This is a genomic window from Peribacillus deserti, from assembly GCF_016909175.1.
GTDB classification, from domain to species: domain Bacteria; phylum Bacillota; class Bacilli; order Bacillales; family DSM-1321; genus Paraperibacillus; species Paraperibacillus deserti.
This window is the reverse complement of the sequence record NZ_JAFBFI010000003.1, coordinates 1-57,671: the sequence shown is the minus strand read 5'-3', so window position 1 is coordinate 57,671 and position 57,671 is coordinate 1. Positions and strand designations below refer to the sequence as shown.

Here is a 57,671-nt window from a genome sequence, read left to right as displayed (position 1 = left end):
GCACCCAAATATGACAGAGCTGTATAAAGTCCTACAAGGATAAAAGCGGCTATTCCAGTCGCTTTCAAGCAGACCGTCATGACTTGTTTTTTGGTTTTGGCCCCTTTTCCCTTAATGGCGTTAATAATAATAATTCCAAAAACAAATGAGGCAAGGGTATCCATTGTTAGATATCCTTCTTGAAATCCATTGGTAAAGGCGTGTTCTGTATAGTTTTCGATTGGTGCTTGAAGGGTTCCAATCGGATGAATAATTGCAACAACTACTAAAATTCCGATAAATGTTAATTTAATCGGGGTTAGAAACTTTCCGACAATATCGACCACTTTTGCAGGATTAAGTGATAGAAAGCATGTAATACCAAAAAAGATGACTGTAAATACAAGTAAAGGAATAAAACCAGCCTTCTCTGATAAAAACGGTTTAACGCCGATTTCAAACGAAACACTTCCCGTTCGCGGAATCGCAAATAACGGTCCGATTGCTAAATAGAGAATCGTAGTAAAGACAACACCAAAAATGGGATGAACACGGCCTGCTAACGATTGCAAATCCTCTTTACCGGAAAATCCAAATGCTAGGACACCAAGCAGCGGCAGCCCAACTCCAGTAAGCAAAAAGCCTGCATTTGCTGACCAAATATTTGTTCCTGCTGATTGACCAAGCATGGCAGGGAAAATTAAATTCCCCGCCCCAAAAAATAGAGCGAATAACATTAAACCAATAATCACTATAAAGGAAAATGGTATTTTATTTTCCATGTTTGAACCTCCAAAAAAATACATAGTTGTTTTACAATGCTGTTTGAAAGTAGATAAATTTCAGAATTCCTTTCCTGCTTCTAACCCAAATAATAGATAAGAGTAAAGGTTTTTTTGCAATAAAGACTATATTATAACACCTTTTTCGATTGATTAACATTGATTCATGAGGGATTCCGCTTCTCCTTGAAAAAGCAGGGGTTTTGGATGGGTAATTACCGCCTAAAGTACAAATTAAAAAAAGGATCCAGACAATGGTATCCTCCATTTATTCTATTAAACTTTATCCCTATTTCAAGATGAAAATTTTTGCAAATCCTTGCGGCAAAAATAAGAACAATTTGACCGATTGTAAAGAAATTTGTGTTTTTCTGCCTATTTTTGTTTACCGAATTGTCTTTAAATTTGAACATTTTATTAATTTCACCTTAACACCTATCTTCTAAACTTGACCTGTACCATAAATATTAATTGGGAGCTGGTAGGAGATGTGGAATCATTCGCAGAAAACAATGTTAGGTATTGGGTTTGCTTTAACTTTGCTGTTCAATTCAAATCAACATACATTTGCAGCTGAATCTAAAGGCGAACTAACGAAAGTGGATAATGTTGCCCACCGGGGTGCTTCTGGTTATGCACCGGAAAATACTATATCTGCTTTTGATAAGGCTGTGGACATGAAAGCGGATTATATTGAGATTGATGTACAAAGGAGCAAGGACGGAGAACTTGTAATTATTCATGATAATACTGTTGACCGCACCACAAACGGAAGTGGCTCAGTTAAGAATTTAACCTTTGAAGAACTAAGAAATCTGGATGCAGGCAGCTGGAAGGCAGAAGAGTTCAGTGGAGAGAAAATTCCTACTTTTGATGAAGTCCTGGACCGTTATCATGGAAAGACGGGTATCTTGATCGAAATGAAATCACCGGAATTATATCCTGGAATTGAAGAAGAAGTTGCGGGTGAATTAATAGAACGTAATCTGGACAAACCACAGAACGAGAAGATCATCATCCAATCCTTTAATTTCGAATCTATGAAGAAAATGAACAGCCTGCTCCCAGCTGTCCCAATAGGTGTTCTCACATCATCTAAAAAAGACACGACAGATCAAGCATTGAAGGATTTTGCTGCTTACGCGGATTATGTAAATCCCAGCTACGGCATTGTCACACAGGACTTAGTTTCCAAAGTACATTCCCTTGATATGAAGATTTCCTCATGGACTGTAAGAAGCCAGCAGGCAGCAGATTTTCTATTAGATATGGATGTGGATGCTATTATTACTGACTATCCTGATTATGTTCTTCCAAGAAAGTAAATGAACAAAGGCAAAAAAGGGGCTGCTTCTCAAAGCAGCCTCTTTTTTAATTTTAGGCTGTGTTAAAGGTGAATGTTGATAATTGATACCTCCCTGATTCCCTTATATAATTAATATAGGAACAAGTATTCGGGGAGGTTATAAGGATGGACAAGGCGTTTAGCAATTTATTAAAGCACATTGATAAATTAACCCTCACAAAAAAAGAACAAGTCTATCAATGGATAAAACGCTATGTTGATCCTTCTTCCTCTGTCGGTGGACGTTTAATTAATGAAATGAGGGAAACTCGCCTGGTTTTTGTTTGTCGATAGCCGCAGTAACGAAAACACAAAGCACAATATTAAAGATTTTCTATTATCATCATTTGTCTTTGAAATAACAGATACTTACGATAGTTTACGGGTTATCAAAATTCGCTGTATAGTGCTTATTTAACTATCGTGGCAGGAATTTGCAATAAGTTTGTTGAATAATTCTGCGAAGAGCACTTGATCTCAAGGAGGTATGATGATATGAAGATCAATAGAATAGATCATGTGAGTATAAACGTAAATGATCTTTCAGAGGCTAAAGCGTTTTTTCTTGATTTAGGACTTGTAGTGCAAGCGGAATGGGAATTGGATGGAGAACAGTTGGACCGAATAGTTGGGCTTAATGATGTTAAAACGGCATGTGTAGGATTGGGGATGCCAGATGGTCAGGCATGGATAGAGCTAGTCAAATTTTATACGCCATCAGATGAAAAAGATATTCAACAACCTTTTGCAAATACGCTGGGTATCCGACATATTTGCTTTGCTGTTGAAGATATAGAAGCTATTGTTGCAAAATTGAAAAAGAAGGGCACGGAAATCTTTAGTGAGATACAGCAATATGAAGAAAGTTATAAGTTATGCTACGTTCGTGGTCCAGAGGGAATTATTTTAGAGTTGGCTGAGAAAATCAAATAAACAGACGATATGCTGACATATATAGAGAAACACGTTCGCTTATCTAAACACAATGATATTTCAGACTGGACGGCTGTCTTTTTTAGGGGCAGTCATTCTTTCTCCTTGTTGGACAAACGGGGGCATTAGCTGAAAAAAAAATGGGGAACCTCGAAAAATGAAGGTTCCCCTAATTTATTTTATAAAAATCAACATTTAAATTTAACAGAGCCTAATTGCAAAAAGTAAGCTTCTTATATATAATAGATGAAACTTAGTAATATTTAGTAATCCACTTAATCGCCCCTGTATTACTATGAGGATGATTTGTGGATTTTAAATTGTTAAATTCATGTTCTAATTCTGTATTTGATAATTTTTTCAGAGACTCTTCCTCGCTGCTAAAAGCTAGAAGTATACTAATTAAAGTATAACGTCTTTTTTCTTCTGATTTTTGAAGATTATATGTCATGTAATCTTCTCCTTCATTAAGTTGTTATCTTTAGGCTAGAATGGCTTCTACTTTTGAAAGATTGTCTGATGGCAGGCTCCTAATACATGATATCTGGCCTTAGTTTAACTAAAGTCATCTATGCTAAATAGACCTGTTTTCCTTTTCATGTTTCCCTCCTGCTTTACATTTGATCTGATACGCATATTCATGCTCCAGTTCAGTCAGTGTCTTCCCGTTTAAATATGAATCTTTATAGCTTCCTAGATTATTTAAATGTGTTATTAGATACCTCTTGCGCTTTTCAACCGCTGCTCTAAGCAATTTACCCATTAGAAACACCCTTTTTGCTAGAGACTTCTAACACTAAACTTTACTTTTCAACAACTCCCGCCTAATAAATAAAAGACAGTTTCTACTTGTATAAGAAGAAGCAGCCTTCAGTTGACAGATAAGCTGTTGTAAAACTTTTTTATCCGCCATTTACAATACTAATGTGTAAGTAATCTATATTCATATCCCTACCATATTATTCCGATTTAAATAGTGGGTTTTATCGCAGGTTAGCTTCTTTTTTGCAATTTTTCAGCCTTTCTTCAGAATGACTGAGATACCTTTTCCGGAAAAAATGAATTTGCCACTATTACACCAGTCGGCCGGTTTACTTTATGCGGTTTATTCTTTAAGGGCAATAAAGGGAAAAGCAGTTCGGCTGTTCGATAGGCTTCTTCTAGATGAGGATATCCTGATAAAATAAAGGTATCGATGCCGAGGGCTGCATACTCTTTCATCCTTTCTGATACCTGTACTGGATCTCCTACAAGAGCAGTGCCTGCACCTCCACGGACTAAGCCGATACCTGCCCATAAATTAGGACTGATTTCAAGAGCATCGCGTCCTCGGCCGCGTAACTCCACCATTCTTTGCTGCCCTACAGAATCCATCTTTGCAAAAGCACTCTGGGCAGCAGAGATTTTCTCGTCATCCAAATACTTAATTAGGTTGTCTGCTGCAGCCCATGCTTCATTCTCAGTTTCTCTCACAATAACATGAAGCCGAATCCCAAACCTTACCTTCCTGCCCTCAAGCTCTGCAAGCCTCGACACCTCTTTTATCTTTTTCTCTACCTGTTCAGGCGTCTCGCCCCATGTTAAATAGACATCCGAATGTTTTGCTGCCACAGCCTGACCAGCTGTTGAAGAACCGCCAAAATAAATAGGCGGATAAGGTTCCTGTACTGGAGGAAGCAGCAGCTTCCCACCTTCAACCTTTATATGTTCGCCATTAAAATCCACAGCTTTTCCTGCTAATAAGGATTTCCAAACCGTAAAAAACTCATCTGCTGCTTCATATCGTTCGTCATGCTGCAGAAAGATACCGTCGCCTTTTAGCTCTTCAGGGTTCCCGCCTGCAACGACATTCACAAGGAGCCGGCCATTGGATATCCGGTCAAGAGTTGCAGCCATCCGGGCTGATACGGAAGGGCTCATCAGTCCTGGCCTGACAGCCACCAGATACTTTAAACGCTCGGTCACTGGAATAAGCGAAGCAGCAAGCATCCAGGGATCCTCGCAGGTTCGTCCTGTAGGAATTAAAACACCGGTAAAGCCCAGCATATCGACTGCCTGGGCAATCTGTTTGAAATAAGAATAATCTGCTTCCCTTCCACCTATCTCTGTGCCTAAGTAGCGGCCGTCTCCATGTGATGGAATAAACCACATAACTTCCATTTTATCCTCTCCTTTTTTCTACTTCATTAGTTAAAATCCAATGGTCTATCGGCTGCTGTCATCACCGTTAAAATTATCGCGCCATTTTAATAGCTTTGCTTCTAAAACACGCACTAGTGAATCGGTCCATTTGCCCACCACAGCAAAAATAATAATCCCGACAAAAACAATATCTGTGTTCGAAAATTGTCTGGCATCCATAATCATATAGCCAATCCCTTCACTAGAACCCATCAGTTCGGCAACCACCAATCCAAGCCATGCCACTCCGAGTGACAGCCGGATACCGAGCAAAATATTCGGCATGGCTGCCGGCAGGATGAGCTTTGTTATTAAATGGAATCGGCTGAACTCAAGAACACGGGCCACTTCAAATAGTTTAGAATCTACTCCTCTGATGCCGAGAAAAGCATTTACATAGATCGGGAAAAAGGCTCCCTTTGCTATTAGAAGAACCTTAGAAAGTTCTCCAAACCCGAACCATAAAATGAATAGCGGGGCGACAGCCAGATGCGGGATGGTACGCAGCATCTGAAAAGTAGGGTCCATCACCTGTTCACTTCTGCTTGAAAACCCTACAATCACTCCAAAAAGTAAACCCAGCCCTGCACCCAATCCAAAACCAACCGCCGCCCTCCAGATACTAATCTTCAGATGCGCCCACAGTTCACCCGTGAATATGAGATCGAGAAAGGAATGAAAGATTGCCGCAGGTGTAGGCAACAGTGTGTCTGATACATCGTAAAAACTGCCAACAAACTGCCAGATTCCTAAAATCAATACCGGTAAAATGAGTCCTCTTATGCCAATTAAAATTCTTTTAAATAAAGTGTTCCAAACAGTATTATTTTGCGAGTATCTGGCTTTTTTTATAGCTGCCTGGGGTCCGGCCACTATCGCTGCCCTAGCTTTACTCATTTTCTCTCACCTCTTTTAACCTGTACTTTAATTGGACCGCCTGATCAAATCCTAGGAAGATTTAGTGAATAAGCTCTGATTTCTCAAACTCTGTTAAGACTTGCTGTCTTATGGCCTGGAAACGTACATCCGTCTTTTTTCGAGGATAGGGCATGTCAATTTCAATGATCTGACTGATCCGTCCAGGCCTTGGAGTCATAATGACTAATCGGTTGGCCAAATAAATAGATTCATCTAAATCATGTGTTACTAAGATCATCGTCGTTTTTTTCTTCTTCCAAATATCTAAAAGAACATCCTGCAAATGAGTTCGTGTAAAGGCATCCAGGGCTCCAAAAGGCTCATCCAGAAGAAGCACGTCCGGATTTCTTAATAGCGCCCGGGCTATGGCCACCCTTTGTGCCATCCCTCCAGACAACTCCCGGGGATAAGCTTTCTCAAAGCCTTTTAATCTAACAATTTCTATTAATTCATCTACCTTCCTCCGGATCTCGGAATCATTTAGTGATAAATCTGCCGCTATATTTTTTTCCACCGTGAGCCAGGGAAAAAGGCGATGTTCCTGAAATATAAAGCCTTGTTTAATCCCAGGCCCTGTTAATTCTTGACCTCCTATCAGAATGGAGCCGTGAAATTTACGATCCAGTCCTGCAATGATTTTCAACAGAGTGCTTTTGCCGCACCCGCTGGGTCCAATGATTGTAATAAATTCTTCTTTTTTTATGTGTAAGTTCACATCATCAAGCACGATTAAATCTTCTTCCTGGGACTTTTTAAATGTACGATGAACGGATTTAATGGTCACACTCAATTTTGTTCCTCCCTTACTGCATGAATTATTTGCGTCGGTTTATAACAAAAAAGGACTGCCTCCTTCATTAAAAGAAAAGCAGCCTTCAGTTGTCTGATAAGCTCAAGTCATATTAATGCATGCTTACTATTTATACTCTTTTAATACTTTTTCTATATAAGAATTATCCACCACTTTGGATACATCGAGCTTTTCATTCAGTCCCTTTAATTCGTATAGGAGATCGGCCGTTTCCTGCTGTGCCTGTAAAAGATCATTGTCTATTGGCATATTATCCGGCTTTGAATTTTTCAGGACGCTAATGATGACTTCTTTATCTGTTTTTTTCAGCCTTGCATAGAGTTCAGCCGCTTCATCCTCATTTTCATTTTGCCACCTGGTCGCTTTTTCCGTAACCTTCAGGTAGAGTTCGACTAATTCAGGGTGTTCTTCGGCAAATTTAGTTCTTACAATCTGGTATCCGGGACTCGAAGAATGGACCGTCTCTCCATTGGCAATCACGCGCGCACCATTTTTTATAACTTGTGTTGATTGAAACGGTTCCCAAATTGCCCACGCGTCTACCGATCCCGTTTCAAATGCAGGCTGAGCTTCATCTGGCTGAAGCTGTATGATTTCTAATTCCGAAGGATTTACCTTTTCGCTTTTCAAAGCATTATATAGAAGGCCATATGAGCTGCTTCCTTTGGCAACAGCCACTTTCTTACCTTTTAAATCTTTGATTGATTTAATTTTGCTGCCTTTAGGAACCAGGATCGCGTCGCCCTTTTCTCCTATGCTGGCTGCCGCAATTTCTTTAAAAGGGATATCTGCCGCCTGCCCTACAAGAACAGGGATATTTCCCACCCTTCCGAAGTCAAGCCGGTTTGATGCAATGGCTTCAAAGTATGCAGGACCGCTCTGAAATTCAACCCACTTCACTTTAGCTCCTGCTTTTTCAAATTCTTCTTCAAACCACCCTTTTTCTTTAGCAGCCAGAATCGGCCAAATACTCTGCTGAATCCCAATATTTACGGTAACCTCTTGTTGATTTTTTTTCCCTTCCGTGTCAGCTGCATTCCCTTTGACCGATTTTTCCTGGTTTGAGCAGCCTGCGGCTAGCGTAAATATTAGTCCTATAAACACTAAAAGAATCTTATTGACCTTCATCGTTTTTCCTCCTAAACGTTTGTGGGAAGTAATAAAAAAAGCTGCTCCTATAGGGACCATAGGAAGCAGCGTTCAGTTGACTGATAAGCTGACAAAATTATTTATTTATAATTTACTATTTTTATAAATTAAGTCGGGATTTATGGCTGCAGCGTTGGCACTACACCATCATTTTTATATGTACTCTGTTCATGAGCAGGGTTTTGTAGTCTGCGATTTGCCACCTCCATTCATTGCGAAAGGCTGCCTTTAGCTGACTAGTCGGCATTCTACATCATTTTTCAGTTTTGAATTACTTAACGCTTGTTCATTCTATTTATGTGATCTTCCCTGCTTAGTAAAGGCATCCTGAACTTCTCAAGCTTATCAATTTGCGTAACTTTAGAATCATGAACGGTAATATGGAGAGTACCGTATTCAATGTTCTCCAACAGTGCAATAATTTTCTCTAATACCTGCTGTTCAAGGCTTTTCAACATCTGAAAGTCTCACCTCCATCCGTTTCGCTCAGCTGATAAGGCAGCCTGGTTAAGTGTTACAGTCCAAACTTATTGAGAACACAAAAGGGCACTCGTCTATATTAACAAGACAAGTGCCCTTCAGTCTGCCTGATCAGCCACATAAGTTTTTTAATTCCTACAAACTTCATAGGATTAGTTTGTTTATTTATCATAATACCATTCTTATTTAAAATCAACCCAATTTTCTAAATATTTTAATTTTTATTTAACGTCGCAACACAAACCGCCAGTGTATACTAATCAGAAAAAAAAAAGCCGGCGTTCATACATATTTACGCAGGGCAAAGAAAGGTTGTTTATGGGCATTAGCCGTTACTAAGTTCTAGGTCAATATCATGAAAGAAAGGTCGATTAATCCCGACTGTTTTTCTCAACATTTATTCAAACCTGAGGAGGCTTCTTATGCAACTTCTTAACCGTATTCATCAACAATTAGGAAATTTAACAAAACCTACACTTGAAGAAGTAGGGGATGCTCTAAAACAGATCTCAAATCAATCACATCCTGATTTAGAGTTATATATTATGGAGCCTGACAAATTAGCCTATGGCCGCAATGTTATTTACCGAAACGATTGTTTAGAGGTTATTGTCATCAATCTCCCGCCTCATAAGGAAACGGCCATCCATGATCATGGCGGCTCTATCGGGTGTGCAGTTGTTTTGGAGGGCACACTGCTTAATTCCATTTATCGTATAAATAACAGCCAAATTGAACCTGCTCATTCTTTTTTTGTAAAAAAGGGAGAATGTCTTTACTCCACTCTAGGACTTATTCACAAAATGAGCAATTCTGATAAGGATCGTATGATTTCCCTTCATGTCTACTCCCCACCGCTGCAGAATATGAGTACTTTTAAAGAGCATGGAGACCATCCAGTTTCTTTGGATATGCGTTGATGATAGAAGCAAGAAGTGACGCTGGAAAATGGAAAATCAGCTGCTTCCCTTTATAGTAAAGTAAGCATTCTATACCCGAATTAATTAGTATGGAGCATGTTCAACATAAATAGAGAAAAACTTTCATTAATACGTTCACAAATAAAATAAGACAAATTAAAAGGCATGAGTCCAGTACATTACCAAACTCATGCCAAGCTCTTAACTTGAATGGTGTTTTTAGCATTAACCGGTTGTTGTACTGAGTAAGCTTTGCTGTAAATGATATATCCTTAATTCTTTAGGATTTCTTCATCCCAGGGGATCTTCACCAAATCTTTCCCACAATACCGGAAACATTTGCTCTAAGTCTTCCTCTTCCCATTCTAGTTCGATTTCTTCCACCTGCTGCAGCCCTCTTGCACCCAAAACCTCTAGCAGCTCATCATAAATGTCAGCATCCCACTCTGTATCACCTGTCTTGATGACCGTATAAGCATCAAAGCCTGCTGATAACAAATCTTCGTTTTGCGGGAAACCCTCTTCATCCAAATTTTCGTCCATAATGTATTCAGCAAGATATTCAGGGTCATTAAGCGTCTTGTTGTAAACAGCCTCACCTTGTCCAATGAGCCAGCCTCTGAAGTAATCAAATGCATCATCAGAGCATCCCCCCATAAGGACATAAGCTGCTGCCCAAAGCCGGGATTGATAGCTTTCGTTCATCAAGCCTTGAAAAAATAATTCGAAATCCAAAACTTCTTCAGTACCTTTTTCCACTAATCTTTCAATCACCCATTCTGCCTGATTTTCCTGTTCCTTAGATGATTCAATAAAGCTCCAAAACTCTTGCTTATCCATTATGTTCCCTCCCGTTTCTACTATTATATTATTTTACTCTTATTCTTTACCGGTGTTTATCACAAAGGTATTTCCCTGCGAGCTCTCGATGGTCTGGATTAACCTCAGCCTGCCTAACTCCGGATTTTTCTCAAGTAGTTTAGCTGAATTTGCGAGACTTCTCAGAACCGCCATTTCACCTCTTGCCTTCTCCAAAGCGGCATTTGTCTCTTTTTTCACTTTAACTGCCTCGGAATATATTTTCTTTAGTTCCGCGGACAGCATAATATCCTTTACATCCACCGATATGATCGAAAAGGCTGATAGAGTTTGATCATCCTTCAATATTTCTTTCACTCTATCATTGATTAATTGGCGGCTCTGCAGCAGTTCATCGAGTTCTATAGCGGATATAACTTCTCTCAGCCTTAACTGCGCAGTGAGATATAAATATTCCTTGAAGTTTTCATACTGTGACAGAACAGCTTTAGGATCGAGAATCTGATATGTAACTACTAAACTGAATTTTACGCTTAGGTTATCTCTCGTTAGTACTTCCTGTCCGGTCAGCTGTAATATGGCTGGCCTTAAATCAAAGACTTCCATACGGGTTACGGCAGTGAAATATGTATATCTGCCTGGCCCTATAAGTTCGTGGGATGACTTTCCTTTATGAAACCTTATCCCGCGTTCATACTCATAAATTGTTTTAGTACGAATAAAAATTTTCTCCAAAAACCAAAGGCCCGCTGCTCCAATAAGGGTCACTGCTGTCAGCCATATAATATCGAACATTGCATCACCTTTTGTCCAAGTAGTTTATAATTGAAGCCGCAGCACAACGCTACAAAGGCAATGGAGGTTTTACCTGCAGGATTGCCCTGGTATTTATTTCTGTGTGCGGCTCCATCCGTTTGGGCATCGAACCCAGAGTCTGGCCCCAAAGGAACCCAGACTGCCAAAGAGAAATGCTAATAAGCTACATTCTGTAGAGATTCTACACAATTGCCCGCCATCTTCTCATTCATAATTGTAACAAGGTTCATTCAGAAAAAATATCCAAATATGCAAAATATCTATTTAATTTTAAGCTCTGTTAAACTTGTCTATTGATTTCCGCTACAGGCACTCGCATTCCGCGGGCGGTCCGGGAGCCCCTATCACGTGTACGCCTGAGGGGTCTCCCTTAATAGAAAAGCGGAGGACGGTGACTTTCAAGGTACTTTTTTTTTAGAGAATTGTGATGAACAAACTCGTTTAAAAAACCACTAAATAGAAAGTTAGATACCTGATAAAGAAGACTTGCTGATTGGCAAGCGACAGCGAAGACAGAAGCATAGTCGCCCTTATGCGTTAGCCAGACATAAGACAAGCGGCAGTGAAAGGCGCTTTTTGCCTTTTGATGGCGAATGGCTTATGACCGAAGGTGTCAGTCCGGAGCTAGACAACACTCGCTTTTCCCGCAGGAGTCTCGTACCTGAAACGAAGATCAACTTAGTGCGAAAATCAACATTGAGATTTAACCTCGCCTAACTTTAATAAAAGTACGCTTTGGAAAAGAAACTCAGGCTAAAACCAAAATTGCGGCTTAGACATCGATTGAGGGTTTACCGTGTGGTTCTATGTTGAAGGTGTGCTATTGCAGGATTTTCAAACTTTTTGCAGGATGTTTGAGATTTATGCAGGATTTTCGAATAGATTTGCAGGATAACAGAGAATATTGCAGGATTTTAGAATTTTTTGCAGGATTCTTATTTTCAGTCCATCTAGAGTATCTTAAAACAAGGAAAAGACCAAAGCACAATGTGATTTGGTCTGCTCATTAATCTAGTGCTTTACTCGAATTTCTCCGAGCTGGCATTATTGTATGCTTCCTGTGTGTCTTCAAGTACATGCTGAACCTTCATGGCTGCTGAAGTAACCTTTTCAGTTACCTTCTCCGTTACCTGATCTGTCACTTCGGCTGGATTTTCTTTAACCTGTGACAATGTATCCAGCGTTTGTTTCCTCGTTTTAGAATCCAGAAGCGACAGCGATGTACCAACTATTCCTCCGATGATGATTCCTCGCAGGAACCAGCTTTTATTATTAATTTTCTTTCCTCTGCCTATTTTGCGTGCCAAAAAATCACCTCATTTATTAATGCTTTATATGGGTATTTGCCCTATTATGACAGGCTTGAAACATGAAGAGAAGCAAGAGCTGGCATACGGCCTACCTCTAGCTGCTGCCATAGGAAAAAATAGAAACAGCCTTAATCCTTTTTAAAACCAGATTAAGGCTGCCTTTTTTTATTTTTTCAGGAAAGAGTCCCAGCTGTGATAGCTTTATCTCTCCCACCCCAAGCACGCAGCACTCAGGCTATGTTACACACCGAAGGAAGCTGTCGTTAGCTGCTGCGCACTTGGCTGCCCCTTCCCGAAAATATAAGAGGCTGCCTCCATTTCCAATGCACGAAAGGGAGACAGCCATTATTTTTATCGTATATGAGAATAATCTTTACACTATTCAACAGCCTATATTTAGGCTAGCCCAGTTTTTTCTGAGGATTGAGCACATTCCGTTTTTTCGTATATTTGTTCGCCACGCTGGATGCGCCATATGAGTCGGGTTTAATAACCGCTTCCAGGCCTAATGCCTCTACACGGGCTACCATCTCGTTGACATATTCACGTGTTTTATTCCGTGAGCCTGATCCTATATCGATATGTCCCTCAAAGGTAAAACTTGCTCCTTTATATATATGAGGCAGAATCAGGTCGATCAGAATGTTCTTATGATCTTCAGTAAGCAGGGAAGCCAGCTGCTCTGTCAGCGACGTTTCTCTCGAAATCCGTTCATGAAGATGTACCATTCGTCTTGGCACCACATCTTTGTGGACGCACATCCATGCACCCTTACCCTGTCTTTGGATAATGATAGCGGTGATAAAGACCGTATGACGTGTATGCACCTGGGAATCTGTGCCAACAATCAGACGATATTTTCCATTTGGTTCTTTTTTTATAAAAGAGACGATTCGCTCAAATACATGGTCAAATGACATGTTTTTCTCTGTTAAATTCTGAAAATAAATCGGATTTCCTTGTATATGTCCCATAGTTTACACCTACAACTTTCCTTCAAAGCTCATCCCTGCCGCGGAAAATAGAAGTAGAATGTTCCTTTTTCAGTACGGCATCTTTTCCCGCTTGACTCGTCAGGGATTCTGCCTTTTTTACAAATTCAATAATGCAAACAGGCCGTAATAAATGCCCGTTTAAACTGCTAAACAAACAGCAATTTTAATGAGTTCATACCGTTAGTATATTCATTTGTCCTTAACTCAATATATGAAATAATAGCCAGAATTGTACCCTCTAAGCGTACAAGCTTCAATAAAAAATAGGCTGTACCCTGTATATAGGGTTACAGCCTATGCGAAAATCCTTAATCATCCCAATCAAGATTGTTCATAACCTTTCTGCTAATTTTTGCTATGTTTCCTAAAAGAATTAAATCAAATATTCTCTCCTCTTCAATCACTTCTCTGTTGATAAGGACAAGTTTAGATTCGGAACTTACAAACTCGGGCAGTTCATTAAATGGATATACCTGAAGCGAAGTTCCGGCAATGATCACTAGGTCAGCATCTCCCACAGCAGCCCGTGCCTCTGCAAACCCACGGACTCTGTCACCAAAAAATACTGCATCCGGCCTCAAAAATCCGCCGCACTTACATTGAGGTACCTTATTCGGCTGCAGCACATCGGCAAGGTTATATGTCAGGCCGCAGTGGCTGCACACACATTCGCGAATATTGCCGTGAAATTCAATCACATGTGAATTCCCTGCTTGCTGGTGAAGGCCATCCACATTCTGTGTAATAATGGAAACTTCCTTTTCTTTACACTTTTCAAGCCACGCAAAAAGCTCATGGCCCTCATTTGGTTCGATTGCGTTTAGGGCAGCAATCAGACTTTCATGGCTTCTGTCAGGCATAACCTCTGAAAGCGTGCTTTGGAGCAGCTCATAAAATGAATACCAAAATTCCTTCGGGTCATCTTGAAAGGTCCTCTCATTCAGTTTATCTACAATATCAGGCTTCTTGTTCCACATTCCAAACGCGACAGACCGGTAATCTGGAATACCGCTCATCGTGCTGATTCCGGCACCGGTAAGGACAGCTATTCGGTCGGCTTTCTGGATGACAGTTTTTAGCTGTTGGATACTTATTTCATCAGCTGTTGATTGAAAATGAATTCTAGCGGCTGCATCTCGTGCCAGCTTCTTTACCGCCTGTTCTAATTCTGTATGATCCAAGAAAACAGCCTCCTCTAAATTTGAATATATATCTCTTCCACATATTTGGTGTTATTAAAACTTTCTTCCTAATTATTATTTCGAAGATCGCTGGACTTTTATAAAAAGCGTCTAATTAAGGAACCAAAAGGATACTTCGTCCATAATTAGCGAAAGCTATAGATTATGATTGGAGAAATTTTTTGTGGAAACAAATGCGACAATCACACATATTAAGGTGGCTTGAAATAATTCCGACTTCAAAGAGCCAAACAATAAAGTAATCTAAGAAAACACTCGTTATCAAACACGAGTGCTTAGTTAGTGCTAAACGGTTAGTCTCACTCTTCTTTTAGTGATCCGTTATATTGTGAATGATAAATTCCTTTGATAAGGCTGTTGGTCAGTAAGCGGGTGCTTAAAAACAATATAGTAAACCCAATAAACGAAAAACTGTGTTTCCAATGAATTAAATCAAACATATGGAAGTAAATAAAAATCGGTTCAAATATGAATGAAAATAGTCCAGCTAAAGCAAGGGCCGCAATAAAAAAGCTTTTCCAGCTTTTACAAAACTGATAAATCAGCATGGAAGCAACCGGAATAACCACTACATCAGCGGGAATTAGAGGAGGAGTAAAGTGAAAAAGCTTATCAGGATAATCCCACAACAATAAATTTACACCTATCATATCAAGTAAAATGGAAAAAATGCTGCACAGCAGCCCAAAAGTGAATATCTCAAAAAATCTTTCCTTATTCACTACCTTCCACCATAAGTAATATGGAAGAACAGCAGCAATCAATAAAAACCACCATTGCGGGCTAAATAAGTCATCATAATACCAATGTTCTATTGCTAGATCCTCTATAACTTCTCTGGCTCTTTGAAGATCGCTGTGGGAAGGAAAATTTGTTTTCATTTATTTCTCCTAAGTTTCATCTGATCTTTATAAAATGTAAACTCTTCTTATTTGTTATCCTTTCCGTTATATCAATCATACATACCGCCCAGGCTTGAAACTGCATTAGTTCCTTTTAAAACAATTGCCGTATGGCAGGGCATACGGCAATTATTTGCATCACACAATCTTCTTTAATATTAATGTTTACATAATGATTTTATGGTACTTAGTCGAGACGACCATGTATGAAACAGTCTGAAAGAAAACAAAGGACTCGACCCACCACGAACTAAAATTTCTGTGCAATCATTAAAGTTCCGGCTCAATTTATTGATTGAGGGTTTATTCAACACCAGATAGCCTTCCTTCATGGGATACCGGGAAAAGAGGAAGATGCAGATCTTTCAGGGAATACAGTTGTATCTAAAAAGAAGCTAATATCACCTTATTATGCTGAACTTCTTCTTTCACTGCTGATTACCAAACGCCTGCACATTTTTGAAGTTTCCTACTAACTACTTATAGAAAAAACGGATTCTAAAAACGTAGATCGGCTGGCTGATCATTCCTTCCATTTCAAAGATTCAAATACAGAAGATATTTGTTTTTTTACAGGTAAAAACTTATCTAGGTTGTTAGAGAAAAAACGAACAATCCGATGAAAAATTATGTAAAACCTAATCACTTTACCTTTGTTGGTATTAGTTTTACAATAAAATATGGGATATTTTTCGATTAATTACGAAACTTCTACTATCGAAGTATTTTTATAAGTGTTTTTTTTGCTAAAAACGGGAAATAAAAAATTAAGTCAGAAACCATAAATAAGACTCATATGAGGAAGTGAAGCGCAAATGGAAACTTGGAAGAAAAATTTATGGGTTCTCTGGTTTGGGGTTTTTATTACTTCCGCAAGTTTTTCAATGGTCATTCCTTTTTTACCTTTATTTCTGCTGCAGATAGGTGTTCATGATCATACAGAAATATGGTCGGGTGTAACCTTTAGTGCGGCTTTTCTGGCAGGGGCTCTCTCTGCACCGTTCTGGGGGTCGCTTGCGGATCGGTTTGGCCGGAAACCAATGATTATTCGCGCTGGTTTCTTTCTATTTGTCATTTATACCTTGATGGCATTCGTCACCAACCCTTACGAGATGCTGGGACTGCGGATCGCACAGGGTCTGTTAACAGGGTTCATACCTGGAGCTATTGCTCTGATTGGGACAAACACCCCAGAGAAAAAAGTGGGTTATGCCCTCGCCACAATCTCCACAGGTACCGCTTCAGGCGGAATTATCGGCCCTATGCTCGGGGGCGGAATCGCGGACTTAGTCGGGTATCGCTGGTCCTTCGCCAGCGGCGGAGCATTAGTTTTGCTCTCGACTCTCCTAGTTTTATTGATGGTTAAAGAGGAAAAATTCATTCCTAGCAAAACTCGGGGATCATTTAGAAGAGACATTCAAGAGGCTGTTGCAAACCAGCCATTTATGCTCGTGCTTTTCATTACCATGCTGGCTGCATGTTCAGTCATGATCCTTGAACCTGTACTTCCGTTATACATCGCTGGCTTAAATGGTTCTTCCGGCAATTCATCTTTTATGACAGGAATGATCTTTTCCATTCCTGGTATCGCCAGTATTCTAGTTGGGCCTTATTGGGGGAAACTATCCGATAAAATAGGATTCCGAAACGTGCTGCTGATTGGTTTACTCGGAGGCGGAATTGGATCCATTGCTCAGCTGCTCCTCCATGATATCTGGGGGTTTTCTATCATGCGTTTTCTATTTGGTCTCTTCTTCTGTGCTGTATTCCCTGCAGTAAATGGGCTGATTGTTAAATTAACACCATCCGAAACGAGGGGCCGGGCATTTGGATTGAGCCAGACCGCTAACCAGCTGGGCGGCATGCTTGGACCGATACTCGGAGGCTTTATAGGAGGATTCTTTTCTTTACACACAGTCTTTTTACTGACAGGAATGATTCTATTTCTAGCAACTGCGATGGCATACAGGTTCACGAAAAAACAGCGTGAATCAAGGACTTATAAAAAGGCTGAAGGAATGTAATCAAGAATATTTTGGATGATCAAAAGCACAAAATAAAAAGCTCTCTTCGGAGCTTTTTTATTTTTTCACTAATTCGAATGAAACACACACAGTTTTCTTACTATTAATAATATCCTGTTTCACATATGTTGAAAAACGAGTGTTAAGGCTGGTATATTAAGCTAGTTTCCCTTTGATGACTAACAAACTAGCGCCTGCTTAAGACACGATCTTCAACAATAGCTGAGAATTTTTTTGCTGTATTCGTCAGCTCGGTGTAATCCGCTTCAGACACCAATTTTGAAGGGTTGATTAAAGAGCCTCCTAGTCCTGCAGCTACGGCACCTGCTTTAAAAAAAGCAGCGAGATTGTCAAGGTTGATCCCGCCGGTCGGCATGAGCGGGATGTGTGGAAGAGGCCCTTTGAGATTTTTAAAGTAGCCTGCCCCAAGTGCATCTGCTGGGAATACTTTAATAATGTCTGCCCCATGTTCGAAGGCTGTCAAAATTTCGGTCGGCGTGAATGCACCAGGAATACTAATGGTGCCATAGCGTTTCGTCATTTTAATGGTTTCCACATTAAGAGTTGGCGAAAAGATGAATTCTGCACCAGCCATAATGACCGCACGGGCTGTTTCCGAATCTAATACTGTTCCGGCTCCAGCTATAATATCATCTCCGAACTCATCCTTTACTTTTTCAATTAAAGTGCATACTTTTGGTGTTTCAACAGTAATCTCTAGTGCAGTAATGCCTCCTTCTTTCAAGGCGCGGGCTATTGGGACAATTTGATCAGGGCGTGCACCGCGGATAACTGCAATCAGCTTTGATTGTTTTAGCTTTTCTAGTTTATTCACTCTTTTTCCACCTTCCTATCTCATCACATCATCTGCGCTTCCGCTCATAAACAAAGCAAGGTCGGAACGGACTGGCAAGCCCTCCGCATCTCCATTTACCATGGTTGCCAATGCTCCCATGGCATTTCCCCTTCGTGCTGCTTCTTCAAGTGAAAGTCCATCAAGAAGTCCGGACAGCACTCCGGCTGCAAAAGCATCACCAGCGCCAATCGGATCTACAACACGCTCCACATAAAAGCCGTTCACGTGTGTTTTCGGCGAAGACGGAACTGAAATGAGAGACCCCTCTTTTCCTAATTTCATTATGACGGTTTGGACACCAGCCTTATGAAATTGATCTGCTAGCTGCTCCGCTGAGCCGTCACCAAATAAAAATTCGGCTTCAGACAAACCAGGGAGGACGATATCACTCTTAGATGCGTACTCCGTAATGAAGGAGCGGGCTTTTGATGTATCAGCCCATAGCTTCAGGCGGATATTTGGATCGAATACAATTTTAGTTCCGCTTTCTTTAGCAATAATGATGGCTTTGTCTAGTGTGGACCGGCACGATTCACTAAGGGCCGGAGTAATGCCAGTAATGTGAAGGAACCTGGCACCTCTAATTGCTTCTTCGGGCAGGAGATCCGCTGTCATTTTACTGGCTGCAGAATTTTTTCGGTAATAATAGACCCGTGTATCATTCAATCGTCTAAATTCTTTAAAAAAGACCCCGGTCGGTGAATGGGAATCTCTAGTCACATACGAGACATCCACACCTTCCCCGCGAATAAATGCAAGCATTGCATCGCCAAATTCATCTTCGCCTAAGCGGCTGATCCAGCGGGATTTGTGGCCAAGACGGCTTAATCCTATCGCAACGTTCGATTCAGCTCCGCCAAATTTCATAGAAAAAGAGCGTGCATGGCGAAGCGGTCCCTCTTCATTAGGTGTAAATAATGTCATCGTTTCGCCGATCGTTACAACATCCATTCCATCATCTTCTTTCTCGTTTCGTCAGTCTTCAACGTAGTTGGATAATGTGCCGATTTTTTCAATTGTGACATCCATCCGGTCACCCTTTTTCAGCCAAATTTTTGGGTTTCGTCCCATTCCTACCCCTGGGGGCGTACCTGTTGCTATTATATCGCCAGGCTTCAAGGTCATAGATTGTGATAAAAAGGAAATAATTTTTGGCACGGTGAAGATTAATTGAGTCGTATTGGAGTCCTGCATTAGGCTGCCGTTTAGTTTAAGTGAAATGTCCAGATTATGCGGATCACCCACCTCGTCATGGGTAACCACAAAAGGACCGGTTGGCGCAAAAGTATCAGCAGTCTTGCCGCGTGCCCACTGGCCGTCAGAAAATTGCTGGTCCCGGGCGCTAATGTCGTTCAAGATTGTATAGCCAAAGACAAAATCCATTGCCTCTTCCTCTGTCACACATTTCGCTTCTTTTCCAATCACAACCGCCAGCTCTGCTTCGAAATCGACTTCGTTCGAATTAACAGGAATCTTAACCGCTTCGTTATGGCCGGAAATTGCGTTTGCATACTTTGAAAAAATGACCGGTGAAGCAGGAGGCTCCATTCCAGTTTCTTTGCAGTGGTCCATATAATTCAGTCCCACGCAGATTATTTTTTCAGGGTTAGGAATGGGCGCCAGTATCTTCACGTCTGAAAGAGTAAACCTTGCCTGTTCATTCTCATGCTGCCCTATAAGCTGTTCGGCCAGCGGCCTCAGCTCCTCACTTCGTTCAATAAATGTTTTTATACATGCGGGAAATTCAGTTTCCCTAAGCGCCGATAGGCTGATGATTACCCCATCATTTTGCACGATCCCGATATGACGGTCGGCTTCAACAGAGAATGCAGCTATTTTCATAGGCTATAATCCTTTCTTACGTTAACGCGTAGGGTGTTTTTTCACCGCTTAGAACGTGAACGATATTTTTCGCTGCTTTTTGCCGAAGCTCTATCATTGCTTCTTCTGAATACCAGGCACTATGTGGAGTAATGATCACGTTATCCATTTTAAGGAGGGGACTATCAAGGCTGATAGGCTCATTTTCTGTCACATCCAGTGCAGCACCGGCAATTATGTTATTTTCAAGTGCATGGGCAAGAGCTTTTTCATCAATGATCGGTCCCCGTGCTGTGTTGATAATTACCGCGTTTTGCTTCATTTGATTAAGTCGCTCTTCGTTAATCAAATGGTATGTTTCATCAATGAGGGGAACGTGGACTGACAAAAAATCGGATTCTCGGATAATTTCATCCAGTTCCATTTTTTGAACTCCTGCAGCTGCCATGTCTTCTTCAGATACGAAAGGATCATACGCTGCCGTTTTAAAGCCGAGCGGTTTTACTTTTTCGATAAATCGGCGGGGAATACGGCCCAATCCAAGTACACCTACCGTTTGCTCATTAAACCGATGAATAGGAACAGATGCTTTAAAGTCCCAATTTCCCTTTTTTACTTCATTGTTTAAAATAGTGACCTTACGTGCCCACGCTAATAATAAGGCAAGTGCGTGATTGGAAACTTCCTCCATGCCGTAATCTGGCACGTTTGCAACGGTTATGCCTTTTTCTTTTGCGGCATTCAAGTCAATCGTATTAACACCAACTCCGTACCGGGAAATTATTTTAGTATGTTCCAGTGATTCAATTACCCGGCGTGATACCGGCGCATACTGATTTAAGATTGCATCTGCATATTTTGCCTGCTCAATCACTTCATCCTCTGTCTTGCATTGAGCTTTAATGAATTCAATATCAATCCCGCTCTCTGCAAATACTTCTTCTTCATATTTTAAATTTTCAAATTCATAATCTGTCAGCAAAACTTTAAATGCCATGTGTATGCACCCCTTCAATTTATTAAGAGATTCCTAAAATCCAGGACCCTCCTACCGGAATTTAGTTCGTTACCTCGCTGCCTCTTTGTGGACTCTGGCAATGCCAAGTCCTTCTGCTCCAAGCTTTGATGTTTTAGCTTCCGGATAATAACGCTCAATCATTTGAATGCCCAGTGCAGCACGACGGACCCGCTCTTCGGCAAGTGAGATATTTGTGCTTTCCCATTGTTTCCCGGAAGGATACACATCTGGATGATTACGTAGACCAAATTTAATATAAACCGGCGCCAGCACACGGATAATTTCAGGGATTTCATAATAGCGCAGAAACCCGCCGAAGGTATCCGGCACTTCAACATATAAATCTATCGGAATATCAATCGCCTGGCGGATCGCGGCTAATTTAGGAAGAGTCAGAGCCGATGGCACGTTATAGGTATCCGCACCGATATCTTCCATTAATTTTACGGAAACTGGATTAGCAGCTCCCATTTGAACAGATACTTTGACCACAAAGTCTTCTGGCAGCTGTCCTTTTTTCTTCATTTCTTTTGTCAATAGAAGCAGGCCTTCATCGGCAACAAGTGCACCCCGCAGGCCAAGTGCAGCGCCGCGCTTCAAGTCTTCCATGGCATATACAAGCTGATCGGCTCCCTCATGACGGAGCGCCTGTGATTTTCCTCCTGGAGTCAACGGACCAGCACTGACGTCCCATGTACCACGCGGTCCGACGAACAAGCTTAGTTCCATGCCGCGCTCGGCTGTCAATTCGCACATTTCCCTAATTTCTTCGTCTGTTTGCAGCATGATACCGCTGCCTTGGGACACACGGTGGATGGTCAGACCGAGCCGGTCAATTTCTTTCAATGTTTGTTTTAAAGCAGCAGGTCCCTCAACACTTGGCAGTTCAATACGGTACTGTGCACCGTCCGGAAATGTTTTTGTTGATGTTGGCAATTCTTGAAAATCGGCAGATGGATAGCCTAATTGTTCGAGAAATTCGCGTGATTCTTTCATAATTGAACACCTTCTTCCTGTTTAATAGATTGTAATAGAGCTGCTACCTGATCACGGAGATCCGCTGGGAAAACATCGCACGGGGCACGATGGCCGGCTGCCGTATTAAACCAGCGCTGATGCACGGCCTCTTTCATAGCTGTAAAATAAGTTGGTGTGAAGGTATACAATTCCATTAGTTTTGATAGAGTTTGATGATTTTTCTCTGCCAGGGCCAAATTCCCATTTTGATAGGAATTATACAGGTTAACCGATATTTCCGGCGCAAAGACTGCGCTTCCATTAATACTTCCCGATGCCCCGATCATTTGTGCCGGAAGCAGATGTTCATCAAAAGCCGAGAAGACGCGGAAGTCACTGCGTACTTTTCTAACTTCCGTCAACACTTGACGAAGGTGCCCAAAATCACTGACGGTTTCTTTAATTCCGGCTATGTTTGAATGTGCTTCAGCTAATTTTTTTATCAGCTCCACCGGCAGGTTCTGTCCGGTTAGAAGCGGTATGTTGTAGATGAATACCTGCAGTTTGGTATGATTGGCTACAATCGAATAAAAACGGTAAAGCTGCTCATCTGAGAGCTTCCAATAATAGGGGCTTACCACAAGAACGCCGTCTGCTCCGTGCTCTTCTGCATATGAAGTCAGCTGAAGAACTTCTTTTAAGGCGGTATGGCCGACACCGACCATGACCGGTATCCGGCCCTTAATGTGCTTAATCATTTCCCTCACGTAAAGCTTATGTTCTTCTGAAGTAAGAGACGAAAATTCTCCTGAACTACCCATTAGCAGAATACCATGAATATTTTGAGAAATTAATAGATCGATATATTGCCTGTTCAACTCAAGATCTAAATTCCCCGCTTCATCGAATAGTGTGACAACCGGTGGTATTATTCCATGAAAATTCAATATATGCTCCTCCTCGTTTACCATTCAGCGATACTTCCATCTTCATGCCGCCAAATAGGATTTTTCCAGTTATGCCCGATTTTGGCTGCCTGCTTCATTTTTTCTTCATCAATATCGACACCGAGACCCGGTTTATCAGGAATGCTTACATAGCCGTCTTCATATTTGAACAACTCAGGGTTTTTCATATAATCTAGAATGTCCATTCCTTCGTTGTAATGAATCCCCAAAGACTGTTCTTGAATGATAAAGTTAGGCGTGGAGGCGGCCAGATGAAGCGATGAAGCTAGTGTCATAGGCCCAAGCGGGCAGTGCGGCGCAATGGATACATCATAAGCTTCAGCCATAGCGGCAATTTTCTTTCCTTCCAAGATACCGCCTGTGTGAGATAGATCCGGCTGTATGATATCCACATAGCCGTCCTGGAGGAGCTGTTTAAAGCCCCATCTTGTATACATTCTCTCACCTGTCGCAATTGGGCATGTGGTATGCCAGGCGATGTCACGAAGTGCTTCATTATTTTCTGGCAGAACCGGTTCTTCTATAAACATAGGCCGGTATGGTTCCAGCTCTTTTACGATCGTTTTTGCCATTGTTTTATGAATGCGGCCATGAAAATCAACACCAATGCCAAAATCTTTTCCTACCGCCTCACGAATGGATGCGACCCGTTCAATAACCGCTTCAACTTTTGAAAAGCTGTCTATGTAATTCATTTCTTCAGATGCGTTCATTTTAACAGCGAGAAAGCCTTGTTCCTGCTTTTCTTTAGCCGCGATAGCAACATCGACCGGACGGTCCCCGCCTATCCATGAGTACACTTTAATTTTTTGGCGTGCCTTGCCTCCAAGCATTTCAAATACAGGAATTTGATAATATCTTCCTTTTATATCCCAAAGCGCCTGCTCAATGCCTGAAATAGCACTCATTAATATAGGGCCGCCGCGATAAAAACCGCCCCGGTAAAGAGTTTGCCAGATATCCTCTATTTCATTTGGATCACGGCCATATAAATAGGAAGCCAGTTCATTCACGCAGGCTTTCACCGTTTCCGCCCGCCCTTCAACTACCGGCTCTCCCCAGCCTGAAATGCCTTCGTCTGTCTCAATTTTTACAAACAGCCAGCGCGGCGGGACTTTATATAGGGTAATATTCGTAATTTTCATATAATACCTCGCAAACTTTTTTTATAAAGGAGGTTTCCAATTCGGAAACCTCTTGATCTATCACATTATGAGCCTTTTATGAATACCGTTTTGATTGCTGTGAAGAATTCTTTAGCGGCTTCGCCTTGCTCCCGTGAACCGGAACTGGACGCTTTCATGCCCCCGAATGGTGCCTGAAGCTCAACGCCTGCGCTTTCAGCATTTATACGGACAAGCCCCACTTCAATCTCATCGATAAACTCAAGGATTGAATTGATATTAGAGGTAAAGATTGATGCGCTCAATCCGTATTTAGTATGATTGGCCATTTCAATTGCTTCCTCCAGATCCGCTGCCTTAATTAGCGCGATAACTGGACCAAAAATTTCTTCTTGAGCAATCTCCATGTCGGTTGTTACAGCTTCAAAAATGGCAGGCGTTACATAAAAGCCGCTATCATATTCCCCCCCTGTTAATACTTCACCGCCGTATACAAGCTTTGCGCCTTCCTGCTTTCCAATCTCGATGTATTTTGTTACTGTATTGAACTGGCTTTCACTTGCGCAAGGGCCCATCCAAATGCCATCTGTCAGAGGGTTCCCCACCGTAATTTTTTCTGCTGCTTCGACCAGTTTTTGTTTGAATTCATCATAGACCGTTGATTCCACGATTACTCGGCTCGAGGCGGTACATTTTTGGCCGGAGGAACGAAACCCTCCGCTGATGACTGCTTCTACCGCTTGATTGATATTCGCCTCTTTCGTTACGATAACTGGGTTTTTGCCACCCATTTCTAGCTGATATTTAATGCCGCGGGCAGAAGCTGACCTGGCTACACCCTTCCCGACATTTTCAGAACCCGTAAAGGTGATTGCGTTTAGAAGAGGGTGGTCAATTAGCCCCTGGCCGATTACTGAACCGGAACCTGTGATGAAGTTCACTACCCCTTTCGGGAAGCCTGCTTTCACAAGACATTCCATTACTTTGGCAGCGGTAACAGCTCCCTCAGTCGCAGGTTTCCAAACCACTGTGTTCCCATATATGAGCGCTGGAGCCATTTTCCAGATCGGAATCGCTACTGGAAAATTCCATGGTGTGATGACCCCGACAACACCCAGCGGGGTGCGTTTTGTAAACATGAGTGCATCCTTATCGGACGACGGGATAACATCTCCGTCTTTACGCATTCCCTCGGCAGCATAGTAACGAAGAATGGCAATCCCGCGCGCTGTTTCTCCTTTTGCCTCAGGAAGCGTTTTTCCCATCTCGCGTGTCATGGTTTCAGCAATATCATCCAGGTTTTCTTCTAAAATATTTGCTGCCTTAAATAGAATCTGGCCCCGTGCAGCCTGGCCAAGCTTTCGCCATTCCTTTTTGGCATTATGAGCTGCTTCTACCGCATCGTTTAAATCCTTTTCTGTCGAGCTTTGGACGTAGCCGACCGGTTCTCTATCTGCCGGGCTGATGCTTGTAATCGTTTTATCGGAAGCGCTTTCTAACCATTCATTGTTAATAAAGTTCTTAAATGTTTTAGTTGCAAATGTAGTTGCCATAATCTTTTAGCTCCTTTTTATTAAAATGTTGGCCCAATTCTCCAGATGCCGAAGTCATGCTGCTTTAAAATTTCCGCTTTAGTAAGTTTGCCATTGGAAACCTGCATGATTTCATGCATGATCCGCTTTCCGACATCATCCACTGTTTCTATACCATTAACAATTGTGCCAGCGTCTAAATCCATATTTTCATTCATTCGCTCAAACATTGGCGTGTTTGTTGAAATTTTAATAACAGGTGCAATAGGAGAGCCTGTCGGCGTCCCGCGGCCGCTTGTAAAGAGAACAACTTGCGCTCCCCCTGCAACCATCCCAGTCAATTGCTCGATATCATGGCCAGGTGTGTCCATCCATACAAGCCCCTTTTTCGTTGGCACTTGAGCATAGTCTATGACTTCCTCAAGCCGGGTTGTACCTGATTTTGTAGAAGCCCCCAGTGATTTTTCCTCGAGTGAGCTGAGGCCGCCCTCAATGTTTCCCGGACTGGGATTGCCGGTACGAATGTCTACGCCCATCTGAATTGAGCGGTTTTCCATCATTTTAATGACAGCATAAGCCTTTTTGGCAACTTGGTCGTTAGCGGCGCGATTGGCAAGCAAATGTTCGGCTCCAATGAGTTCAGTTGTTTCCGCTAATATTGCGGTTCCTCCCTGCTGGACGATCATGTCACTTGCCTTTCCTACTGCCGGGTTCGCTGACAAGCCGGAACAAGCATCCGACCCTCCGCATTCCGTACCAACAATCAGCTCACTGAAATCACATAATTCACGCTGCACCATCGAGGCATCCTGCACCATTTTAACCGCAATTTTTGCTACTTCTGCTATGGTCTGGAGTGTGCCTCCATGCTCTTGAATCGACACTGTTTGAACAGGTTTGCCGCATTTGGCAATTTCATCTCCAATTCGGTGCGCCTGATGAGTTTCGCAGCCAAGGCCAAGAACAATGACACCGTATACATTTGGATTCATCCCCATCCCGGCATATGTTCTAGCCGTTTGATCATAATCAGTACCTACTTGTGCACAGCCATGCTGGTGAATAAATGAAACCGTGCCGCTGACAAGCTCTGTTACACGCTGGGCTGTCTGTGTCGCACATGTAATCGTCGGTAATATTAGTACATGGTTCCTGACACCAACGCGCCCATCAGGTCTGCGATAGCCCCAAAACTGCATTTTTTCATTCAGCAATTTTGTCACCTCTTCCTCTTTTGCCTTCTAGATTATGAACATGTACATGTGCGCCGGCTGGAATAAAAGAAACTGCTGCACCGATGACTTCTCCATACTTAATGATGTCTGCTCCTTGATCAATCGCTTTAACTGCGAATTTGTGGCCAAATCGTATTTGTTCAAGCAGAGTGACCGTGATGTCTTCTGTATCTGTCTGTACAACCACTTCTGTATGTTCCGGTATATCGGATAAAGCCACGGCTACACTATCTTTATTACTTAAATACAGCGTTTTGTAGCTACTCATTCCCTCACCCCTTAAATGGTTTGCACAGCTTTGCTTTGGATGACCGGGTTGTTTAACACTCCAATTCCCGGTATTTCGACTTCTATACGGTCATGATCCTTCAAAGTAAATTCATTTGGCGGAACGACACACGTTCCTGTAAGGAGTACGGTTCCGTCAAAAATGGTGTTATCTAGCACGAGGTACTCTACAAGTTCCTCCAGTGTGCGCTTCAGCTGGTTTACCTGCGCTTCGCCTTCAAATACTTTTTCTTCATTTCGATAGATCCGGCAGATGATTTTCAGCTCATATGGATCTGAAACTGCTTCTTTTAATAATATGGAAGGTCCAATAGAACAGGAGTTCTTCCAAACCTTCGCCTGTGGCAGGTAGAGCGGATTTTCCCCTTCAATATCGCGGCAGCTCATATCATTTCCCGCAATGTACCCCAGCACAGTTCCTTCTTTATCAATGACTAAACCGAGCTCGGGCTCAGGAATCTGCCAGTTAGAATCTGAGCGCAGGTAAACGGGATCATTCGGTCCGACTGTTCTCGCAGCTGTTGATTTAAAGAAAATCTCCGGTCTTTCTGCTTCGTACACTTTGTCATAAAACGTCTGGCGGTCAAGTTTTCCCTGTGTTGCTTCATAATTGCGCGCTTCCTTGCTTTTTTTATACGTTACGCCAGATGCCCATACCTCTGGGGCATCGATTGGCGTTGTTAAATGAAGGCCTTCGAACGGCTGTGTATCTCCATTAGCAGCTATCTGTTCTATAATGTCAAATGCTGTTCTGTTTTCACGGCGTGCCGTTTCAATCAACGACATAAAATCTGTATACGGAAGATCTACTACTCTATTTTCATTCGTCACGGCAGCCAGTTGTTTCTCGTTTTCTTTTATATATCGAATAATTCTCATTAATTCATTTCCTCCTTGATTTCAAGTGCATGAATTTATATTTTTTGAAATTCATATCCGAGACCCTGTGAAATTTTACTGCTGCATTCTTTTAAAATCCCTACATAATATTCATGCGTTTCTTCCGCTTTAGACGCTGGTATGGATACACTCATAGCTGCAATCACATTGCCTGAATAATTTTTTATCGGGACCGCCAGGCAGACAATGCCCGGTTCATTTTCTTCATTATCGATTGAATATCCGGCAGCACGGACTTTTTCAAGTTCCGCTAAGAATTCTTCTTTTGATCCAATTGATTTCTCAGTTGGCCTCGTATACGAATAGCCTTCTAATAGCAAATCAAGTTCACTGTCCGTTCTGGCTGCAACAAGTGATTTCCCGACTGCACTTGTATGAATAGGAACCCGCCGTCCAATACGGGAATACATAACGGTTACCCCGCTGCCTTCCACCTTATCTACATAAACACCTTCCTGTCCCTCTAATACGACTAAGTGAACCGTTAAGTTGGTTGTCGCGGAAAGCCATTCAAGATGCTTTCTTGCAACATTGCGTAAATCAAGATGACCTAACACCATGCTCCCTCTCTCAAACAGCTTTAAACCAAGAGAGTATTTCCCGTTCTCTTCATTTTGTGAAATATATCGCTGTACCTGCAGCGTTTTTAACAGTGAATGAACTGTACTTTTATGCAAATTCATCCGTTTACTGATTTCAGTGATCGTTAATTCCCGTTCCCGCTCGTCAAATAAATCCAATATTTTTAAAGCACGCTCCACCGATTGTATGATAGGCATGTTTCCTCACTCCTTTAGACCTAAGTAGCCTTATTGTAACGGATTTATGACGAGCATGCTTTATTTTATTACTGAGTTGTTTCTAACAACACAATATCTTGCTCATAATCAAGCACCGCATCTTCAACAACGGCGATTGGAACAACCCCATTGGCTGCATCCGTGTGTCCATACATCCGGTTGCTTGCCGCCACCATCTTTTGGCGGACTTTCATACGTTGTTTTCTCTCTATACTTATTTCCTTTCTTTCTTCTTTCCAAGCTTCTGTAAAATCGTGCACAACCTCACCATCTATAAGCGGTAATGGATCAACAAAATCGATCCGGCCGCCCCGAAGCTGTAAATGGAGAATATCTCCTGTTTTCAAAATTCCAATACCGCCGCCTTCGAACGCTTCCGGTGTCATATGACCAATAGCAGCTCCATACGTCACGCCAGAATACCGGCCGTCACTGATGATGGTCGCCAGCTTTTTCATTACACGATTTGCATTAATATGCTGCATCGGTGTAAACATTTCTGGCATACCAAAGGCCACAGGCCCCTGGCCGGCAATAATAATAGCGAGTTTCAGTATTCCTGATTCTGCCATCTCATCAAAGAGTTCGTCATAAGATTTATGTTGAAGACGCAGCCATTCTTGTTCGTTATTGTACTTCAATGTTGAAAGCAAATGGTGATGCGGAAAAATCTGTTGTTGTTTTAATTCAGTGAGAAGATTTGTATCAAGCAAACTTTGATTCGCTTGATCTTCATTTTCGTAATAAAGGACAAACGCCAGCTTATCATCAAAAGAGTCAAGCTGAGGCGTAGGCATACCGCTTATTTTTACAACAGCACTTTCAAAGAAGTTTCCTTTTAACACATCCACCCCGCTGAACCCGCGTTTTGGTTCCGATAATATAACTGGGTTTTCTTTCACATTAACTGCTTGGAGACTGCGTGTAATTTCAAGACGCTCTTTCCACGTTTTCCCGACAACGGTTGGTGCATCCTGGTCCATCGGGACGCCATTTTCAAGAAGTTCATAAAAGAGAGTTTCCATTCCCCTGCTCGTACCGCTGCAGCATTGCATGGCCAGTGAGTATATGTCTCTGCCTTGTGTCAGGCTGTAGTCAAATAAATCAGGGATGGGATATTCATGATGAATTCGGTCAAGATCCCATAAGCTGAATTTATATCCTGCATAAAGCATGCCTGCAACAAGATGCATCATTAGATTAGTAGAGCCGCCCGACGCACTGTGGATCCGGACTGCGTTTTTAATGTTAGCCGCCACAATATTAGCCACGCCATACCGCTCATCATTGATCATTCCTGCAAAGCTGTCCAGCACTGCATTAATCTGCCGCTGGGACGGAGGGTCTGTAAGCAGCTCGACTGCCGGGTGAACCAGTCCAAGGCCTGCAACTAAATGGCGTGAACTATTTCCGGTTCCATTAAAAGCACAGATCCCTCCCTGGCCGTCACATGTGGCAACCGCGAGACGCATTTCAAAATATTTATGCTGCTCATGTGTTAAAATGCCGCGTTCATATGCCCGCTCGAAAACACCCTGAAATGCCGTGTTTGAAGAGCATTGTAGTATATACGCCATCGTGTCTCTCAGATCCAGGGCGACATCCGCTGCCCCTTCACTTTCTGCTTTTATCGCCAGCTCTTCCAGCTCCTGAATCACATCTTCCGGAATCGAGCCGCCCTCTAATACATGGGCAGGTGCGAAGGTTGCAAAAAAAGGCGCTTCTCCGCGGCTGCGGCGAACACGGTCAACATGAGCAAGAGCACTTACTACGCCAAGCGGCTGCTTGTCGCATCCTTGAATGACAAAAGCGCCATGGTAGCTATGCGCTTCAAGCTGATTCACAACCATTTGGGCAACAGCATTCCTGCTCTGAAGGGAATAGCTCATTCCTTGATTGCTCTGGGCTGTCCCATCGCACATAACCGGTGTCGAGAAATAAAAGGGCACACCCCCATTCTGCCAGATGCGGATGGCTGCCCGCGCAGAAGTTTGAAGGTCCATAATGTGGGCCGGATGATCGGAGGATCCGCCAATTATAGCAATACGCGGTGCATTCCGCTCAAGCCTCATATAAATTTCCTCAAGTGACCAATCCGGCTTCCCGCCTTCATAGGTTACACCCAGAGTCTGCTTGGAGCGATCGAGAAGGCCGGCCACCGTAATCGGTTCATTTGCCTTCCCTTGAACATTATCCCTATATGGATTTATATCGCTGTTAATATGGGGATATAATTGAGGCATTGTACCATTCCTTCCTTATTGTAACCATTCTAGTAAAAGTGCGAGAAAAGTCCCTGCACTGCTGAACAATAACGCAAACTTTATATTGTATAGCGAGACTCTATACGGGTTATCCTTTAGCAGCATACTCATTAGAGAAACACTGATATTATAAGGACCGCTCATCACGGTTGATAGGCTTGATGTGATCAGCACGATGCTCAGCGATACAGGGTTCAGCGAAGCTGCTGCCGGCTGTAATGCTTCCCCAATAATCGCCATTGTAACTAAGGGATGAAATCCTCCCATTGCCAGTAATAAAAACAAAATCTGAATAACCAAAAATAGAACAATTGGGACTTTCGAGAGCTCGGCGACTGGGCTTTGTAAATACTTCAACAAGTCTGATTCCTCAAGCACGCTGATAAAGAATCCTAATCCCAGAAATAAGACGATATAATTCTGTAATGAAGCGGTTTTTCTTTCCCACACCATTACACTGTATTTCAAATATGGTTTTAGTTTGTTAATTGTAATTGCCCAAAAAATAGCATACGGCAATATGGTAAGCGTTACTGAGGTAAGAAAATTCAAATGCAAATAGTTCTTAACCACCGTAACAGCTGCGATGAAAAGAAATAAATGGATGAAAAGATAGACTATATTTTTCAGAATCACCAACTTATTAAACGGAACAAACTGAACCGATGGGTCTAGGATATATTTCTTGTATCGTTTGGACAGCTGCCAATCAACTGTAAGCATCAAAACAGATAAAGTGAACAAATATGGAAGGATCCTATAATAAGATACATGTGTGACATCTATAGTTAATCCAACCAGTATTTCCATAGGACTCCATATCAGGCAAAGGGTATACCCTCTTAATATTAAGCTGGATAGATACTGTTGTTTAAAATGAGAAGCTTCTATTATGGGGTTTCGTTCGATAACTTGATGAACAAATGGGATAACCCCAATATTTAGAAACATTCCGATAATATATGAAGTTAGTGATCCCCGGTAATACATTTGGCTTAAGTTATGTGTTTTAAACTTAAGCAGTTTATTTACATTTCTGTCGTAATTTCCGACTCGAATAATACTATTCATAAATGGAAGCACCACAAACAGTGAGATCATGATTCCCATTCGGTTAAAGTAGACAGGTATTTGAATAAGCGGTAACTTATAGAAAATCATAATACCAATGCCTGCGGTGATAAATATGAAACTGGTTCTTTTAAACAAAAGAGTAGATTTAGAGAAAGAAAATGCTACTGAAACCATTCCCAATACGCCTGAGAAGTAAATGATCCACTCATACTGCAAAAATATAGAAAATAAATAAGCTATCACGAAAGCAGTGTAGAAAACTGTATAAAGAGAGATTCTCCGGCGAAAAAAGGAGGCGGTTATGCTCAACTCAAAATCAGTTCTAAAGGTTCAGAAAGAATCTCCACTTCTTCCTTTTCTTTCGCCTGGTTTAACAAACTTTCTGAAATCCAGATCTCTCCTACCTCGAGTGTATTCTTTATTCTGACTATTTTCGCTTGTTCTAAGTTAAACGCATTACAGGTTTTAATTGCCGCTTTTATAGCCAGCTCTTCCGTTTCTAATACCATAGGGAGTTTAATCACAGAAGTCACAGTGCTTGTAAGGGCATTGGCATAACCCTTTTCCCACACGATTTCATTCATAACAGCTTTTGTTGTCATATCTGCCATTCCAATTCCATTAGCATTGCCGTGTGTTTTTTCAGTTAGCCCAAGCACGACAATTCTAGTAACTTCTGGCCCTCCGCTGGCATATGGCGTCGCAAATCTGCCTGTGATATTAGGATCCATGCCGTCACCTGAAATATCTTTTCCAATTTCATCTACAATCAGAACGTCAATCGAATCGAAATAGATTTTTGGCATGAGGGATTTTGCCTCTAACAGCAGCGCCGGCTCTAATTCTTCCATTTTTTCCGCAGGGACCGCGACTATCTTGGCCGGCCGGTCATATGCATTTTCCAGGGATGCTAAACCAAAAATAATAGGTGCTTTTTCCAAGGTTATTTTCGTCATTTCTACGACATGTTCAGCCATGTACTTGAAACTAAAAGCATGGGCAGCCTCAGCACCTTTTTGTTTGCCCAGGCCAATCGTAATCATTTTCATCAGGCCGCTTTCTACTGGCCCTCTGAAGGCGGTATGAGGCTTTATTCTATTGATCACAACAATTTTATCTGCTTCATAGGCATACTTATCAATGTAAATAGGTAGACCATTTGGCAATTCACCGAGTTTGACTACTTCCATAGTGGATCGAATGGGCGCCCCGACTGCTTCTTCAGTGACACCAAGCTGTGCGAGAACATCAATCTGGCCTTCGGCTGTAGCACCGCCGTGACTTCCCATGGCAGGGACAATAAAGGGTTCTCCTCCTGCACTCTTGATTGCACTCACTGTCTCACGGGCAAGAATCGGAATCCCAGCGACTCCTCTGCTTCCAACCGCAATGGCAACGCGGTCTCCCGGGGAGACCCGGGAGAGTACATCTGCGTCTCTGATAGCTTTATGAACTTCACCCGATATGTCCTGCAGTTCAGGTGCTGCAAAATTTTGCTTGATCTTTACCATTTTCGGAAGACTAATTTCCTGCAGCAGCTCTGATATAATATTCATCCGTTTTCCTCCTCTTTCGAAGGCGGCAATTACTTGCTGCGAACTTTATCCACTTCAGCCATCATCTCGTCGACAAGCTCTTGGCCGAATTTTTCCGCATATTTATCATTCACTGGCTGAATGACCTTTTTCATTTTTTCCCGCTCTTGATCGGAAACTTCATTGATCTTCATACCTGCTTTTTCGAGATCTTTAATAGCTACTTCATTTTCTTTTCGGCTTACATCACGCTGATATTTTCCAGCTTCCTGTGCAGCTTCACGCAGGATTCCCTGCTCTTCTTCGGATAATTTATCCCAGAACTTTTTGCTCACCAGCATTATGAACGGCGTATATACATGCTTTGTAAGGCTTAAATGCTTTTGAACTTCATTGTATTTCTGAGATTTAATGGTTGAAAGCGGATTTTCCTGCCCGTCCACCGTTTTGCTTTCAAGCGCGGTAAAGACCTCGGAAAATGCCATTGGTGATGGATTAGCGCCTAACTTTTGAAATGCATCAAGATGAACCTCGTTTTGCATCGTCCGTATTTTTAATCCTTTAAAATCCTTCGCTGTTTTGACTGCATGCTTACTATTGGTTAATTGACGGAATCCATTTTCAGAATAGGCAAGTCCCACTAAGCCCTGTTCCGGTAATTTATCCATCAGTTTTTGGCCAACCGGCCCATCAAGTACAGCGTCTGCTTCTTTTTCATTATTAAAGACAAAAGGGAAATCAAAAATTCCGAATTCCGGAATCATACCGACTAGAGGCGATGTAGAGGGATTCGTAATTTCCTGTGTACCTGCCTGAAGTGCTTTTGTCATATTTAAATCATCACCAAGGGAAGCGTCAAAGAAATTCTGAACCTTCATTTTGCCGCCGCTTTTCTCTTCTACAAGCTCTTTAAATTTTTTCATTCCCTGGCCTTGTGGATGTGACTCATTGTTGCCGATGCCTGCCTTTATCGTACGCTCCTGAATTCCAGTTTCTTTCCCTGTAGAAGCCCCTGTCTTCTCACTGCTGCCACCACTATTGCTGCATGCACCAAGCAGCAGCATTCCTGGCAGCAATACTCCTAAAATCGTTCGTTTCACATTCTTGTTCATTTTCTTTTCCCCTTCCAAACTACGATTATATTAAAGCATTTCTTAAATTAGATCCCTGAATCCATAACTTAAGATGTAAACCACTCAAGCGGTACCATTACTAATGAAGGAAATAAGATTAACAATATTAAGACGACAATCTGCACAAGCAGGAATGGCCATATTCCTTTCATAATATCTTCCATACTAATTTTACTGATTCCACACATTACGTTTAATACGGTACCAACTGGCGGGGTAAGCAATCCAATCGCATTATTTAAAATAAACAATACACCGAAATAAACAGGGTCTATACCAGCCTGAATAACTACCGGCATTAATACAGGGGTAAGTATTAAAATAGTTGGTGTCATATCCATAGCTGTTCCAACAATAATGACTAACAAGTTGATAGCTAAAAGCAGCAGCAAAGGATGATCCAAAACTGGTCCGAGCAGCCCAATCATTTGAGCCGGTAAATTGGCTACTGTAATAAGCCATGATGACACAAGAGCTGCTGCTACCAGAAACATAACAACGCTGGTCATTTTAGCTGCATGAACAAAGACTCGGTGTAAATCGGATATCTTTAATTCCCGGTAGATTACCAGACCAACAAACAAAGCATATACTGCTGCAACTACTGCTGCTTCAGTAGGGGTAAATAAACCGCCTTTCAACCCTCCAATAATGATGACTGGCAGAAAAAGGGCCCATATTCCTTTTCGCATGGCTATCAGCATTTCTTTTATTGACTTGCGCGGCTGGACTTGTACCTTATCGCGCCTTGCTACAATTGCCCAGGTTATCGTTAGTCCTACTGCTAGTAAAATGCCTGGTACAATACCTGCCATAAATAGCTTTGTAATCGAAACACCACTCGCCACTCCGAAAATGATGAAACCTATACTTGGCGGGATGATCGGTGCGATAATACCCCCTGATGCTATTAAACCGCTGGAGCGGTTAACATCATATCCTGCCTTAACCATCATTGGTATTAAAATGGAACCTAGCGCGGCAGTATCTGCAACTGCAGAACCAGATAAACTCGCAAACAGAACACTGGCTATTATTGCTACATATCCAAGCCCTCCTCTTATATGGCCGACCATGGTCATCGCCATATCCACAATACGCCTTGAAAGGCCTCCTGCATTCATTAACTCACCAGCTAGCATGAAAAATGGAATGGCCATAAGCGGAAAATTATCGGCCCCATTTATTAGGTTTTGAGCGATGATCTGGCTGTCAAAATTCCCCATGAAGTACATTAAAGCAACACTGCTTACTAATAAGGCAAAGGCAATCGGCATCCCAAGAGCCATTGCTCCTAGTAAAGAGCCTACAAATATTCCTACCGTCATGCTGGATTAACCTCCTCTCAGATTTTCTGTTAAACTATCATTTCCTCAGAATCATTGATTGCATTTAATTCTTCATCCGTCACTTTATTAAAGACGATTCGGTACATATTATTTATCGTTATAAATGCCATGGATACGGCTACTACTAAGCCTGTTCCATAAACTAGAGCAAGCGGCATACCAACTGCAGGGGTAACGCTCTCCATGTTCATTACAGTCATTTTCCAGCTGCCATCCAGCACGAGTATTAAAACAAACAAAATTATCAAATCGCTAATAAGCAGAACAAATTTTTTCATTGCTCGAGGCAACCTCTTAACCATCATGTCCACACCTAAGTGTTCCTTATTCTGGTAAGCACCAATTGAGCCAAGGAAAGTTAACCAGACAAATAAGTAACGCGACATTTCCTCCGACCATGTAATACCCGAGTTAAAAAAATAACGAAGGACAACGTTGCCAAATACAAGTACGACCATGATTGCAAGAGCAGAAGCCATGATTGTATTTAACATTTGTTCTAGGAATTTAGTTATTTTTGTCATCACATTTCCTCCTATTGTTTAAAGAACCATCATTCCTCTGCTTTAATTCTTTCAACTAGATCTTGTGCCCAGTCATTTTCTTTGAAAATTTCTTTATATAGAGGCTCTGCTCTTTTTTCCATTTCTTTTGAGAACGCTGAGTCAGGTTCTGTGAATTTGATTTTATTGTCCTTTAGGAATTTTTTATCTTCTTCATAACTTTTTTCTAATAAATCAAACTCATACTCTGCTGCCTCTTTAGAAGCAGTTTCAATCAGTTTCTGCTGATCCTTCGTCAGGCCTTTCCAAAACTTGCTGTTTATAATATAGAGATTTGGACTAAACATATGCTTTGACTCTAGAACATTGCTTTGCACTTCATACCAGCCTGATTGTCTTAATGTGGCAATCGGGTTATCCTGTCCGTCTACAACCTTTTGTTCAAGTGCAGTGAAGACTTCTGAAATGGGCATAGGAGAAACATTTGCACCCAGTGCCTCACCAAGCTTTATATAGTTTGGAATATTAGGCATCCTGACTCTGAAACCCTTGAAATCTTCCATTTTTTCAATCGGCTTATTGCTTGAAAACATTCGGAATCCATTGGCACTCCACGCGAGCGGTTTGACTCCGTGCTTTGGATCCAGATCTGCCGTCAGTTCTTTGCCGATAGGTCCGTTAAGCACAGATTTCACATGCTCAAAATCTTTGAAAAGGAAGGGCCATTCAGGAACCGCCATCTTTGGTATATCAGCCTGCATGATCAGGCCGGGTATCCCCATCTCTATCGTTCCGTTTCTTACTCCGTCGTAAAATTCTTTTTCAGCACCTAATGTACTATTGGCATATATTTGAACCTTTAATTTTCCATTACTTTCTTCTTCAACCTTCTTTTTAAACTTTTCCTTAAGAGCAATATTTTGTGGATGATCTTCGGCAAAGTAATGTGCCACTTTAATAGTTTTCACTGCTCCGCCGGCCCCGCTGGTTTTTTCTTCCTTGCCGCAGCCTGCAAGCAGTAACGCGGCTGCAATAGTCATACTTGAAGCAATTCCAAACAATTTTCTATTTTTCATCCAATATTCCTCCATTTCAATTGTAAGCGTTATCATTAAATTCAAATCTTTATTTTAGAATTCTTCTCCTTTCTGCCTGTGAACCTCAATTGTTTTATAATATAAAACAAGGTTCTAGGATTAACACAAAAAAAAGAGCTTTTTTTCTTTCACCAGTTGATTGATCCATTTTATGTACTGTAATCCTGCAAAACTATTAATCTCTTATGAATTTTGTTCTACATTATAAAACATTGTTTTATAAAAAAGAACTTACTTTAATTTTTATCATCTTTTTTTAGTGCTGTCAAATAGTATTTTGAATTTTTAAATAACTTTACATACATTAATATTTTTTCACTAAATGCGTATATCCCTGCAGATTTAGCGGCTTATTCAGTCCAAAATATAAGGTCAAATGTTATTTTATTCTGTATGCTGGATACCATTTCATCGTTTTTGTACCCGCTGTTTCGTATGGATCGAATAGGATTTGAGTTAGAAGCAGAACATTAAATAAAAGCTAGTAATTTATAAAGCTCATCTTCTGTGTTTAGCAAGAGTTGTCTGGGAGTTGCTGTATGAAAGGAGCAGCTTACTGCTTTCCTGAGGATGGATATCGTATAATTACAACTTGATTTCCATAAGGGTAATAGGAAGCAGTCTCTCCACCGCTGACTGCATTGGAGAGACTTTGATAATTAAAATATAGCAGTTCGAGAGAATGTCAGTTATTCACAATTAGTATTTCTCCGCAAGGTCGTAAAGGAATTCCACAATACTTACTCTTCCACATAAGGAATGGTCAAAGGACCAAGGGGCAGAACGGCAACAGTCATGTTTTCACCATACTTCTCCCTCAATTGTCCCAGCGTTTCCTCTATGTTTTGAGTGGGTATAAACATCGCTCGATCCACATCTTCTTTTGATAACGAAGAGTAAACATATACGTCTGCCCATACCTGGATAACGGCCTGTTTTTGAACCTGCCATTGATCAAACATTTTGAAACTGCCGTCATTGATCATTTCCAATATGTCATGCGGGTTCTTGCGCATTTGCAATATCTTTGCATAATTCCCATGGTCAGGCAGCCCATCTGAACATTCTGCTGCACATATGATGGCGCCGCCCTTTTTGACTATTTTATGTGCAGCACTCATACCCTTAACTGCCTGGTATAAATTTTGATCAAGCGGATAGCCAGAATTGGACGTGATGACCACATCGAATCTTTCATCGCATTTAATCATTGCATGCTCTTTTACAAAAGCACATCCGGCATCATGTGCCTGGAAAAGTTCACCGGCAAACACATTGGTAATTTCTTTTTCCTTATTTAACGTTACGTTCAACATAAAATGCGGTTTGCACATCCTATTGACTTCCCTGGCCATGTCTTGAACTGGATTATTCACCATATTTCCCCACGTTGCCAGCGGATCACCAATCATTCTGGCATTGTGAAAGGTCATAATTGTTTCCAGACCCGCTATACCAGGCATTATTCCTTTAGGCCCGCCCGAAAAACCAGCAAAAAAATGGGGTTCAATAAACCCTGTAACAATACGGAAATCAGCTTCTGCGTACTCCTTATTTAAGTAAGCATCGCAGCCAAATTCACTGTGGCCGACTATAATCAGGGTTTCCTTGTCATGGCAATTGTTATTGATGATCCGGATATTCTCTACTACCCACTCCCCCAGCATTGATACAAATTCTTCCCTGGTCTGGTCGCGGTGTGTTCCTGTACCGTTAATAATTACATAGTTCTTCAGCGGAACGTGCGGCAGCTCTTTTATGATCCACGGAATCAATTTTTCGTTTGGAGTAGGGCGGGTGATATCACTGATGACAATAGCCACTTTATCGGTTTCTTTGACCATTTCACGCAAGGGCAGGGTTCCAATGGGATTTTGAAGTGCAGCAGCCACTTCTTTTTCTTCATTTTCCAAACCCTGTAGGTGTTTGGGTTCTATAATCAACGAATGATCCGGTACTTCAACCGTTAGTCCATCTCTTCCGTATAAAAGGGCTGTATTCATAATCTGCAAACCTCTTTCCATTGATTTTTGGTTTCTTGCTGCTTTAATTGCCAAGCGGTTAACGATGTTTAGCAATGGTCGGATTGTTTGTGCTTACTAGGACGTTACCTTTTGTGTTAGACTGCTTGTCAATACGTTTTGCATACCAAGCGACCACAAATGGAACCAGGACGGCAGTAACAATTACACTTGCTGCAACCATAATTGTGGCTGAGCCAGCTACTTCTGCATAGGCAGGATTCGCAGCAGCAACGGCAGCAGGAACTCCAGCAGCGTTACCGGCTGTTGTTGCCGCAGCCAATCCTGCAACTCCATTTCCGCCTGTCAGCTTGTCCACTAGTAATAAGGCTGAACCTGTCACAACAATAACACCTAGTCCTAAGAAGAGACCCGTAAAGCTTGCTTCTACGACTTTGTTTAAGTTTAGACCCGCACCTAATCCAAAAGCGAAAAAAGGAATTAAAGCTGGAACTGCCTTTGAGAATAATTCACGAATTTCTTTATCTAAGTTTCCAAGAATCATTCCAAGAACAAGCGGGAGAATTGCCCCGAGCATTGTCTGCCATGGGAATGATGCAAGTCCTGCAGCTCCAAGCGTCACCATTGTTAAAAACGGACCAGACTCCAGGCTCATTAAAGAGTAGGCACCAGCGTCTTCCTTTTTACCAAATTGACCGATAAGGGCCATGTATAGCCCGCCATTTGTATCGTTCATGGAAGCCACTATAGCTAAAACGGATAATCCTCCAAGTACGGTCGCAGATGGATCATCCCCTATAAATTGCGCTGCAATAATACCTGCGAGTGCACCCATGGATATCTTCGTAAACAAAAGCGCTCCGCCCTTTTTTAAAATATATGGCGTAGCTTTAAAACTAATGGTGGTACCAATACAAAAGAAAAAAACAGCCAGTATAGGCAGCGCCCCGGTGAACAATGCCCCGGTGAACGAACCAAAGAATTCCCCAGTACCGGGAAAAAAAGTATTAATAACAGCTCCAGCCAGCAATGGTACGACCATCATTCCGCCAGGCACCTTTTCAATCGTCTTTTTTATATTCATTATAAAGCCTCCCTTTTTCTTCCTAATTTAAGTACACTGATAGTCCGAGGCATGATTTAGATTCGACTCTATTTCCTGGGCTATTCATTCAAATTACTATTTTCCTGCTCCAAAATAGAACTCCTGATGAAGGGTGTTTGTATGGTTTGCACCTCCTTAGGAAACGCTTTCAAATTATCTTTCATTATATTATACTAATTGAAAATCTATTAATCTATGTATTCAGTAAACAACAAATACATGGAATTATCTGAATTTTTTGTACGTAATAACTAAAACAGGAGAACTGAAATGCTGACCAGAGAAATTGCAGAAACGATTGTACAAGAAACTTCCGTACGCTTAAACCGCAATGTAAATATTATGAATGATCAAGGAATTATTATTGCATCCCGTGATTCCTCGAGACTTTATCACATTCATGAAGGGGCACTTGAAGTATTAAAAACAGGTATGTCTTTTTCTATTCCATCTAATCACGATGGAAAATGGAAGGGTTCTCAGCCTGGAATCAACCTGCCTATTGTCTTTCAAGACCAAACCGTTGGAGTCATTGGAATTACCGGCGATCCAGAGGAAATGAAAAACTTTGGAGGGCTTGTAAAAATGACAACTGAACTTATGATCAAACAAGCATTTATGGTCACACAGGCTGAATGGCAGCAGCGGACAAAAGAGATTATTATAGAAGAGCTTTTAATGGGATCACCATCCTTTGAACAAATAGACCGCCGTCTTAGTCTCCTATCTATTAAGTTTTCGCCGCCATTTCAAACTTTTGTTATTCAATTAAAGGATCGTTCTGTGACGAATAATGCGATCATTCAAAGGCTTGAGGAAACTGTAATTAGTACTAATTGCATAATAGGATTTATAAATATTAATCAAATCTTCATTGCTGTTTTTGGGCTGACAGATAAACAAACTCAAACTCAGCTGGATTCTGTATACAATATATTAAAAAATCTTAACCTCACGTTTAGACTCGCTTACAGCACTTCATTCACGACTCTGGATAAATTTAGACAGGCCTATGAAGATTGTAACCTTGCGCTTAAGATCGGCGATCCTCTACAGGAAATCCTTCCTTTTGCAGAAATTGAAGCAAAAGCCTTAATCTATCAAATTGACAAGTATAAGTCTGAAAGATTTTCAAATAGAGTACTTCATGAATCCATTCAAAACTTTGCTCCTACATTAGAAGCCTTTTTTGATAACAATCTGAATATGCAGCAGGCAGCAGATAAGCTCTTTATTCATCGTAATACATTAATATACCGTCTTAATAAGATCAAACAGGAAACCGGTTATGATCCGAGGCTGTTTAAAGATGCCCTTACACTGCAAATGGCTGTTTGGATCAAAGAAAGATCAGCCAGAAACGAAGAATAGCAATCACAATAGTAAACTAATTCTAAAATAAGCGGTTACATATTGGATCCCTTTAAGGTATTAATCAGCCGGTTTAAGGTTGTCTCTAAGGTTAAAGGGATCTTTTTAATTCAGGTTTCAGCGTTTGCAAGTAGTAAGATGTCTCTTAAAAAAATGAGAAATCAGCCTAAACTCTTTCAAAGACCATATTGAATGAACCCCTGCTATTTAACTGGCTTAATGAATCTCGTGCCAACAGTTTACTAGTTAATAGATTTATTCTGGTATATATTCGTAAGTCTCATAATTTGTTCAGTCCGTTCCCTCGTCCAATTTGCTGCATTGTCCATGGCTTCTTGAAGCGTACATGGGCCGCCAACAACTGAAAAACCAGCAGCAAGTCCTAGTTCATCACATTGCTTGCTAGTGAGTTCCATCCCTCCGCATAATGCGATTGTTGGTACATTGAACCGCTTAGCGTGACTGCACACACCTGCAATGACCTTTCCCGAAAGGGTCTGGCTATCAAGCCTACCTTCTCCTGTAATAATTAAGTCAGCATCCTTTATCACATCTTCGAAATGAACCGCTTCTAACATTATGTCTATTCCTGGTCTAAGCTGTGCTTGTAAAAAAGAAATTAAGGCAGCACCCATTCCTCCAGCAGCACCGCTTCCGGGAAAATCTCGAATATCTTTGCCTGTTTGTGCGGCAATCACTTCCCCATAATTGAAAAGTGCCTTATCCAAGCTTTCAACCATTTCTGGTGTTGCCCCCTTTTGAGGACCAAAGATTGCGGATGCTCCGTTGCTGCCGCATAATGGGTTATTTACATCACTTGCTACCATAAAGCTTGATTCCTTAATTCTAGGATCCAAATTCGTATCATCAAAATAAGCCAGGTCACTTAAAGCCGCTCCGCCTTCATCAAGCTGAATGCCATCTTGATTATAAAACCGAATACCTAAAGCTTTCAGCATGCCCATACCGCCATCATTTGTGGCACTTCCCCCAATCCCGACTATGAATTTGCGGTACCCTGAATCTAGTGCATGCATGATTAATTCGCCAGTTCCAAAACTTGTAGTGATGAGAGGGTTTTTTTCATGATGGGCTAATAAAGGAAGACCTGAAGCTTGCGCCATTTCAATAATGGCCGTCTGTCCGTCGCCAAGAATCCCATAAGCTGCCTTGGTTGTTCTTCCCAAAGGATCTTTTACATGCACCTCATGTATTGTCCCGTTTGTTGCAAAAATAATATTTTCTACTGTCCCTTCTCCACCATCAGCAAGTGGTATCTCATGCACAATAGCATCCGGGTATACTTCATGGATGCCTTGTTTAATGGCAGAACATAGGGATCGTGCAGAAATAGATCCCTTAAAAGAATCGGGAGTAACTATAATTTTCATATTTTTCCCTCCGAATATTATTAATACTGGAGATAAGGGAGCATAGGGTTTACAATATGCTCTGAATCCGCATTAAAGGAACAGCGGATTCAGTCATATTGTTTCCAGCCGCATTACCATCCTTAGTTCATCCGTGACCTAGAAAACTATTAAAGCCAAAGTTTAAATAAACCTTCAGTAAAACCTAGATTGTACATATAATAAACCCCAAAAACCGCACTTATCATTCCAGTCAGCTGGGTCAGTTTTTTATTAATGCGCGTCTTCCCAGTGCTTAGAACAAAAGGAATGCCTATAAGAGTTGTAAAGCAAAGCATGCCCGCAACTGTTCCAGCACCAAAAATCAGTATATAAAAGGCCCCTTCCCACAAGCTATTGATCGTATTCATGGTTAATAAAATCATCGCAGCACTGCCCGCAAGTCCGTGGATAAATCCCATAAAAGTAGATTTACCATAGGATACTTTTTGCTGCTTTGCACTATGGTTATGTTCGTAAGTTTGACCGCTGTTATTTATATCAGTAAGATGAGCGGATTTACGTATTGAAAATATGGCCGCTATTCCAAAATAAACGAGCATGATGCCCACCGAAAATTCTAAAGTCATGGCCCATTTTTGAGGTATCTGTACCTTCAATAAAATCATTAGCATGCCAACTATAAAAAGTGTTGCTGTATGTCCAATCCCCCAGAAAACTCCTGCCAGAGAAGACCTTGATAATTTTTTACTTTGTATGGCTATCGTTGAGACTCCAATAACATGATCGGGCTCAATTGCATGCTTTATTCCTAGAATAAAACCCAGTGCCAGTATAGAGATAAAACCTGCTTCCACTACTATCGTACCCCCTTGGTGTGTTCCATGCATGCGGGAAAATCTACTTCATTGCCCGCTATATGATCCTAGAAAATTTTATGCTTTTTCATCCTGACTTTTAGCAAGCGCCATTGTGTATACCTCATGAAAGGGTACGTTAAAATCCTTTGCTGCCTTTTTTACATCTTCATACTCAGGTATTTGCCGAAGTACTTTTCCATCCTTTATTGCCTGCTTTAACCGTAAGCGTCCATAGCAGGTGTCCACGTATACGATATTTCGTTCTAATATCCGCCTTGACCAGACACTTTTCCTGACTCCAAGAGTGGTGGTTTCTGTCAGGATTACTTCTTCACAAAATTCCGTATTTTTCAAGGAAGAGAGCACAGTGACAAGAATACCAGGTCGGTTCTTTTTCATATATACGGGTGTGTAGAAAACATCCAGCGCCCCTGCATCAAAGAGCTCTTCCATTAGAAATCCTAAACCTTCCCCAGCCATATCATCTACCTGGAACTCTAAAACAAAAATAGATTCTTCCGCTTCCTTGCTTTGATTCGTTTTTATTGGATCGTTAAACTTTACTATGGATGCCCTTAAAATACTTGGAATTTTTCCTACATCATCAGAGCCGCCATATCCACTTCTTTCTATCGTCATACAATTATGGCTGGCCACTTCCCCGGCTAAACTCTGGATAAGAGCTGCACCTAATGGAGTCGTTAGATTTTGAACAGCATTCACTTCCGTTATTGGAATTCCTTTTAACAGCTCATAAACAATCGGGTTGGGAATAATGGTCATCCCATCCTCCGTTCTCTGAATTCCTGCTCCAATTAAAATAGGGGATGCGTAAATCTGCTTAATCCCGAGAGATTCTAATCCCAGGCAGATCCCGATGATATGAACTGCTTGGCTGGTCCAAGTACCATTCATTGAAGACTTTTCTACTGGCATTCCTTTAAGCCGGCTGTTTGCCTCAGTAAGGGCCTTTATAACCAATAAGCTCCTCTCTTTTACATGGGCAGGGATTTCAGACGATTGAATCAAACGTAATATGTCTGCTGCCTTCGATGCTTTTGATTGCTCATTTTCCTCTTTTAATGGGACATCATGAAGATGAGCTTTTGCGGCAAGGACTCCATTCGTTTCTACGTTTTGACGTTCAAAAGTAAAACTGCCAAAAGGCAGCTCCTTAATAAAACGGTTTATGTAAGCAAGGTCCGCACCTAAATGCAGCAGCGCTCCCAGCATTCCTTGTTCAGTGATGCCATAGGTACAATCTAAATAGAGAATTCTATCCATCCTTGACCTCACTCTTTACATCTCTCCTACTACAACACGGAGGACATTAGGTCTTCCAGGTAAATCACGCGTGCCAGCACCATAGCCAATGGCTGAAATGGTCATGGAAGGCAGTGGACCGAATGCTTCTGCCTGACTGGCAATGATGCCCGCTCCAGTTGGTGTAGTTAATTCGTACTTCAAGGAACTCTGTGCAATTGGTACATCTACCATCATTTCTAATGTAGCAGGTGCGGGTACAGGGTAAACACCATGGGCACAATGAATATGTCCGGTTCCAAGGGGAACTGGTGAAGAGATTACCTTTTCGACAGCCAGCTCCTCAAGGGCGATTGCGGCAGCGACGATATCTACAATGGAGTCAATGGCTCCCACCTCATGAAAATGAACACTTTCTAATGGGATGTTATGTATTTTTGATTCAGATACAGCTATAGGGGCAAATACTTGTTTACTTCTTTCTTTTACTTTTTCATCAAGTGAAGATTCTTCAATCATCTTGATAATGTCTGCATAATGACTATGAGCATGATGTGAATGGGCAGCCCCTGTTTCATGGGTATGCGGATGATCATGCTCATGATGATGGCCATGTTCTTGGTCTTGATCATCAAGGATAACGTCAAATTTAGTACCGCTGATCCCCTGTTTCACCACTCGGCTGCACTTTAGCTGATAACCCTTTACAGGCAGTTTTTTTAACTCCTGCTCAATTTTATTGACGGAAACGCCAGCATCAATCAGCGCCCCAACCATCATATCCCCGCTAATTCCAGAAAAACAATCAATATATAAAACTCGCATGTTAGTACCCCTTTTCCTCCATAGCCTTTTTAACGGCCCTGTCGATTGTATGCGTTAGAGTACCCGCATAATATCCAGCACCGAATCCATTATCAATATTTACAACAGAAACGCCGCTCGCACAGGAACTCAGCATCGAGAGAAGTGCCGCAATTCCATTCATACTGGCTCCATAGCCTACACTCGTAGGTACCGCCACAACTGGCTTAGATACCAGTCCTCCCATTACGCTGGCAAGAGCACCCTCCATCCCGGCTACAACAATAATCGCATTTGCCTGCTCGATCCGTTCTGCCTTAGCAAGCAGCCGGTGTATACCGGCAACTCCAACATCATACATTCTTTCCACTCTATTTCCCATCAGCTCAGCAGTAATCACTGCCTCTTCTGCCACAGGAAAATCAGAAGTGCCTGCGCAAACAACGGCAATAAAACCGTCTTTCCACTCTTCTTCATATCCTCGATCAATCCAATGAAAGGTACGAGCTTCCTTATGGTAGTTAAACGTATCATCCGGAAACTTTTCTTGCAGATGTTTAATTAGAAATTCTGCTTTATTCGCATCAACTCGAGTAGCCAATACTTTTGACTGATGGAACATTAGCCTTTCAAAAATACCGAGCAGATGCTGGGGAGATTTCCCTTCACCAAAAATAACTTCCGGAAATCCCGTCCGTTTTTCCCGGTGTGTATCCAGCGTTGCATATCCAAGAGAATCATAGGTTTGCAGCTCTTGTCGTGCTTTTTCAACAGAAAGGTTTCCTTCTTGAACCTGAATGAGTAGTTCGGTTAGCTCATCTTTCATTTCACTGCACCAGCTTTAAGAACTTCATTCATACTGCCCGAACGATATCCTTTTAAGTCTAGAGTAACGTAAGAAAATCCAAAAGATTTAAAAGCTTTGTCGATTTCCTCATGAAGCTCCAGCACTCTCTGCATATCTTCAGGTATAACTTCAATACGCGCTATCTTATCATGATGCCGTACGCGAACCTGGTAAAGCCCAAGGCCTAGGAGGAAAGTCTCTGCCTGATCCAGCTGATCAATTTTCTCCTGGGTAATCTCCGTGCCATAAGGGATACGAGAAGACAGGCAGGCGAAGGATGGCTTATTCCAGGTAGGGAGCCCCATTTCTTTTGACAGCTTGCGGATTTCCTCTTTGTAGAAACCTGCTTCCTGCAGAGGGCTTCGCACACCCAATTCACGTGCAGCTTTCATTCCAGGACGATACTCTCCTAAATCATCCATATTCGACCCATCAACGATTGTATATGTCTGCCCATAGTCAGACATTAATTCCTGTAAGTTGCTATATAATCCATTTTTGCAGTGAAAACAGCGGCTCGGATCGTTTTTAACAAAATCTGCATTCGTCAATTCGCTTACACGAGTCTGTATATGCTTAACACCGATTTGTTTTGCAAGACTAACCGCCAAATTAAACTCTCGGGTAGGAAAGGTTTCAGATGCTGCCGTTACGGCAAGTACTTTATCTCCCATAACTTCTTTAGCTTTCGCTAATAGAAACGTACTGTCTACGCCTCCTGAGAAGGCAACCAAGACTTCTCCCATATTTTCTAAAATCTCTTTTAGATGCTCACTTTTTTGCTGTAAAGTCTTTTCCATTCAAGCCATCCCCTTAAAAATATTCAATTTTCTTCCTTATTATATAGACAGAAGCGAACGGAAGGATTACACCTTGTTTTTAATCTGCACTGGATGCTGCTTATTCTGTGTTTCTTTGCAATCAATATCTTTCCACATTCATAAATCAGGGTGTAATTAAGCTGTCCGTTGCCATCTAGTAGTTTTACCGCTTTGGCGCCAGCTCGATGGCCTGGCGGATCGCCTCTTTCAGGCTGAGCTCATCCGCAATTCCTTTGCCCGCAATATCAAAAGCGGTGCCATGATCCACACTGGTTCGTATAATTGGAAGTCCTACAGTTATATTCACTCCAGCTTCTAAACCAAGCACTTTTACTGGACCGTGACCCTGGTCATGATACATAGCTACAACGATGTCAAAGTCACCTCGTACAGTACGGAAGAATAAAGTATCTGCCGGCAGCGGGCCATTAACCTCTATACCTTCAGCCTGCGCCTTTTCAACGGCAGGAATAATCTTTTCTTCTTCTTCTCCATTACCGAATAACCCATTTTCACCAGCATGGGGGTTAATTCCGCATACAGCTATCCGCGGCTTTTCATACCCTGCTTTTCTAAGCGTTTCATATGCAAGTGTTATAACCTTATAGACTCTTGAAGGAGTGATCTGCTTAATGGCGTCGATGATGCCTACATGGGTTGTAACATGTATAACCTTTAAATTTGGCGCAGAAAGCATCATTGAATAGTCTTCTGTTTTTGTCAGTTCAGCCAGTATTTCTGTATGTCCCGGATAAATATGCCCGCCCTTATGAAGGGCTTCCTTATTCAGAGGGGCCGTACAAATGGCATCAATTTTACCTTGATTTGCTAATTCTATGGCTTTCTCGAGGTAACGAAATGCTGCGTTTCCCGCTTCCGCTGAAACGCGGCCAAATGGCAGATCCTTTGGCAGAAGTTCCAAATCCACAACTTCCACCACTCCAAATTTGAATGATGCTTCATCAATCGATGATATTTGCTTGATTTCCGCCTTGTTTCCTGTAATAATCCCTGCTCTTTCAAGAATATTCTTATCTCCTATTACAAAAGGAGCACACGTTTCATACAATTTTTCGTCACTAAGGGCCTTCATGATAATTTCCGGGCCTACGCCAGCCCCATCTCCCATCGTTATCCCAATTATCGGTTTATACGTAAGCATAGATATCACTATTCCTTTCAGTTAAAGGCCAGTTTTTTGCTGATAGTCTTTCATTCTGTCAATTCCTGTCACAATAGAAGAAGTTTTGATATTGAAGAAAAGCAATTTGCTGCTAACCAGTATGGGTTTTAATCAGTATAAATGCTGATTATTAGTTATTACTGCTATACTTTTGTATGACTTCTGCTGCATGTATCAAAGAGGCAGTATTACCGAATGCTCCAGCTTTTGTCACTATGGGCAGGCCATTGGCACTGCCTCCAGCTATCTCACAGAGAGGGATACCTTCTTCTACTTCATCCACAACCCGCATTACTTGTACACCTGCCTGTCTGCAGGTTTGATAAGCAATATCTCCTCCGGTTAGAATTAGACCGGCAATATCCTTGCGGGCTGCTATGGATGCCCCTATACTTCCGAGTGATTCTGCAATTATATTCCCAAGCTCCATACTGCTCATCCCTGCAGACTCTCGCTTTACATGTAACTGTTCCATACATTGAGAGGAAGTATCCGTAGTAAGAACAGGAGAATATCCTTTATTGATCCTATCAATGATGGTTTCTGTTAACCGTGCAATTTCCTTGATTCGGCTGTAATCCTCCAACAAAAGCAGGGGGGTTGCTTGGATCTCCTCGAAACCTTTCTGTTCAGTAAGAGCTTTGACTTGAGCTTTAGTAATTCCACTTACACTTCCTGCAATGGTAAACACACGAGAGTTACACTTTCTTCCTGAATGTAAGACTCTATCAATCTTTTGATTTTCCGTCTTAATTTCTTGGGAAAGACTTTCTGCAAGGCCAGCCGAACCTACCCAAATAACCCTTAATCCGCTTTCTACTACAGCCTTTGTAATCGATTTCAAATCTTCTTGCAAACAGCTATCAAAGACAATGATTCTCTCATTGTGTTTTACACATTCATGTATCCGGTCTGCAAGAACTTCTCTTTTTCTTACTTCTCTAATATGTATATGGCCGACTGCCCTCCCGCTGCTGCTTTTCAATAGGGAAGGCAGATGTGATTCAGCAACAGGACTTTTCGAATCCTTTGCCATCTCCGTATCTTCTAAAAGACACCCCTTCACTATATGATAGCCGCCAATCGTTATCCTATCGTTCTTAGGATAAGCTGGCAGTACAACGGCAATGTCGAAAATATTTAAGTCCAATAATGCGTCAAGTTCGGTTCCTATATTTCCACGCATAGTCGAATCAATTTTTTTCAATACAAAAGGGAATTTTGATAAAGAGAAGGACTCTGCTACCGCTTTCATTTTTTGATATGCTTTCAAAGGCTCTATTGACCTTGTTTCTATGTTGTATACTAAAACATCTGCTTCTTGTATTTCTTCTGTTTCTGTTAAAGTTAAAACTGAGAGAGTTTCAAAACCCTGCTTAGCAAATTGTAAGCCAGCGTCATTTGCACCGGTGAGATCGTCCGCTATTATTAATACTTTATTCACAATTAAAATTCCCTCACAGATTCTTTGTATGAATTTTAAGATTATTCACTACCTATTTTCACCTTATAATAATACGTTGCAATTTACAATGAACCATTGAAAAAATGTTGTATTTTGCAACGAAATACCTAAGCTTACTTGAACATTATCATAAGAATATTAACCTATTACATTTCTTCTTTTATTTTACGCCAAAGAGTAGACCGGTTGATTCCAAGGCGTTTGGCTGTATTTGATTGATTATATTCCTCTTCCTTTAGCACACGGCTGATAATTTCCCTCTCCAGCTGGCCAAGTGTCTTATCTGCTATTTCAATAACGCTGTCTGGTGAGTCAGCTGGACTGCTTTCTAAAAGCTCACTTATAAAAGGTTTAACAGCTGATAAATCAATGAAAGGTCCCGTACTTGCCATACAAATACTTTCCATCGTATTTTTTAACTGATTTATATTACCTGGCCAGTGCGCCCCTTTTAACTCTTCCATTACGTCTGGCCGCAGACCCACAAACTGCTTGCCGTAATTTGCATTAAACGCAGCAATAAACCAGCGTACTAATTCTGGAAAGTCTTCTTTTCTTTCCCGTAAAGCCGGTAATTTCAAGGCCACTCCGTTTACTAGATGAAAAAGGTCTTCTCTAAAGTTCCCAGATAATATAAGTTTGATTAAATCAGCAGTATGTGCTGATATGAGGCGGAAGTCAACGGGAGTAGAAAATCCGTTTAATTTCACAATTTTTTTCTCCTTCAAAACTATAATGAGTTTAGCCTGAAGAGACAGCGGCAGCTTGTCTATACCATCTATATATAGGGTTCCATTATGAGCCGCTTCAAAAGCACCGGGTTTTTCGCTGCTGCCAAACAGCTCTTCCTCTGCCTGTTCAGCTGAGAAAGCTTCTGAGTTGAAATAAATGAACGGATGTTCTTTCCGTAAACTTTCGTTATGGATACATTGGGCTATACTTCTTTTCCCTGTGCCGGTTTCACCGTAGATCAAAACGGACTGATTATTTTTACTAAACATCTGAGCTTTATTTAGCTGTTCCTTTAAATTATTGTTTAAAGCCACCAGCTGGTTAAAATGTAAGCCTGCCTCAAGGGAACTGGAAAAAATCTTTTTCCTAATACGGCTTTCTAATTTTTGGACCTGACTTATTTCCTCTATAAAAACGAGTCCGCCTAACCAATCATCATTCACAATAAGGGGCTTCTTTTCTACTACATAATCGTTACCCAGGATTGTGAAAAGCCCTTCGGACGATTGTTTGCTTACCGTCGTTAGATTATTTATCTCAAGAAGTGAATGAATATGGGAAGACGGTTTACCAACAATGTGTTCAGCTTTCACCCCAAAATATTGTTCTGCTTTCCCGTTCATAATTATTACTTCTCCATTCCTGTTTACTGCTATTATTCCTTTATTTTGTTCCTGAATAGCAGCTTCAAGAAATTCTTGGCCTTTTTTCTGTTTTTTTGTGTAATAAACCATTTGTTCTGCTTCTTTAATTGCTTCCATAACCGCTTCCCTGCCGGATTGAATTAAGATTGAATTTAAGCCAAATTCCTTTGCGGCTGACGTGGTGATCACGTCGCCTATAATTACCTGGACTCCATCTTGCAGGGCTTTACTCATTTCTTTTTCAACTTCCTCTTCACTGTCAATCGAATAAAAAGAAAGATTCATTTCTAACAAAGTACCTATTGCATCAGCGCCCTGAATCGTATTATTGTAACTCATCAACCCAATTTTACCCGGATAACCCTTAACCAGGGTTAATGTCCGCAAAATATCATACCCAGAGATTTTTACGTCAACCACAGGAATAGTACAATGTTGACGAAGAAGCCGAGCAGTTGCTCCCCTGCTTATGATAATATCAAAGCTTTGTTCTTGGAGATGCTTTACTATTGAAAGCCCCTTATATAAATGTCCGATTTCTACTTGGATATTTTTCTTTAAGTCAGCATTAACTTCGTTGAACAAATCCTTTAAAGCGGGATATGGCGTTATTACTAAGATCCGTGTCATCTATTTCCTCCCATATACACTCACAAGTTGCATTTTTTACCTACATTGTACTTTTTGGTGTTGAAATTATCAATAAGGCACAAATCGATAATTTAATGAACCATTACTTTAATAGTTTTATAAAGAATAAGTTTTACTGTCAGGATAATCTTGGCTACCCTATTCGAAGAAAGAAAATAAATTTGCCTATCGTTCTGTGCTACCACCTTTACATTCAACTAACCGATAAAAACTTTTCAATTTCTGACGCGATTTATAAATTGTAAGGACCATCCTCAGGGGGAACTTATACTCTGTTATGGAAAAATTCTTTGATATCATGAATTCAACAGGAATTTGAAAGTATAGAACACTTTAAGCAAAAAAAGTAAGTTATACGGACTACTCTAATCACAGACGAAATAAGGCAAAACTAAAAGGCATGATCCCAGTATAATACTGGACTCATGCCCAACAAGCTGACTTAAGATATAAACCGAAAAGGTCAATTAAGAGCTATCTCTTTATTCAGCTCTTATTTCTTTCAAGCGAATATACTCATCATTTATAAAGCTGATAATTCTTCAATTAAATGTCTAAACTGGCTTAATGCTGTATCAATTGGTTCAGGAGTGGTCAGGTCTACTCCTACTTTCTTTAGCAGTTCAAGCGGATACTCTGAGCTTCCGCTTTTTAGGAAATCAAGGTAGGCACTCTGTACTTCGAAATCTCCTTTTAATAGCCGGCCGGCAATAGAGATCGCTGAAGCAAAACCTGTTGCATACTTGTATACATAAAAAGGACGATAGAAATGTGGAATTCTGGACCAGCCATATTTTACTTCTTCAGTAATTTCCAGTACCTCTCCGTTATATTCTTTTGTCAGCTTTTCATAGACACTGTTAAAGACTTCTGCGTTCAGCGGCTTGCCCTGTTCTGCCAGTTCATGCGTAATTTTTTCAAATTCAGCAAACATTACTTGTGTAAAAAAAGTACCCTTAAACTGATCAATAAAGTGGTTGATCAGATATTTTCTCATGTTTATGTCATTTGATTCGTTTAATAAATAATGGATTAATAACACCTCATTAACCGTAGAGGCAACCTCCGCTACAAAAATGCTGTAGCCTGCTGATATCCTCGGCTGATGCTTGCTGCTATAATAACTGTGCATGGCATGACCCATCTCGTGCGTTAACGTAAATAAACTGTTCAGGTCATTCCGGTGATTCAAGAGGATAAAGGGATGCACACCATATAGACCCATATTATAGGCACCCGAGCGTTTACCAGGAGTCTCCCATACATCTATATATCGTTTTTCCTTAAACGATTCCAGCGTTGTTATATAGTCACTTCCAAGCGGACTAAGTGCTTTCAGCATCATCTCATAGGCTTCATCAAAAGGAATATCCTGCTTAACTCCTTTTACAAGATCTACACTCTGGTCATAAGGTGCAAGCTCATCCAGGTCAAGAAGGTTTTTCCTGAGTTGATTATATGTATGCAGAGAATCAATGTTTTTCTTGGCAGCCGAAATGAGGTTTTCATAAACTTCCTTTGGTACCATGTCACTAAACAGTGACTTTTCCAGAGCCGAGGGATACTTTCTAATTTTAGAAAGGACCACATTATTTTTAATATTAGCTGATAATGTTGAGGCAATTGAATTTTTCAATTGAATATAGGGCTGGTAATAGGCCTGATAGGCTTCCTTTCTCCGCTCCCTGTTGTCATCTTCTATTAGCTTAGAATACATACCGCGGGTCAATTCAATTTTTTCGCCATTTTCATCTGTTACTTCACCAAACTTAATATCGGCATTATTGATCATGCCAAACGTATTGCCTGGTGCCGAAAATGCTTCCCCAATTTGAGACAGCAGTTCCTCTTTTTCCTTGCTTAATATATGCTCTTTATAGCGATATGACTCCAACAAGCTTCTTTTAAAATAGGAAAGTCCTTCATTTTCTGCGATATAGGTCTTTAAAACATCTTCACTTAAGCTTAATAAAAAGGGCATGAAAAACGAGCGTGCCTCACTTAGTTTTACACTGAGAAGAGAAGCCCTGTCTAAAAGTGATTGTGCATTCGAATCTCTCGTATCCAGGTCTTGCTGCAGTCTGGAGTATGCATATACCAATTGAAAAGCTGCAGAAATTTCTTCACTTTTCTTCAAATACTCGAGAAGGTCTGCCCCGTTCTCTATTCTGCCTTGATACTCGCGTAACTGGGGAATGGATGATTCGATTCTTTTATAATCGTTCTCCCAATCCTCTATAGAAGGATAAATATCATCCAAATTCCACTTATGCTGCTCCGGTACATCAATCCGGCTCTTAAATGTACTCATAGAAAAACCCTTTCTTTTTTAAGACGTAATTATGATTATTCAACTTTTTATTAATTATACCGTAGAGAGTAACCATGGCGTCATATAACTGCTTATTCCTTTGGGAAACAGTTTAGGGAAAAGGTTTTTTACAAATATCGCTACTAAATTGTTGTTCATCTTTAACAAAGGGTTCCACAATTATTTGTTCTATACTGAGTTTAACGGTTCCTCTCAATCCGGTCCTCGCTCCATCGCTTCCTCGACCTCCTTTTCCCTCCCCATTCAGGGTGCGATTTACTTTATTAATTTTGATTTTCTTATTCTGAACCTAACCTTCGGTTTAAAAAACAACACAAAAAAAGACCAGCTATATCAGCTGATCTTCGGATTGCCTGGCAGCGTCCTACTCTCACAGGGGGAGATCCCCCAACTACCATCGGCGCTAAGAGCTTAACTTCCGGGTCCGGGTCCTGTATGGCGATGCCCGGCGGATCTCTTCGTCAGCTTCCCTCACTCCGGTCCTCATGTACAGAGTACATTCCGGTCCTCGCTCCGTCGCTTCCTCGACCTCCTTGTCCCTCCCCATTCAGGGTGCGATTTACTTTATTAATTTTGATTTTCTTATTCTGAACCTAACCTTCGGTTTAAAAAACAACACAAAAAAAGACCAGCTATACAGCTGATCTTCGAGTTGCCTGGCAGCGTCCTACTCTCACAGGGGGAGATCCCCCAACTACCATCGGCGCTAAAGAGCTTAACTTCCGTGTTCGGGATGGGAACGGGTGTGGCCTCTTTGCCATAACTACCAGACAAATGGAAAGAACATCGTTCTTTCAAAACTAGATAACATAAGGCTGATTTGCGGTGCTCGAGTATACATATAATAGGTTAAGTCCTCGATCGATTAGTATCTGTCAGCTCCACGTGTCACCACGCTTCCACCTCAGACCTATCTACCTGATCATCTTTCAGGGATCTTACTAGCTTGACGCTATGGGAAATCTCATCTTGAGGGGGGCTTCATGCTTAGATGCTTTCAGCACTTATCCCGTCCGCACATAGCTACCCAGCGATGCCTTTGGCAAGACAACTGGTACACCAGCGGTGCGTCCATCCCGGTCCTCTCGTACTAAGGACAGCTCCTCTCAAATTTCCTGCGCCCACGACGGATAGGGACCGAACTGTCTCACGACGTTCTGAACCCAGCTCGCGTACCGCTTTAATGGGCGAACAGCCCAACCCTTGGGACCGACTACAGCCCCAGGATGCGATGAGCCGACATCGAGGTGCCAAACCTCCCCGTCGATGTGGACTCTTGGGGGAGATAAGCCTGTTATCCCCGGGGTAGCTTTTATCCGTTGAGCGATGGCCCTTCCATGCGGAACCACCGGATCACTAAGCCCGACTTTCGTCCCTGCTCGACTTGTAGGTCTCGCAGTCAAGCTCCCTTGTGCCTTTACACTCTACGAATGATTTCCAACCATTCTGAGGGAACCTTTGGGCGCCTCCGTTACTCTTTAGGAGGCGACCGCCCCAGTCAAACTGCCCGCCTGACACTGTCTCCCGCCCCGATAAGGGGCGCGGGTTAGAATTTCAATACAGCCAGGGTAGTATCCCACCAATGCCTCCACCGAAGCTGGCGCTCCGGCTTCTCAGGCTCCTACCTATCCTGTACAAGCTGTACCAAAATTCAATATCAGGCTGCAGTAAAGCTCCACGGGGTCTTTCCGTCCTGTCGCGGGTAACCTGCATCTTCACAGGTAGTATAATTTCACCGAGTCTCTCGTTGAGACAGTGCCCAGATCGTTACGCCTTTCGTGCGGGTCGGAACTTACCCGACAAGGAATTTCGCTACCTTAGGACCGTTATAGTTACGGCCGCCGTTTACTGGGGCTTCGGTTCAAAGCTTCGCTTGCGCTAACCTCTCCCCTTAACCTTCCAGCACCGGGCAGGCGTCAGCCCCTATACTTCGCCTTGCGGCTTCGCAGAGACCTGTGTTTTTGCTAAACAGTCGCCTGGGCCTATTCACTGCGGCTCATCTAGGCTATTCACCCAAATGAGCACCCCTTCTCCCGAAGTTACGGGGTCATTTTGCCGAGTTCCTTAACGAGAGTTCTCTCGCACACCTTAGGATTCTCTCCTCGCCTACCTGTGTCGGTTTGCGGTACGGGCACCCTTCATCTCGCTAGAGGCTTTTCTTGGCAGTGTGGAATCAGGAACTTCGGTACTATATTTCCCTCGCCATCACAGCTCAGCCTTA

50 protein-coding genes, 3 rRNA genes and 1 pseudogene (1 of these 54 running past the window's edge) are annotated in these 57,671 nt (G+C 41.7%); 6 read left to right on the top strand and 48 right to left on the bottom strand.

Translation table 11 applies throughout. The annotated features are described in order from the left end of the window. Positions 1-761: the 5' portion of a branched-chain amino acid transport system II carrier protein gene (brnQ, locus tag JOC77_RS04680; RefSeq protein ID WP_204539356.1), read on the bottom strand. 580 nt of this gene lie to the left of the window's left edge; 761 of the gene's 1,341 nt are visible here — the first part of the coding sequence; it begins with the start codon at positions 759-761; its stop codon lies beyond the left edge, outside the window. 488 nt (positions 762-1,249) lie between these two features. On the opposite strand from brnQ, the gene JOC77_RS04675 reads away from it, so the two are divergent. The 3 genes and pseudogenes from JOC77_RS04675 to JOC77_RS04665 all read left to right on the top strand — a co-directional run bounded on the left by JOC77_RS04675 (position 1,250) and on the right by JOC77_RS04665 (position 3,039). Then, positions 1,250-2,086 (top strand): glycerophosphodiester phosphodiesterase, encoded by an 837-nt coding sequence (locus JOC77_RS04675; protein WP_204539353.1) that lies wholly within the window; start codon positions 1,250-1,252, stop codon positions 2,084-2,086. Positions 2,087-2,232: 146 nt separating this feature from the next. Continuing rightward, positions 2,233-2,379, top strand: a pseudogene (locus JOC77_RS04670) (IS1595 family transposase); the annotation flags it as partial. Between the two features lie 222 nt (positions 2,380-2,601). Next, a complete protein-coding gene (locus tag JOC77_RS04665) occupies positions 2,602-3,039 on the top strand; it encodes a VOC family protein (RefSeq protein ID WP_204539350.1) in 438 nt (145 codons plus the stop codon). A gap of 253 nt (positions 3,040-3,292) precedes the next feature. On the opposite strand, the gene JOC77_RS04660 is transcribed toward JOC77_RS04665, so the two are convergent. From JOC77_RS04660 to JOC77_RS04630, 7 genes are all read right to left on the bottom strand, one after another. After that, a complete protein-coding gene (locus JOC77_RS04660) occupies positions 3,293-3,490 on the bottom strand; it encodes a Fur-regulated basic protein FbpA (RefSeq protein WP_204539347.1) in 198 nt (65 codons plus the stop codon). A gap of 123 nt (positions 3,491-3,613) precedes the next feature. After that, the gene (locus tag JOC77_RS04655; protein WP_204539344.1) at positions 3,614-3,802 is read right to left on the bottom strand and encodes a Fur-regulated basic protein FbpA; all 189 of its coding nucleotides are present in this window, start codon (positions 3,800-3,802) and stop codon (positions 3,614-3,616) included. A gap of 263 nt (positions 3,803-4,065) precedes the next feature. Then, positions 4,066-5,199 carry an FMNH2-dependent alkanesulfonate monooxygenase gene (gene ssuD / locus JOC77_RS04650; RefSeq protein ID WP_204539340.1) on the bottom strand — a complete coding sequence of 378 codons (1,134 nt, stop codon included), beginning with the start codon at positions 5,197-5,199 and terminating at the stop codon, positions 4,066-4,068. 45 nt (positions 5,200-5,244) lie between these two features. Beyond that, positions 5,245-6,117, bottom strand: a complete 873-nt coding sequence (locus JOC77_RS04645) for an ABC transporter permease (protein WP_204539337.1) — start codon at positions 6,115-6,117, stop codon at positions 5,245-5,247. A 61-nt stretch (positions 6,118-6,178) separates the two neighbouring features. Then, entirely contained in the window at positions 6,179-6,922 is a 744-nt protein-coding gene (locus JOC77_RS04640) for an ABC transporter ATP-binding protein (protein WP_338047184.1), read from the bottom strand. Positions 6,923-7,054: 132 nt separating this feature from the next. Then, a complete protein-coding gene (locus JOC77_RS04635; RefSeq protein ID WP_204539332.1) occupies positions 7,055-8,077 on the bottom strand; it encodes an aliphatic sulfonate ABC transporter substrate-binding protein in 1,023 nt (340 codons plus the stop codon). A 296-nt stretch (positions 8,078-8,373) separates the two neighbouring features. Then, positions 8,374-8,556, bottom strand: a complete 183-nt coding sequence (locus tag JOC77_RS04630; protein WP_204539329.1) for a YezD family protein — start codon at positions 8,554-8,556, stop codon at positions 8,374-8,376. 444 nt (positions 8,557-9,000) lie between these two features. On the opposite strand from JOC77_RS04630, the gene JOC77_RS04625 reads away from it, so the two are divergent. After that, positions 9,001-9,498: a cysteine dioxygenase gene (locus JOC77_RS04625; protein WP_204539326.1), complete on the top strand. Its 498-nt coding sequence runs from the start codon at positions 9,001-9,003 to the stop codon at positions 9,496-9,498. Positions 9,499-9,789: 291 nt separating this feature from the next. On the opposite strand, the gene JOC77_RS04620 is transcribed toward JOC77_RS04625, so the two are convergent. From JOC77_RS04620 to JOC77_RS04595, 6 genes are all read right to left on the bottom strand, one after another. After that, positions 9,790-10,338 (bottom strand): DUF4240 domain-containing protein, encoded by a 549-nt coding sequence (locus JOC77_RS04620; protein ID WP_204539323.1) that lies wholly within the window; start codon positions 10,336-10,338, stop codon positions 9,790-9,792. Between the two features lie 39 nt (positions 10,339-10,377). Beyond that, positions 10,378-11,112: a slipin family protein gene (locus tag JOC77_RS04615; RefSeq protein ID WP_204539320.1), complete on the bottom strand. Its 735-nt coding sequence runs from the start codon at positions 11,110-11,112 to the stop codon at positions 10,378-10,380. A gap of 1,040 nt (positions 11,113-12,152) precedes the next feature. Next, positions 12,153-12,440 carry a hypothetical protein gene (locus JOC77_RS04610; RefSeq protein WP_204539317.1) on the bottom strand — a complete coding sequence of 96 codons (288 nt, stop codon included), beginning with the start codon at positions 12,438-12,440 and terminating at the stop codon, positions 12,153-12,155. Between the two features lie 404 nt (positions 12,441-12,844). Next, on the bottom strand, positions 12,845-13,417 hold the full coding sequence (locus tag JOC77_RS04605; protein ID WP_204539314.1) for a ribonuclease H-like YkuK family protein: 573 nt from the start codon (positions 13,415-13,417) through the stop codon (positions 12,845-12,847). Between the two features lie 329 nt (positions 13,418-13,746). Continuing rightward, a complete protein-coding gene (locus JOC77_RS04600) occupies positions 13,747-14,619 on the bottom strand; it encodes a Sir2 family NAD-dependent protein deacetylase (RefSeq protein WP_204539311.1) in 873 nt (290 codons plus the stop codon). A 320-nt stretch (positions 14,620-14,939) separates the two neighbouring features. After that, on the bottom strand, positions 14,940-15,521 hold the full coding sequence (locus JOC77_RS04595; RefSeq protein WP_204539308.1) for a CBO0543 family protein: 582 nt from the start codon (positions 15,519-15,521) through the stop codon (positions 14,940-14,942). An 836-nt stretch (positions 15,522-16,357) separates the two neighbouring features. Between JOC77_RS04595 and JOC77_RS04590 the strand changes: the two genes are divergently transcribed. Further along, positions 16,358-17,566, top strand: coding sequence for an MFS transporter (locus JOC77_RS04590; RefSeq protein WP_204539306.1), 1,209 nt, complete (start codon positions 16,358-16,360; stop codon positions 17,564-17,566). Positions 17,567-17,753: 187 nt separating this feature from the next. On the opposite strand, the gene JOC77_RS04585 is transcribed toward JOC77_RS04590, so the two are convergent. The 21 genes from JOC77_RS04585 to JOC77_RS04485 all read right to left on the bottom strand — a co-directional run bounded on the left by JOC77_RS04585 (position 17,754) and on the right by JOC77_RS04485 (position 41,086). Further along, positions 17,754-18,401 carry a bifunctional 4-hydroxy-2-oxoglutarate aldolase/2-dehydro-3-deoxy-phosphogluconate aldolase gene (locus tag JOC77_RS04585; protein WP_204539303.1) on the bottom strand — a complete coding sequence of 216 codons (648 nt, stop codon included), beginning with the start codon at positions 18,399-18,401 and terminating at the stop codon, positions 17,754-17,756. A gap of 15 nt (positions 18,402-18,416) precedes the next feature. Then, entirely contained in the window at positions 18,417-19,373 is a 957-nt protein-coding gene (locus tag JOC77_RS04580; protein ID WP_204539300.1) for a sugar kinase, read from the bottom strand. A 24-nt stretch (positions 19,374-19,397) separates the two neighbouring features. Further along, complete coding sequence (locus JOC77_RS04575; protein WP_204539297.1) at positions 19,398-20,264, bottom strand: fumarylacetoacetate hydrolase family protein; 867 nt, start codon at positions 20,262-20,264, stop codon at positions 19,398-19,400. 16 nt (positions 20,265-20,280) lie between these two features. Next, positions 20,281-21,240 (bottom strand): C-terminal binding protein, encoded by a 960-nt coding sequence (locus JOC77_RS04570; protein ID WP_204539295.1) that lies wholly within the window; start codon positions 21,238-21,240, stop codon positions 20,281-20,283. A gap of 69 nt (positions 21,241-21,309) precedes the next feature. Beyond that, entirely contained in the window at positions 21,310-22,257 is a 948-nt protein-coding gene (locus JOC77_RS04565; RefSeq protein ID WP_204539292.1) for a U32 family peptidase, read from the bottom strand. After that, positions 22,254-23,165 (bottom strand): dihydrodipicolinate synthase family protein, encoded by a 912-nt coding sequence (locus JOC77_RS04560; RefSeq protein ID WP_204539289.1) that lies wholly within the window; start codon positions 23,163-23,165, stop codon positions 22,254-22,256. Before JOC77_RS04560 ends, JOC77_RS04565 begins: the two co-directional genes overlap by 4 nt. A gap of 17 nt (positions 23,166-23,182) precedes the next feature. Next, positions 23,183-24,331 (bottom strand): galactonate dehydratase, encoded by a 1,149-nt coding sequence (dgoD, locus tag JOC77_RS04555; protein ID WP_204539286.1) that lies wholly within the window; start codon positions 24,329-24,331, stop codon positions 23,183-23,185. Between the two features lie 65 nt (positions 24,332-24,396). Further along, the gene (gucD, locus tag JOC77_RS04550; protein WP_204539283.1) at positions 24,397-25,863 is read right to left on the bottom strand and encodes an alpha-ketoglutaric semialdehyde dehydrogenase GucD; all 1,467 of its coding nucleotides are present in this window, start codon (positions 25,861-25,863) and stop codon (positions 24,397-24,399) included. Positions 25,864-25,883: 20 nt separating this feature from the next. Continuing rightward, positions 25,884-27,041, bottom strand: a complete 1,158-nt coding sequence (locus JOC77_RS04545; protein WP_204539933.1) for a UxaA family hydrolase — start codon at positions 27,039-27,041, stop codon at positions 25,884-25,886. A gap of 4 nt (positions 27,042-27,045) precedes the next feature. Beyond that, on the bottom strand, positions 27,046-27,345 hold the full coding sequence (locus tag JOC77_RS04540) for a UxaA family hydrolase (RefSeq protein ID WP_204539280.1): 300 nt from the start codon (positions 27,343-27,345) through the stop codon (positions 27,046-27,048). An 11-nt stretch (positions 27,346-27,356) separates the two neighbouring features. Then, positions 27,357-28,244, bottom strand: a complete 888-nt coding sequence (locus tag JOC77_RS04535; RefSeq protein ID WP_204539277.1) for a fumarylacetoacetate hydrolase family protein — start codon at positions 28,242-28,244, stop codon at positions 27,357-27,359. 35 nt (positions 28,245-28,279) lie between these two features. Continuing rightward, on the bottom strand, positions 28,280-29,044 hold the full coding sequence (locus JOC77_RS04530) for an IclR family transcriptional regulator (RefSeq protein WP_204539274.1): 765 nt from the start codon (positions 29,042-29,044) through the stop codon (positions 28,280-28,282). Between the two features lie 68 nt (positions 29,045-29,112). Continuing rightward, the gene (locus JOC77_RS04525; protein WP_204539271.1) at positions 29,113-31,308 is read right to left on the bottom strand and encodes a dihydroxy-acid dehydratase domain-containing protein; all 2,196 of its coding nucleotides are present in this window, start codon (positions 31,306-31,308) and stop codon (positions 29,113-29,115) included. A 15-nt stretch (positions 31,309-31,323) separates the two neighbouring features. Then, positions 31,324-32,577, bottom strand: coding sequence for a hypothetical protein (locus JOC77_RS04520; RefSeq protein WP_204539268.1), 1,254 nt, complete (start codon positions 32,575-32,577; stop codon positions 31,324-31,326). A 131-nt stretch (positions 32,578-32,708) separates the two neighbouring features. Continuing rightward, complete coding sequence (locus tag JOC77_RS04515) at positions 32,709-33,959, bottom strand: nickel pincer cofactor-dependent isomerase, group 22 (protein WP_204539265.1); 1,251 nt, start codon at positions 33,957-33,959, stop codon at positions 32,709-32,711. A 29-nt stretch (positions 33,960-33,988) separates the two neighbouring features. After that, positions 33,989-35,050, bottom strand: coding sequence for a TRAP transporter substrate-binding protein (locus JOC77_RS04510; protein WP_204539263.1), 1,062 nt, complete (start codon positions 35,048-35,050; stop codon positions 33,989-33,991). A 68-nt stretch (positions 35,051-35,118) separates the two neighbouring features. Then, entirely contained in the window at positions 35,119-36,399 is a 1,281-nt protein-coding gene (locus tag JOC77_RS04505) for a TRAP transporter large permease subunit (RefSeq protein ID WP_204539260.1), read from the bottom strand. Between the two features lie 29 nt (positions 36,400-36,428). Beyond that, positions 36,429-36,944 (bottom strand): TRAP transporter small permease, encoded by a 516-nt coding sequence (locus tag JOC77_RS04500; RefSeq protein ID WP_204539257.1) that lies wholly within the window; start codon positions 36,942-36,944, stop codon positions 36,429-36,431. A 29-nt stretch (positions 36,945-36,973) separates the two neighbouring features. After that, entirely contained in the window at positions 36,974-37,999 is a 1,026-nt protein-coding gene (locus JOC77_RS04495) for a TRAP transporter substrate-binding protein (protein WP_204539254.1), read from the bottom strand. 761 nt (positions 38,000-38,760) lie between these two features. Then, a complete protein-coding gene (larA, locus tag JOC77_RS04490) occupies positions 38,761-40,023 on the bottom strand; it encodes a nickel-dependent lactate racemase (protein ID WP_204539252.1) in 1,263 nt (420 codons plus the stop codon). Positions 40,024-40,081: 58 nt separating this feature from the next. Next, entirely contained in the window at positions 40,082-41,086 is a 1,005-nt protein-coding gene (locus tag JOC77_RS04485) for a 2-keto-3-deoxygluconate permease (protein WP_204539249.1), read from the bottom strand. 291 nt (positions 41,087-41,377) lie between these two features. On the opposite strand from JOC77_RS04485, the gene JOC77_RS04480 reads away from it, so the two are divergent. Continuing rightward, the gene (locus tag JOC77_RS04480) at positions 41,378-42,478 is read left to right on the top strand and encodes a CdaR family transcriptional regulator (RefSeq protein ID WP_204539246.1); all 1,101 of its coding nucleotides are present in this window, start codon (positions 41,378-41,380) and stop codon (positions 42,476-42,478) included. A gap of 242 nt (positions 42,479-42,720) precedes the next feature. On the opposite strand, the gene JOC77_RS04475 is transcribed toward JOC77_RS04480, so the two are convergent. The 13 genes from JOC77_RS04475 to JOC77_RS04420 form a co-directional block, all read right to left on the bottom strand. Then, complete coding sequence (locus JOC77_RS04475; protein WP_204539242.1) at positions 42,721-43,869, bottom strand: glycerate kinase; 1,149 nt, start codon at positions 43,867-43,869, stop codon at positions 42,721-42,723. A 149-nt stretch (positions 43,870-44,018) separates the two neighbouring features. Then, a complete protein-coding gene (locus JOC77_RS04470) occupies positions 44,019-44,705 on the bottom strand; it encodes an urease accessory protein UreH domain-containing protein (protein ID WP_204539240.1) in 687 nt (228 codons plus the stop codon). Between the two features lie 78 nt (positions 44,706-44,783). Further along, the gene (gene larC2 / locus JOC77_RS04465; RefSeq protein ID WP_204539238.1) at positions 44,784-45,992 is read right to left on the bottom strand and encodes a nickel pincer cofactor biosynthesis protein LarC2; all 1,209 of its coding nucleotides are present in this window, start codon (positions 45,990-45,992) and stop codon (positions 44,784-44,786) included. Positions 45,993-46,007: 15 nt separating this feature from the next. After that, on the bottom strand, positions 46,008-46,796 hold the full coding sequence (gene larC, locus JOC77_RS04460; protein ID WP_204539235.1) for a nickel pincer cofactor biosynthesis protein LarC: 789 nt from the start codon (positions 46,794-46,796) through the stop codon (positions 46,008-46,010). A 1-nt stretch (position 46,797) separates the two neighbouring features. Next, on the bottom strand, positions 46,798-47,601 hold the full coding sequence (larB, locus tag JOC77_RS04455; RefSeq protein ID WP_204539233.1) for a nickel pincer cofactor biosynthesis protein LarB: 804 nt from the start codon (positions 47,599-47,601) through the stop codon (positions 46,798-46,800). Continuing rightward, complete coding sequence (larE, locus tag JOC77_RS04450) at positions 47,598-48,422, bottom strand: ATP-dependent sacrificial sulfur transferase LarE (RefSeq protein ID WP_204539229.1); 825 nt, start codon at positions 48,420-48,422, stop codon at positions 47,598-47,600. The genes larB and larE overlap by 4 nt, the downstream gene beginning before the upstream one ends. A 184-nt stretch (positions 48,423-48,606) precedes the next feature. Then, positions 48,607-49,605, bottom strand: coding sequence for a 4-hydroxythreonine-4-phosphate dehydrogenase PdxA (pdxA, locus tag JOC77_RS04445; RefSeq protein ID WP_204539226.1), 999 nt, complete (start codon positions 49,603-49,605; stop codon positions 48,607-48,609). 151 nt (positions 49,606-49,756) lie between these two features. After that, positions 49,757-51,070 (bottom strand): four-carbon acid sugar kinase family protein, encoded by a 1,314-nt coding sequence (locus JOC77_RS21555; RefSeq protein WP_338047177.1) that lies wholly within the window; start codon positions 51,068-51,070, stop codon positions 49,757-49,759. A 167-nt stretch (positions 51,071-51,237) separates the two neighbouring features. Then, entirely contained in the window at positions 51,238-53,097 is a 1,860-nt protein-coding gene (locus JOC77_RS04435; RefSeq protein WP_204539223.1) for a sigma-54-dependent Fis family transcriptional regulator, read from the bottom strand. Positions 53,098-53,641: 544 nt separating this feature from the next. After that, a complete protein-coding gene (pepF, locus tag JOC77_RS04430) occupies positions 53,642-55,429 on the bottom strand; it encodes an oligoendopeptidase F (RefSeq protein WP_204539220.1) in 1,788 nt (595 codons plus the stop codon). Between the two features lie 372 nt (positions 55,430-55,801). Beyond that, positions 55,802-55,903, bottom strand: a 5S ribosomal RNA gene (gene rrf / locus JOC77_RS21925). A 201-nt stretch (positions 55,904-56,104) separates the two neighbouring features. Beyond that, positions 56,105-56,221 (bottom strand): 5S ribosomal RNA (rrf, locus tag JOC77_RS04425). Positions 56,222-56,295: 74 nt separating this feature from the next. Continuing rightward, a 23S ribosomal RNA gene (locus JOC77_RS04420) occupies positions 56,296-57,671 on the bottom strand; the annotation flags it as partial.

What these genes read in the sequence shown, in the direction of transcription:
- JOC77_RS04675 (WP_204539353.1), top strand. Translation starts at nt 1,250, where the DNA reads ATGTGGAATCATTCGCAGAAAACAATGTTAGGTATTGGGTTTGCTTTA.
- JOC77_RS04665 (WP_204539350.1), top strand. Translation starts at nt 2,602, where the DNA reads ATGAAGATCAATAGAATAGATCATGTGAGTATAAACGTAAATGATCTT.
- JOC77_RS04660 (WP_204539347.1), bottom strand. Translation starts at nt 3,490, where the DNA reads ATGACATATAATCTTCAAAAATCAGAAGAAAAAAGACGTTATACTTTA.
- JOC77_RS04655 (WP_204539344.1), bottom strand. Translation starts at nt 3,802, where the DNA reads ATGGGTAAATTGCTTAGAGCAGCGGTTGAAAAGCGCAAGAGGTATCTA.
- ssuD (WP_204539340.1), bottom strand. Translation starts at nt 5,199, where the DNA reads ATGGAAGTTATGTGGTTTATTCCATCACATGGAGACGGCCGCTACTTA.
- JOC77_RS04645 (WP_204539337.1), bottom strand. Translation starts at nt 6,117, where the DNA reads ATGAGTAAAGCTAGGGCAGCGATAGTGGCCGGACCCCAGGCAGCTATA.
- JOC77_RS04635 (WP_204539332.1), bottom strand. Translation starts at nt 8,077, where the DNA reads ATGAAGGTCAATAAGATTCTTTTAGTGTTTATAGGACTAATATTTACG.
- JOC77_RS04630 (WP_204539329.1), bottom strand. Translation starts at nt 8,556, where the DNA reads ATGTTGAAAAGCCTTGAACAGCAGGTATTAGAGAAAATTATTGCACTG.
- JOC77_RS04625 (WP_204539326.1), top strand. Translation starts at nt 9,001, where the DNA reads ATGCAACTTCTTAACCGTATTCATCAACAATTAGGAAATTTAACAAAA.
- JOC77_RS04620 (WP_204539323.1), bottom strand. Translation starts at nt 10,338, where the DNA reads ATGGATAAGCAAGAGTTTTGGAGCTTTATTGAATCATCTAAGGAACAG.
- JOC77_RS04615 (WP_204539320.1), bottom strand. Translation starts at nt 11,112, where the DNA reads ATGTTCGATATTATATGGCTGACAGCAGTGACCCTTATTGGAGCAGCG.
- JOC77_RS04605 (WP_204539314.1), bottom strand. Translation starts at nt 13,417, where the DNA reads ATGGGACATATACAAGGAAATCCGATTTATTTTCAGAATTTAACAGAG.
- JOC77_RS04595 (WP_204539308.1), bottom strand. Translation starts at nt 15,521, where the DNA reads ATGAAAACAAATTTTCCTTCCCACAGCGATCTTCAAAGAGCCAGAGAA.
- JOC77_RS04590 (WP_204539306.1), top strand. Translation starts at nt 16,358, where the DNA reads ATGGAAACTTGGAAGAAAAATTTATGGGTTCTCTGGTTTGGGGTTTTT.
- JOC77_RS04580 (WP_204539300.1), bottom strand. Translation starts at nt 19,373, where the DNA reads ATGGATGTTGTAACGATCGGCGAAACGATGACATTATTTACACCTAAT.
- JOC77_RS04575 (WP_204539297.1), bottom strand. Translation starts at nt 20,264, where the DNA reads ATGAAAATAGCTGCATTCTCTGTTGAAGCCGACCGTCATATCGGGATC.
- JOC77_RS04570 (WP_204539295.1), bottom strand. Translation starts at nt 21,240, where the DNA reads ATGGCATTTAAAGTTTTGCTGACAGATTATGAATTTGAAAATTTAAAA.
- JOC77_RS04565 (WP_204539292.1), bottom strand. Translation starts at nt 22,257, where the DNA reads ATGAAAGAATCACGCGAATTTCTCGAACAATTAGGCTATCCATCTGCC.
- dgoD (WP_204539286.1), bottom strand. Translation starts at nt 24,331, where the DNA reads ATGAAAATTACGAATATTACCCTATATAAAGTCCCGCCGCGCTGGCTG.
- gucD (WP_204539283.1), bottom strand. Translation starts at nt 25,863, where the DNA reads ATGGCAACTACATTTGCAACTAAAACATTTAAGAACTTTATTAACAAT.
- JOC77_RS04545 (WP_204539933.1), bottom strand. Translation starts at nt 27,041, where the DNA reads ATGCAGTTTTGGGGCTATCGCAGACCTGATGGGCGCGTTGGTGTCAGG.
- JOC77_RS04540 (WP_204539280.1), bottom strand. Translation starts at nt 27,345, where the DNA reads ATGAGTAGCTACAAAACGCTGTATTTAAGTAATAAAGATAGTGTAGCC.
- JOC77_RS04535 (WP_204539277.1), bottom strand. Translation starts at nt 28,244, where the DNA reads ATGAGAATTATTCGATATATAAAAGAAAACGAGAAACAACTGGCTGCC.
- JOC77_RS04530 (WP_204539274.1), bottom strand. Translation starts at nt 29,044, where the DNA reads ATGCCTATCATACAATCGGTGGAGCGTGCTTTAAAAATATTGGATTTA.
- JOC77_RS04525 (WP_204539271.1), bottom strand. Translation starts at nt 31,308, where the DNA reads ATGCCTCAATTATATCCCCATATTAACAGCGATATAAATCCATATAGG.
- JOC77_RS04520 (WP_204539268.1), bottom strand. Translation starts at nt 32,577, where the DNA reads ATGGTTTCAGTAGCATTTTCTTTCTCTAAATCTACTCTTTTGTTTAAA.
- JOC77_RS04515 (WP_204539265.1), bottom strand. Translation starts at nt 33,959, where the DNA reads ATGAATATTATATCAGAGCTGCTGCAGGAAATTAGTCTTCCGAAAATG.
- JOC77_RS04510 (WP_204539263.1), bottom strand. Translation starts at nt 35,050, where the DNA reads ATGAACAAGAATGTGAAACGAACGATTTTAGGAGTATTGCTGCCAGGA.
- JOC77_RS04505 (WP_204539260.1), bottom strand. Translation starts at nt 36,399, where the DNA reads ATGACGGTAGGAATATTTGTAGGCTCTTTACTAGGAGCAATGGCTCTT.
- JOC77_RS04500 (WP_204539257.1), bottom strand. Translation starts at nt 36,944, where the DNA reads ATGACAAAAATAACTAAATTCCTAGAACAAATGTTAAATACAATCATG.
- JOC77_RS04495 (WP_204539254.1), bottom strand. Translation starts at nt 37,999, where the DNA reads ATGAAAAATAGAAAATTGTTTGGAATTGCTTCAAGTATGACTATTGCA.
- larA (WP_204539252.1), bottom strand. Translation starts at nt 40,023, where the DNA reads ATGAATACAGCCCTTTTATACGGAAGAGATGGACTAACGGTTGAAGTA.
- JOC77_RS04485 (WP_204539249.1), bottom strand. Translation starts at nt 41,086, where the DNA reads ATGAATATAAAAAAGACGATTGAAAAGGTGCCTGGCGGAATGATGGTC.
- JOC77_RS04480 (WP_204539246.1), top strand. Translation starts at nt 41,378, where the DNA reads ATGCTGACCAGAGAAATTGCAGAAACGATTGTACAAGAAACTTCCGTA.
- JOC77_RS04475 (WP_204539242.1), bottom strand. Translation starts at nt 43,869, where the DNA reads ATGAAAATTATAGTTACTCCCGATTCTTTTAAGGGATCTATTTCTGCA.
- larC2 (WP_204539238.1), bottom strand. Translation starts at nt 45,992, where the DNA reads ATGGATAGAATTCTCTATTTAGATTGTACCTATGGCATCACTGAACAA.
- larC (WP_204539235.1), bottom strand. Translation starts at nt 46,796, where the DNA reads ATGCGAGTTTTATATATTGATTGTTTTTCTGGAATTAGCGGGGATATG.
- larB (WP_204539233.1), bottom strand. Translation starts at nt 47,601, where the DNA reads ATGAAAGATGAGCTAACCGAACTACTCATTCAGGTTCAAGAAGGAAAC.
- larE (WP_204539229.1), bottom strand. Translation starts at nt 48,422, where the DNA reads ATGGAAAAGACTTTACAGCAAAAAAGTGAGCATCTAAAAGAGATTTTA.
- pdxA (WP_204539226.1), bottom strand. Translation starts at nt 49,605, where the DNA reads ATGCTTACGTATAAACCGATAATTGGGATAACGATGGGAGATGGGGCT.
- JOC77_RS04435 (WP_204539223.1), bottom strand. Translation starts at nt 53,097, where the DNA reads ATGACACGGATCTTAGTAATAACGCCATATCCCGCTTTAAAGGATTTG.
- pepF (WP_204539220.1), bottom strand. Translation starts at nt 55,429, where the DNA reads ATGAGTACATTTAAGAGCCGGATTGATGTACCGGAGCAGCATAAGTGG.